The following is a 57,671-nucleotide window of genomic DNA, read 5'->3' as shown; positions in this document are numbered from 1 at the left end:
CGCAAGGAGCGGCGCTGGCTGCCCGCGATGGCCGCGCGGCTGGCGCCGCTGCGGGTGCCGGAGCCGGTGCACGCGGGGGTGCCGGGGGCGGCGTTCCCGCTGGACTGGTCGGTGTACCGGTGGATCGAGGGCGCGCCGCCGGGGCCGGGGACGGTGTCCGACTGGGCCGCGCTCGGCACCGCACTGGCCGGGGCGGTCCGGGCGCTGCACGCCGCGCCGCTGCCGGCGGCGGGTGAGCGGGCGGGCCTGGACGGTTACCGGGGACGGGAGTTGGGGCCCTGCGACGGGTGGGTGCAGCAGCGCCTGGCCGAGCTCCGGGCGACCGGCGGGGACGGTCTCGACCTGCCGCTGCTGGCCGGGCTGTGGCGGGCGGGGGTGGAGCTGCCCGCGCCGTCCGGGCCGCCGGTGTGGCTGCACGGCGACCTGAAGCCCGGCAACCTGCTGGTCCGGGACGGCGCGCTGCACGCGGTGATCGACTTCGGCGGCCTGGCGGTCGGCTTCCCGGACGCCGAGCACGCCCCGGTCTGGGACCTGCCGGCAGCCGCGCGCCGGGCGTACTGGCGGGCGGCCGCGCTCCCCCGGGAGACCTGGCTGCGCGCCCGGGCCTGGGCGGTGGCGGTGGCGGCGGCCGGGCTGCCGTACTACCGGGAACGCGATCCGGCCTTCGCCGCCGAGTGCCTGGCCCGGCTGACCACCCTTCAGCAGCACCCGGAGGAGGGGGCCTGAGCACCGAGCCCGACTGCCGGGCCGGGCTCGGCTACCTACCTACCTGCCTGCCCGCCCGCCCGCTCGCCTACCCGCCACCGGCGCCAAAGTCGGGTTTCATCAACCCTTCACAGCTGATCTTGCGTCAATCTGTATCTTTTTTGCGTTCACCCGTGGACTTCATGCCACCGTGCGCCCTACGCTCGGCACGCCCGGCCACCACCCGGGCCCTCCCCCGCAGGAAGCACGGTCATCCATGCTGAATCCCCCCACGCGCGCCAGACGGACCGTCGCGTCCCTGGCCACGCTCGCCCTGGGCGCCTCCGGGCTGCTGGCGGCGGCATTCGTCAACGCCGGCCCGGCGCACGCCGCCGCCGTCCCCGCGCTCTCCCCGCTGGCCGTCCCGGGCCGCGGCGCGAGCGTCCCGTTCATCGAGCAGGAGGCCGAGTACGCGGCCACCAACGGCACCGTGGTCGGGCCGGACCGGCTGTACGGCCACCTGGTCTCGGAGGCCTCCGGGCGGCAGGCGGTGACGCTGAACGCGACCGGGCAGTACGTCGAGTTCACCCTCACCGCGCCCGCCAACTCGATCGACTTCCGCTACAGCCTGCCGGATTCCGCGGACGGCAAGGGCCGCGACGCCTCGATGGACCTGCTGGTCAACGGGCAGAAGCTGAAGAGCGTCGACGTGACCTCCAAGTACAGCTGGTACTACGGCGGTTACCCGTTCAACAACAACCCGGGCGACAGCAACCCGCACCACTTCTTCGACGAGACCCGCACCCTGCTGGGCACCACCTACCCGGCGGGCACGAAGATCCGGCTGCAGGTGTCCTCCACCGCCCAGTCGCCGACCTTCACCATCGACCTGGCCGACTTCGAGAACGTCGCCGCGCCGATCCCCAAGCCCGCGAACGCGATCGACGTGGTCGCGGACTTCGGCGCCGACCCCACCGGCGCCACCGACTCCACCGCCAAGTTCCAGGCCGCGGTCAACGCGGGCGCGGCGCAGGGCCGGACGGTCTACATCCCGCAGGGCAACTTCACGCTGTACGACCACGTGGTGGTCGACAAGGTGACGCTGGCCGGCGCGGGCCCCTGGTACAGCGTGCTGGGCGGGCGCGACCCGATCAACCGCAACCGGGCGGCCGGCATCTACGGCAAGTACGTGGCGGGCGGCGGCTACGGCGGCGGCATCCGGCCGCAGGAGGCGGGCGGCCCGAGCCAGAACGTCACGCTGAAGGACTTCGCCATCATCGGCGACGTGCGCGAGCGGGTCGACGACGACCAGGTCAACGGCCTGGGCGGCGCGATGTCCAACTCCACCGTGGACAACCTGTGGATCCAGCACACCAAGGTCGGCGCCTGGATGGACGGTCCGATGGACCACTTCACCATCAAGAACAGCCGGATCCTCGACCAGACCGCGGACGGCGTCAACTTCCACACCGGCGTGACCAATTCGACGGTCACCAACACCTTCCTGCGCAACACCGGTGACGACGGCCTGGCCTCCTGGCCGGAGCGGCTGGCGAACACCAACGACAGCTTCACCCACAACACGGTGGTCCTGCCGATCCTCGCCAACAACATCGTCACGTACGGCGGCAAGGACTTCACCATCTCGGACAACGTGATGGCCGACACCATCACCAACGGCGGCGGCCTGCACATCGCCAACCGCTACCCGGGCGTCACCTCCGGCAACGGCACCGCCGTCTCCGGCACCATCACGGCGGCCCGCAACACCCTGATCCGCACCGGCAACAGCGACTACAACTGGCAGTTCGGCGTCGGCGCGATCTGGTTCGACGGCCTGAACGAGCCGATCACCGGCGCGACCATCAACGTCACCGACACCGACATCCTGGACAGCTCCTACGAGGCGATCCAGACCATCGAGGGCGGCGTCACCGGCGTCAACCTGACCAACGTGAACATCGACGGCGCGGGCACCTACGCGATCCAGGCGCAGGCCAACGCCCAGATGAAGTTCACCAACGTCACCGCCAAGAACATCGCGCAGGCCGCCACCCCGATCCACAACTGCGTGGGCACCGGCTTCCAGATCACCGACGGCGGCGGCAACTCCGGCCTGAGCGGCTCCACCTGCACCGGCCAGTGGCCCGCGCCGGTCTGGACGTACAACGGCGTGCCGGTCGGCGGCGGCAACGGTGGCACCTCCTCGCCGTCCCCGTCCACCTCGAACCCGTCCTCGCCGTCCCCGTCGCCCTCCACCTCCACCGGCCCGACCTGTCCGAGCGGCACCGGCAACCTGGCCCAGGGCCGGCCCGCCACCGCCTCCGGCACCAACGCGGGCCTGGGTGCGGGCAACGCGGTCGACGGCGACGCCAACAGCTACTGGGAGAGCACCAACAACGCCTTCCCGCAGTGGATCCAGGTCGACCTCGGCTGCTCGCTGAGCCTGACCAAGGCCGTCCTGAAGCTCCCCCCGGCCACCGCCTGGGCCACCCGGACCCAGACCCTCACCGTCCAGGGCTCCACCGACGGCGCCACCTTCACCACCCTGGTGAACTCCGCCGGCTACACCTTCGACCCGGCCACCGGCAACACCGCCACCATCAACCTCCCCACCACCCCGACCCGCTACCTGCGCCTCAACGTCACCGGCAACACCGGCTGGCCCGCCGCACAGCTCTCCGAGCTCCAGCTCTTCGGCGGCGGCAACGGCAGCTCCTCCCCGTCCCCGTCCTCCTCGCCGTCCCCGTCCTCGTCTCCTTCGTCCTCCTCGGGCCCGACATGCCCGACCGGCACCGGCAACCTGGCCCAGGGCCGCCCGGCCACGGCCTCCGGCACCAGCCAGACCTACGGCCCCGGCAACGCGGTCGACGGTGACGCCAACAGCTACTGGGAGAGCACCAACAACGCCTTCCCGCAGTGGATCCAGGTCGACCTCGGCTGCTCGCTGAGCCTGACCAAGGCCGTCCTGAAGCTCCCCCCGGCCACCGCCTGGGCCACCCGGACCCAGACCCTCACCGTCCAGGGCTCCACCGACGGCACCACCTTCACCACCCTGGTGAACTCCGCCGGCTACACCTTCGACCCGGCCACCGGCAACACCGTCACCATCAACCTCCCCGCCACCCCGACCCGCTACCTGCGCCTGAACGTCACCGGCAACACCGGCTGGCCCGCCGCACAGCTCTCCGAGCTCCAGGTCTTCGGGGCCTGACGGGTCATCAAGGTACTGATGGACATCGGGCGATGATCATCAACTGATTGACGTCCATGCTTTGACGAACACCTGTGTGCGGACATCCGTCCGCCGGCGGACATCCGTCCGCTGATGAACGTCCGTCCGCTGATGAACGTCCGTCTGCTGATGAACGTCCGCCGACCGGCGGGCCCCCGTCCCCCGACGAGGGCCCGCCTCCCGAACCGGTACCGCCCGGGGTTCTGACGGGCGGGGAGCCTCCTCCGGCCCCGGGCAGTGCCGCACCCTCGATCCCGTCCGGTCGCCACGACCGGGCGGGATCGAGCCGTTGGGCCGTCCCGCTACCGCCGGCCCCGCTACCGCCGGTCCCGCTCGCGGGCGGGGACTTCGGCGTGGGCCAGCATCGAGAGGCCGAACGGGCGGAGGGCGTCGGTGCGTTGCCACAGTTCGGCGGGCACGCTCTCGTGCTGCCGCAGGTGGGCGAGGGGGCGCAGGCCGGCGGTGGTCAGCAGGGCGTCCATCTCCTCGACGTCGAGGAAGGTCCGCCAGGGTTCGCCGCCCTCGGCCGCCGCCGACGCCACCTGCTCGGCGTACGCCTGCCCGGCCTCGTCGCGCCGGCCGGGCGGCAGGAGGTACTCCGCGACCAGTTCGCTGCCGGGGGCGAGCCCGCCGACGGCGGCCAGTGCCGCGCCGATCGCCTCGGCGCCGAGGTACATGGTGACGCCGAGCCAGGCCACCAGCGCCGGGCGCCCCGGGTCGAACCCGGCCGCCACCAGCGCCGCTACCAACTCCCCCGCCCCGCCGCCCTGTTCGAGGTCGACCGGGACGAAGGCGGTGCCGGGCGGGACGGCGATCCCGGCGGCGGCGAGCAGGTCGCGCTTCCAGCGTTGGACGGCGGGGTGGTCGACCTCGAAGACCCGCACCCGGCCGGCGGGGGCGGAGCGGTAGGCGAAGGTGTCCAGCCCGGCGCCGAGCAGCACGTACTGGTCGGTGCCGCGGGCGGTGAGCGCGGCGAGGCGGTCCTCGGCGAAGCGGCTGCGGGTGAGCGCGGTGGTGCGGGCGCCGGCCAGGACGGGGTGGGCGCCGAACGAGCGGTGGTAGGCGAGCAGTTCCTCGGCGTGCTCGCCGAGCAGCGGCTCGGCGAGGGTGTCCGCGAGGAGCACCGGCTCCCGGTCGACGAGGAGGTGCGCGGCGCGGGCCGCGGCGGACATCAGGGCCGTCCGGCTGGGCCGGGCGGAGGGCAGGGATGCGTGGTTGGCCATGACCGGGGAGAGTAATACCAATTTCTGACATAATATCACAAAATTGAATATTTCGAAAGCGCTTTCCCGTTCAATTCCCGCAACGATTCCCCGCCCCGTCTCCCGGCCCCGCCGCCCCACCAACCCGGCTGCTGTCACCGGCTCGTGATAGGCAGTCAGGATGACCACTTCACTCGGATTCCCGGAACTGCTGGACCTCGTCGACGAGCGCTCCGCCGCACTGCGCAAGACCGTTGCCGACGCGCCGGACCTGACGGTCCGCGTCCCCAGCTGCCCCGACTGGACGCTGTCGGACCTAGTCGACCACCTCACCGCCGTCCACCTCTTCTGGGCGTCGGCCGTCGCCGCGGGCCCCGACTTCGTCCCCGCCCGCCCCGAGCCGGAGACCGGGCTCCCCCTCGACCGAGCGCTGGCGAACTCCGAGGCCGCGACCGCCGCCCTGCTGGCGGCCCTCCGGGAGGCCGGGCCCGACCGCCCCTGCTGGACGTGGTGGCGGGACGGCGACACCCCCAGCACCAGCGGGACGATCGCCCGCCACCAGGTGCAGGAGGCCGCCGTCCACGCCCACGACGCCCAACTCGCCGTCGGCGCACCGCTCCCCCTCCCGGAGCGCGCCGCACTGGACGGCCTGGACGAGTTCCCCGACCTCTACTGGCCGCTGTCCGCCCCGTGGCCGCACGCCCCCGTCACCGTCCGGCTGCACACCACCGAGGGCCCCGCCCTGTCGTACGACCTCGCCCCGGCCGAATCCGCCACCCCCGCACAGCCCCCCACCACCCTCGAACTGACCGGCCCCGCCAGCGACTTGCTCCTCACCCTGCACCGCCGCCGCCCGCCCACCGGCCTCCTCACCACCGGCGACCCCGCCCTCCTCGACCACCTGCTGTCCTGGACCCGCCTCGGCTGACCGCCCCACGCCCCCCGCCGGCCACCCGGCCCCGGGCCGCTCAGAGGCCGGCCGGGTGGCCGGCAGCCCGGCGTGGTTCGCGGGCTGGCGGCCGTGGGAGCATGGCGCGGATGCTGAGCATAGAGATCAACGGTCGGCCCGCGGGCGTCGAGGACGTGCATCGGGTGGCGACGTGGAACTACGGGCACTTCACGTCGATGCAGGTCCGCGAGGGGGCGGTGCGCGGTCTGGAGCTCCACCTCCGGCGGCTGGCGAGCGGCTCCCGTGAGCTCTTCGGCGAGACCTGCGCGGAGGACGGTGCGCGGATACGCGAACTCGTCCGGCACGGGCTCGGCGATCGGTCGGCGGCGTCGGTCCGGGTGAGCCTCGTGCCTGCTGTCGACTCGCCGGCGCGCACGGACGTCATGGTGTCGGTGTCCGATCCCGTCGCCGACACTCCGCGGCCGGCGCTGCGGGTCCGCACGGTGACGTACGAGCGCGAGCTGCCGCACCTCAAGCACGCTGCGACCTTGGGGCTCACCTACCAGGCGCTCCAGGCCCGGAAGGCGGGCTTCGACGACGTCCTGTTCGTCGGCCGGGACGGATGCGTGCGCGAGGGCTCGGTGTGGAACGCGGCGTTCTGGGACGGGGAGCAGGTCCTGTGGCCCGAGGCTCCGGTGCTGCCCGGCATCACCATGCAACTGCTGCAGGCCGCCTTGACCCGCGTCGGCGCACCGTGGTCGACCCGCCGGCTGACCACCGGCGACCTTCCCGCGCTGCGGGCCGCCGCAGCGACCAACTCCCACTGCCCCAACCAGCCCCTGGCTGCCGTCGACCGGGTTCTCTTCCCCGGCGACGACACCGGACTGACCGAGGTCCTCGCCGCGGCCTGGGCCGAGGTCCCCTGGGACTCCGTCTGACGGGCACGCTGCCGCCCGGGGCCGGGAGGCCGGGGGGACGGGAGGACAGGGCGGGCGGCGGACCTGTTTGCGGACGTGCCGGAGATGCGCTGGATGCTGCGGGCTGCGGTGACCGGCACGGGCGAGGAGAGCCGGGCCCCGCGTCACCTTGCCCGGACAGCGGGGGGTGGCCGGGGAAGCACCGGTGGCCTACACGGCACCCTCCCGAACGGCGACCCGGGATTCCGGGTGGTCCGGATCCTCGGTCCGGGCGGCGGCGCGCAGCGCCGCCTCGACCCGGCGGTTGCTCGTCATGGTCGACGTGACGGCGGTCATGGTGAGGAGGAGGCCGGCGGCAGTATAGAGCGGGGTGCGCACGTCGTAGGTGGTGGCCAGCCAGCCGCCGAGGAAGGCGCCGAACGGGGCGGCGCACATGGCGAGCATGCGGGAGGTGGAGGTGACCCGGCCCATCAGGTGGGCGGGGACGATCGCCTGCCGGAGGGAGGGGCCGAGCACCATCGTGGCGCCCATGCCCGCGCCGCAGACGGCGAGCGCGAGGCCGGCGACGTACGGGTTCGGGGCGGCGGCAAGGCCCAGGACGGCGAGTCCCTCGACTGCGGCCGTGCAGGTCAGTGCGGTGCCGGTACCGAGCCGTCGGCCGAGGAAGGAGGCGATGCCCGCGCCGAGCAGACCGCCGGTGGCCTCCGCCGTGAGGAGCAGGCCGAATCCGAAGGTGCCGATGCCGAGACGGTCGTGCGCGAAGAGGGCGAGTACGGTCTCCACGGCGAGGAAGGCGACGTTCCCGACTGCCGGACGCAGCGCGAGCCCCAGCAGCAACCGGTCCCGGAAGACGTACGAGGCGCCGGCCCGCGCCTGCCGCAGCAGCGACTCGCGGGCCTGGGGTACGGGCCGGGGTGCGGCGGGCAGCGACCGGACGAGCGCTGCGGAGAGCGCGAACGACACCGCGTCGGCGAGCAGCGGCAGCGCCCGCCCGAGCGCCAGCAGGGCACTGCCCGCGGGCGGCCCCGCGAAGCCGGACGCGGCGGTCTGGGTACCGCGCAGGCGGGAGTTGGCGCGTTCCAGGAGCGCGGTGTCGCGGCCGAGCAGGTCCGGAAGGTAGGCCGTGGCGGCCGTGTCGAAGAAGAGTCCGCCGAGGCCGAGCAGGAAGGCGACGGCCGCGAGCAGCGGAATGCCCAGCACGTCGAACGCTGCCGCTGCCGCCGGTATCGCGAGCAGCACCGCACGCGCCGCGTCCGTGACCCACATCGTGCGCCGACGGTCCCAGCGGTCCACCAGCGCACCGCCGAGCACCCCGAAGAGCAGCCACGGCAGCGTTCCGGCGGCCGTGACGACGGCGAGTGCCATCGGATCCCGCGTCAACGTCAAGGCGAGCAGCGGCAGCGCGGCGTGCGACACCCCGTCACCGAGCGAGGACACCGTCTGCGCGGTCCACAGCCGTCCGAACCCGGTCGGCAGCTTTTGAACGTCCGAAGTCACTTGGCCTCCCCTGCGATCTGCGCGCGCCGTGCCGGGTGGAAGAGCGCGAAGACGAGCGACGCGTCCGGCAGCGACGGGTCGGACAGCTCCCGGTACTCGTCGGCCAGTGCCTCCAGTCGCGCCCCCAGCTCCGCGAACTGCTCCTCGGTGAGCCGCAGGTGCGCCATCCGCACGTGCCGCTCGCCGCTGGCCGGCGACGCCTCCAGGTCCGCCACCGCGTGCCGCATCAGCAGGTCCGGCCCGCCCTCGCCCGGGTCCGGCAGCTCGATCGACCGCGCGGCCATGGCGTAGTACCGCTCGGTGACCCCCCGGACCTTCCGCGTCCGCACCACCTTCACCAGGCCGGCCCGTTCGAGCAGCCGTACGTGGTAGCTGGAACTCCCCTTCGCGAGGCCCACCCGCTCGGCGATCTGCGTGATCGTCGCGGGCTCGAAGCGGAGGACGGCCATGATCCGGTGACGCGTGAGGTTGGAAACGGCGCGCAGCTGCTCGTCGGTGGTGACGTGGAACGTCTCGGGGAGGTCATCGGTAGGCATGCCACAATGGTCAACGTTTCTTGACCATCTGGCAAGAGGCTTTCGGAATCGGCTGTCCGGCACGCAAGGACTTCACTCCGCATCCGCATCCGCATCCGCATCCGTATTCGCATCCGTATCCGCACCGGGGCGACCGAGGGCATGACGTCTCCACGGGCCCCGAAGGGCTTCGGCCCGTCCTGACCTCGTTTTCTGCGACGACCTGCGACGACCTGCGGCGGCCTGCGGCGGCCTTCAGGGGCGGTGGCGGCCGCTGCCCGGGCGGGGGCGGGCGGCGGCTTCGGCGGCGCCGTGGGCGATGTCGGCGGAGAGCAGGACCAGGAAGCTGCCGGTCACGCAGAGGCCGGCCGGGATGCCGGTGGCGATCCGGATGAAGGCGGCGCGGGCCTTCTCGTACTCGGCCCGGGTGAGCTGGGTGCGGGTGTCGTGGCGTTGCAGGTAGTAGCCGGTGTCGTCCTGGCGGGCGTCTTGCGCGCCGGCGGCCGTGGCCAGGCCGAGGCCGACCAGGCAGAGGGCGATGCCGTACCAGGTCTTCAGGCCGCGCGGGAGGTTCCAGACGTACAGCACGGGATCGAACCAGCCGCCCCGGCGCGGGAACTGTGCGCTGAAGCAGCGCACCAGGGCGGAGAGGAAGAGCAGCGCGACCAGTCCGACCAGTCCGGCCCAGAGCCACACGGGGGCCACCAGGCGCAGGGGCGGGGCGGTCGCCGCCAGGCACAGGACCTCGGCCGCGAACAGCACCCACATCGCCACGAAGTGCGCCCGGTGAGTGCCCGTCAGTACTTCCACCCCACGTCCCCGTTCCGATGATCATCCGAAGCCCGGCAGCCTACCGCCGCCGGGCGCGGGGGCGGGTGCCGGGTGCTCGGGTCGGCCTGGTGTCCGGCCGGTCCGGTCCTCGATCCGGGGGGGGACGGGAGGAGGGAGGCACGGGGTCGGCGGGGTGTTGTCGCAGGATAGAGTCGCCGCCGTGCGAGAACTGGAGGCCGCCGGGCGGCGGATGTCGGTGGGACAGGTGTCGGTGGGACAGGTGCCGGTGGAGCAGATGCCGGTGGGGCGGGGCGTCGTGGAGGGTGGCCGGTGAGCCGCCGGCTCGGCGGGGAGGCCGCCGTTCCGGTCCGGGGGGCCATGGCGCGGTGCACCGTCTCGGTCTGCCGGGGCTGCTGCTGCGGTACGCCGAAGATCCCCGGTCTCGACCACGCCGCCCAACTCGCGGACCTGCGCGCCTCGTTGGCCGAGGTGGCCACCGTCCGCCCGGTGACCTGCCTGGACGCCTGCGACCACGCCAACGTGGTGGTCGTCCAGCCTTCGGCGGAGGGCCGGCGGGCGGGTGGGCGGCCGGTCTGGCTCGGGCTGGTCAACGACCGTGCCGCCGCTGCCGACGTCACCGCCTGGGTCGAGGCGGGCGGCCCCGGGCTGGCTCCGCTGCCCGCCATCCTCGACCTGTACACCTTCTCGCCCTCGCGCCGCGTCCAGGAGCACCTCGAGGACTGACCACCCCGGGCGCCGGAGCCGGAACCGCCGATCGGCCGGGGCCGAGGCCAGGGCCGGGGTCGAGACCGCTGTCGGCCGGGGTCGAGAGCGGGCCAGGGCCGGCACCACCGGTCGCCAGAGCCAGCACCGCCGATCGGCCGCCGGGGCCGCTGCTGGCGCGGCCGGGTTCCGGATAGTTACCATCCGGAATATGCGGACGAGCGAAGGCGTGGAGTGGGGCCTGCACTGCTGTCTCACCCTGGTGTGGGTGGGCGGGGCGGAGCCGGTGCCCTCGGCCCGGCTGGCGGCGATGTTCGAGCTGTCGCCGACGTACCTGAACAAGGTGCTGCAACGGCTCACCCGGGCCGGGGTGCTGACGTCCGTCTCCGGGCCGCGCGGGGGCGTGCGGCTGGCCCGGGAGCCGGAGCGGATCAGCATGATGGACGTGGTGGCCGCCGTCGAGGGCCCGGATCCGCTGTTCGCCTGCGCGGAGATCCGACAGCGGGGCGCCTCCGCTACGGGCTCGACCGCGTCCGAGTTCGCCCGTCCGTGCGGGGTCTCCACCGCGATGCGCCGGGCCGAACTGGCCTGGCGGCGCGAGCTCTCCGGCCAGAGCGTGGCCGACCTGGCGGCGGCCACCCCCGCCGCCTCGGTGGCCCGGGTCCGCGCCAACTACGCCCGGCTGGCCGGAACCGCGAACTGAGCGACCACCCAAACCGCCCGAACCACCCGGACCACCCGGACCACCCGGACCACCCACCGGAACCCCTTCCCCATCCGCCGATTCTGGATACAGTGTGTCCCGAATTATTCGGGACACCAGATGTCCCGAATAGCGGTCGACGCCCGCCACCGAGGAGAGCTCCCCCGTGACCGACGCGCTCAAGGCACCATCCCCCGTTGCCCCGGCCCCGACCCCCACCGGGGCCGGTCTCGGTCTCGCCGCCGTGCTCGCGCTGGGCACCTTCGCGGTCGGCACCGACGCCTTCGTCACCGCCGGGTTCCTGCCCGCGATGGCGTCCTCGCTGCGGGTGTCGACCTCGGCGGCCGGGCAGTCGGTGAGCCTGTTCGCCGCCTGCTACGCGCTGGCCTCGCCGCTGCTCGCGGTGGCCACCGCCCGGCTGCCCCGGCGGACCCTGCTGGTCGGCGCGCTGGTGCTGCTCGCCGCCGCCAACGCGCTGACCGCGCTCGCCCCGGACTACCCCGTGCTGCTGGCCGGCCGACTGCTCGCGGCGCTCGGCGCGGCGGCGTTCACGCCGACGGCGGGGGCGAGCGCGGCCGCACTGGTGCGCCCCGAGCGGCGCGGGCGGGCGCTGGCGGTGGTGATCGGCGGGCTGACGGCGGCCACCGCGCTCGGGGTGCCGCTGGGACGGGTGGCCGCCGTCGGACTGGGCTGGCGGGCCGCGCTGGGGGCGGTCGCGGCGCTGACCGCGCTGTGCGCGCTCGCGGTCCGCCTGACCCTGCCCGCGCTGCCGGGCACCGAGCCCGTCCCGCTGCGCGTCCGGCTGGCGGCGCTGCGCCGCCCGGGGGTGCTGGGGGTGCTGCCGCTGACGGTGCTCGGGATGGCCGCCTGCTACGTCCCGTACTCGTACAGCGTGCCGGTGCTGGCCGCCGTCGGGGTCTCGGGGCGGACGGCGATGGTGGCGGTGCTGGTGCTGTACGGGGCGGGTGCGGTGGCGGGGAACCTGCTGGCCGGGCGGTTCGCCGACCGGCGCGGGCCGGTGCGGGTGCTGGCGGCCGGGTACGCGGCGATGGCGGCGGCGTTCGCGGCGCTGGCCGGCCTGGCGGCCGGGGAGGTGCGGGCCGGGGTCGCGACGGTCGGGGCGCTGGTGTTCCTGTGGGGCGCGAGCAGTTGGTGCCAGACGCCGCCGCAGCAGTTGCGCCTGCTGGCGGCGGCTCCGGAACAGGGGCCGCTGCTGGTGTCGCTGAACGCGTCCGGCATCTACCTGGGCATCGGCGCGGGCAGCGTGCTGGGCGGGGTGGCGCTGCCGTTCGGCGCGGCGGCGGTGTTCGCGCTGGCGGCGGTGCTAGCACTGGCGGCCGGGGCGCTGCTGCGGGCGACGGCGGCGCGGACGAGGGCGTGAGAAGGGGGGCGTCCGGGCCGTGGCGTGCAGGCCATGGTGTGCGGGGGTGCCCGTAAGGAGGTGCCGTGGCGTGCGGGGATGCCCGTAAGGAGGCGGCCATGGGGGCCGTGGGGGCCGTGGTGTGCGGGGGGGTGCCGTGAGAGTGGTGGCGGTCGCGGGCCGCCCTACATCCACATGAACGGCTGGCCCGCGACGGCCGCGGCGGCCCGGTTGCTGGTGGTGAGGAGTTCGTCGGGGGCCTCGCCGGTCCGCTGGTCGAGGTAGCGCGAGACGGTGAGGGTGATGTGGTGGCCGACCAGTTCGACCTTGGTGGCGGTCATCGGCCGGGCGGTTCCGGCGGGGGCCAACAGGCCGTCCGGGTAGGTGAATTCGAAGTCCGCGGCCTTCTCCCGGACGGTCTGCAGGGCGCGGGCCGCGACCGCCGCGTCGGAGAAGCGCAGCACCGTGACGCTGGAGACCACCGGCTGGTCGCTGCGGGTGAGGGCGATGCCCATCCAGCCCTGGCAGCCGAGTTCGGCCAGCACGTCGCGGGTCTTGTCGTTCTGCACGGCCCGGCACTCCGCGCCCTCCCGGGCGGCCGAGCGGCGGGCCCGGTAGTTGTCGTACTCGTAGGCGCGCTGGGCCGGGAAGTACCGCTCGGCCAGGAAGGACTGGGACTCCGTCAGCGGCTGCGCGGGCTGGCCCGCCGCGGCCGCGGGGGAGGCGGACTTGTCCGCGCCGGGCGCCCCCGACACCGCGCTCCGCTGGTGCGAGGTGGCCACCACCCAGACCCCGCCGGCGGCGAGCACCGCGACGACGCCCCACAGCGCGACCAGCCGACGCCGCTCGCCGACCGCCCGGTGCCCGTGCGGCGGCTGCTCGTCGTCCCCACGCGCGTGCGCGCCCCGCTGGATGGTCATGGCGCAGATTGTAAACAGTTGATCGGACAGTCATTCCTTCGGGTCGGACGCCCGCCCGCTTCGGACCGAACCGCCCCGGACCACTCCGAACCGCTCCGGACCGCCCCGCCCACCCTGCTCCACCCGCTCCACCCGCTCCGCCCCGCCCGCCCCGCTCCGCCCGCTCCGTCTGGAGATCCGGGATCGGGTGGCTGGAGGAACGCGGGGGAACCGGTCGAACGTTCCGGCGGGCGGTCCCGGGCGGGAGCAGCCGCCGGCCGGATCCCCGGACAGCGGCCCTGCACAGGGGCCGGATGCCGGCTTCCGGGGTGCCCGTGATCACCGGGTGCCGAAAAACTGTGACAACTCGCACAGCCTGTGGGAGATCTTCTGGCGGGTTCCCTCTGGCGAACGTCTAGCGGCCCCGGGCAGGATCGGGCCATGGACCTCCTCGACATCCTGACCGACAAGGGCCTCCGCCGGGAACTTCCCTCCCGGGAGGAGGCGCTGGCCGTGCTGGCCACCACCGACGACCAGTTGCTGGACGTGGTCGCGGCCGCGGGCCGGGTGCGCCGCCAGTGGTTCGGCCGCCGGGTGAAGCTGAACTACCTGGTGAACCTGAAGAGCGGGCTGTGCCCGGAGGACTGCTCGTACTGCTCGCAGCGCCTCGGCTCGAAGGCGGAGATCCTCAAGTACACCTGGCTGAAGCCGGACCAGGCCGCCGAGGCCGCCGCCGCGGGTGTCGCGGGCGGGGCGAAGCGGGTGTGCCTGGTGGCGAGCGGGCGCGGCCCGACGGACCGGGACATCGACCGGGTCGCGGACACCATCGCGGCGATCAAGGACGCGGACGAGAACGTCGAGGTGTGCGCCTGCCTGGGCCTGCTCTCCGACAACCAGGCCGAGCGGCTGAAGGCGGCCGGCGCGGACGCGTACAACCACAACCTGAACACCTCCGAGGCCACCTACGGCGAGATCACCACCACCCACACCTACGCGGACCGGGTGGACACCGTGGCCAAGGCGCACGGCGCGGGCCTGTCGGCCTGCTCGGGCCTGATCGCGGGCATGGGCGAGAGCGACGAGGACCTGGTCGACGTGGTGTTCGCGCTGCGCGAGCTGGACCCGGACTCGGTGCCGGTGAACTTCCTGATCCCGTTCGAGGGCACCCCGCTCGCCGAGGAGTGGAACCTCACCCCGCAGCGCTGCCTGCGCATCCTGGCGATGGTCCGGTTCGTCTGCCCGGACATCGAGGTGCGGATCGCGGGCGGCCGCGAGGTGCACCTGCGCTCGATGCAGCCGCTGGGCCTACACATCGCCAACTCGATCTTCCTGGGCGACTACCTGACCAGCGAGGGCCAGGCCGGGCAGGCCGACCTCGACATGATCAAGGACGCCGGCTTCGAGGTGGAGGGCGCCGAGCAGACCACCCTCCCCCGCCACCGCGCCCACGCCGCCGCCGGTGCGGGCTGCGGCGGCCACCAGGAGGAGAGCGCCTGCGGGACGGGCGGCGGCTGCGGCCCGTGCGGCGGCCACGGTGCGGCTCCGGAGGCCGTCGCGGCCGAGCCGGGGTCGGGGTCGAAGCCGGGGTCGGAGTCGAAGCCGGGGTCGAAGCCGGAGCCGGAGTCGGACGAGGCGCGCACCGACCTGGTCCGGGTGCGCCGCCGCGGCGCCGGCACCGAACTGGCCCCGAACGCCTGATGGACCGTCAGAACGCGCTGGACGCCGCCCGGTTGCTCGAACTGGACCGGGCGCACGTCTGGCACCCGTACGGCCCGATGCCGGGGACGGTGCAGCCGCTCGTGGTGGAGTCGGCCGCGGGCGTGCGCCTGCGGCTGGCCGAACCGGTGGGCGGGCACCGGGAGTTGGTGGACGGGATGTCGTCCTGGTGGGCGGCGGTCCACGGCTACCGGCACCCCGTGCTGGACGCGGCGGTACGCACCCAGCTCGACTCGATGAGCCACGTCATGTTCGGCGGCCTCACCCACCGTCCGGCCGTCGAACTGGCGGTCAAGCTGGTCGAGTTGACGCCCGAGCCGCTGCAGCACGTGTTCCTCGCCGACTCCGGTTCGGTGGCGGTCGAGGTCGCGCTGAAGATGTGCCTGCAGTACTGGCGTTCGCTCGGCCGGCCGGAGAAGCACCGGGTGCTGACCTGGCGCGGCGGCTACCACGGCGACACCTTCCACCCGATGTCGGTGTGCGACCCCGAGGGCGGGATGCACCACCTGTGGGGCGGGGTGCTGCCCCGGCAGCTGTTCGCCGCCGAGCCGCCCGCCGGGTACGACGCCCCGGCCGACCCGGCGTACCTCGCGCACCTAGCCGAGCTGATCGGGCAGCACGCGGGCGAACTGGCCGCCGTGATCGTCGAACCGGTGGTGCAGGGCGCGGGCGGGATGCGCTTCCACTCCCCCGCGTACCTGCGCGCGCTGCGGGAGTTGTGCGACGCGCACGACGTGCTGCTGGTGTTCGACGAGATCGCCACCGGCTTCGGCCGCACCGGCGAGCTGTTCGCCGCCGACCACGCGGGCGTCGCGCCGGACGTGATGTGCCTGGGCAAGGCGCTGACCGGCGGGTACCTGACGCTGGCCGCGACGCTGTGCACGAGCCGGGTCGCCGAGGGCATCTCGCGCGGCGAGGTCCCGGTGCTCGCGCACGGCCCGACCTTCATGGGCAACCCGCTGGCGGCGGCCGTCGCCAACGCCTCGATCGACCTGCTGCTGCGGCAGGACTGGCGCGGCGAGGTGAAGCGGATCGAGTCGGCGCTGCACACCGCGCTCGCCCCGTGCGCGGGGCAGTCGGGGGTCGCGGACGTCCGGGTGCTCGGCGCGATCGGCGTGGTGCAGTTGGACGCGCCGGTCGACATGGCGGCGGCGACGGCGGCCGCGACCGAACAGGGCGTGTGGCTGCGGCCGTTCCGCGACCTGATCTACACCATGCCGCCGTTCGTCACCGCGGACGCGGACGTCGCCGCGATCGGCCGGGCGGTCGCCGCGGCAGCCGCCGCGTCCACCGCCGCCGGCCGCTAGCCCCCCTCCTTCCCCACCCTCAGCCAGGAGCACCCGCACCATGTCCACCGTCCTGTTCGTCACCGGCACCGGCACCGAGGTCGGCAAGACCCTGACCACCGCTGCGGTCGCCGCGCTCCGCCCGGAGCCGGTGGCGGTCCTCAAGCCCGGCCAGACCGGGCTCGGGCCGGACGAACCGGGCGACGTGGCCGAGGTCGTCCGGCTGGCCGGGCCACTGGTGCACGGGGTCGAACTGGCCCGCTACCCGGAGCCGCTCGCCCCCGAGACCGCCGCCCGCCGGGCCGGGCTGCCGGCCCTCGACCCGGAGGATGTCGCCAAGGCGGTGGCCGGGCTCGCCGCCGAGTACCGCACCGTCCTGGTCGAGGGCGCGGGCGGGCTGCTGGTCCGCTACGACGAGCGGGGCCACACCCTCGCCGACATCGCCCTGGCCGGCCGGCGCCTCGGCCTGGACGTCGAGTTCCTGCTCGTCGCCGCGGCCGGCCTGGGCACCCTGAACGCCACCGCGCTCACCGCCGAGGCCCTCCGCCACCGCGGCCTCCCCCTGCGCGGCGTCGTCATCGGCTCCTGGCCCGCCACCCCCGACCTCGCCACCCGCTGCAACCTCGCCGACCTCCCCACCGCCGCCGGCGCCCCCCTCCTCGGCGCCCTCCCCACCGGCGCCGCCGCCCACACCCCCGCCACCTTCCACCCCCTCGCCACCGCCTCCCTCGCCCCACCCCTCGGCGGCACCTGGAACGCCACCGCCTTCACCACCACCCACCACCCGGCCTGAGCCCCGCCAGCCCGTCCGATGGACCCCGCACCCGACGCCTCCCTCGCCCTGCGCGCGGGCATCCACTCCCCCGCGCAGGCCCTGGAGTTCGTCCGCTGGCTGGCCGCCGCCTGGACCGACCGGCCGCTCACCCCCGCGGACGGCTGCCCCGAGTCCGAACTCGCTGCCGCCGAAGCCAGATTGGGCCTCCGCCTCCCCGCCGCCCTGCGCGCCGGCTACGCCCTGTTCGGCCGCCGGGACGACCTGACCCGCAACCAGGACCCGCTGCTCCCGCCGTCCGGGCTCCACATCGACGAGGAGCTGGGCGGGGTCCTGGTCTTCCGGGACGAGAACCAGAGCTGCGCCTCCTGGGGCATCCCGCTGTCCGCCCTCGGCCAGGACGACCCGCCGGTGCTGGTGGAGGCGGGCAACGGCCGGATCCCCTTCCTGGACCGGATGTCACTGGCCTGGGTCGAACTCGTCCTGACCGAGTTCCTGCTCGGCTCCCCCCACTACGACGCCTGCGAGCTCCCGTCCGCCCTGCTGCCCGCCCTGCACGAGCACCACGCCCGCCTCCCCCTCCCCGACCACCCGATGTGGGCCGGTTGGAACGACTCCCCGATCCGCTGGTACGCCGCCCCCGGCCGCCTGCTCCGCCACGACGGCCTCGGCTCCCACTCCTGGCTCCACGCCTGCACCCGCACCCCGGCCGGCCTCGACACCCTGCACGCCGATTTCCCGACCCGCTGGGTCTGTTGAACGGCTCCCCGCCGCGCATTCGCCGCAATTATCCCTGACGCCCCGTCAGGTGATCGGAGGCTTGTCCGGAACGGTCGGTTGTCAGTGCTCGACGGAAGAATAACGGTCATGAACAACGCCGCTCTGCTCTCTTCCGGCGACTACGCCGATGCCGTTGCCACTGCCGCGCGGGCTGCCGCCGCCTACTACGGGGACGGGGCGACGGCGCTCGGGGACGACGAGTACGACGTGCTGGTGCGGGCGATCGCGGCGTACGAGGAGGCGCATCCGGGGGAGGTGCTGGCCGAGTCGCCGACGGGGAAGGTGGCGGGTGGTGCGGCAGTGGGGGACGTGCCGCACAGTGTGCCGATGCTGTCGTTGGACAACGTGTTCTCGGGGGAGGAACTCGCGGACTGGGCGGCCTCGTTGGAGCGCCGGCTGGGGCGGGCGCCGGCCGGGTGGTGCGTGGAGCCGAAGTTGGACGGGCTGGCGGTGGCGGCCCGGTACGAGGCGGGGGTGCTGCGGCGGGTGCTGACTCGCGGGAACGGGCTGGCGGGTGAGGACATCACGCACACGGCGGGGGACGTGCTGGGCCTGCCGGCCGTCCTCGCCGAGCCGGTGGACGTCGAGCTGCGCGGCGAAGTCCTGTTGACGCACGCGCAGTTCGAGGTGGCGAACGAGCTCCGGACGGCGCACGGCGCGGTGCCGTTCGCCAACCCGCGCAACGGCGCGGCGGGGACGTTGCGGGCCAAGGACCGGCCGTACCGGATCGAGTTGACGTTCTTCGCCTACGACGCGGTGGGCCTGGACGGGGCCGACGGCACCGGCGGGGCGCCGACGCACAGTGCGCTGCTGGAGCGGCTGGCGACGCTCGGGGCGAACACGGCGGCGTCGACGGCGGCCGCGCCGCTGCGCTGCGAGAGCGTCGAGGAGGTGCAGCGGCGGGTCGAGGAGATCGCGGGGATGCGGGCCGCGCTGCCGTTCGGCATCGACGGCGTGGTGGTGAAGGCCGACGACGCGGCCGACCAGCGGGACGCGGGCTCCGGTTCGCGGGCGCCGCGCTGGGCGGTGGCCCGCAAGCTCGCGGCGGAGCACAAGGTGACCAGGCTGCTGGGGGTGGAGTGGGCGGTGGGCCGGACGGGCATCATCGCGCCGCGCGCCGTGCTGGAGCCGGTGGTGATCGACGGGGTGACGGTGTCGTTCGCCACGCTGCACAACCCGGCCGACATCGAGCGGCGCGGGCTGATGCTGGGCGACCGGGTCTTCGTCTACCGCGCGGGGGACGTGATCCCGCGGGTGGAGGCGCCGCTGGTCGAGGAGCGCACCGGCGAGGAGCGGCCGATCGTCTTCCCGTCCGCCTGTCCGCGCTGCGGGGAGGCGATCGACACCGGTGAGCAGCGCTGGCGTTGCGTGCGGGGGCGCAACTGCCAGGCGGTGGCGTCGATCATCTACGCGGCGGGCCGCGACCAGTTGGACATCGAGGGCCTGGGTTCGACCCGGGCGGTGCAGCTGGTGGAGGCCGGGCTGGTGCGCGACCTGGCGGACGTGTTCACGCTGACCCGCGAGCAGCTGCTGTCGCTGGAGCGGATGGGCACCACCAGCACGGACAACCTGCTCGCGGCGATCGGAACCGCCCGGACGCGCCCGCTGAACCGGGTGCTGTGCGCGCTGGGCGTGCGCGGGACGGGGCGCAGCATGTCGCGGCGGATCGCGGCGCACTTCGGTTCGATGGCGGCGATCCGGGCGGCGGACGCGGAGGCGCTGGCGCTGGTGGACGGCATCGGCCCGGAGAAGGCCCGGCTGGTGGTGTCCGAACTCGCCGAGCTGTCCCCCCTGTTGGACCGGCTGGCGGAGCTGGGCGTGGGCACCCAGGTCACCGCGCCGGCCGTGGTGGCCGCGCCGGCCGATCCGGCGGCTGTCACGGAGGGGGCCGTCACGGAGGGGGCCGTCGCGGAGGATGGCGGTGCGCAGGCCGTCGTCGGCGGTCCGTTGAGCGGCGGTCCGTTGAACGGCGGTCCGTTGAGCGGTGAGGCGGTGGTGGTGACGGGCAGCATGACGGGGGCGTTGGCCGCGCTCTCCCGCAACGAGATGAACGAGCTGATCGAGCGGGCCGGCGGCAAGGCGTCGTCCTCGGTCTCCAAGCGGACCACGCTGCTGGTCGCCGGGGAGAAGGCCGGTTCGAAGCGCGCGAAGGCGGAGGAGCTGGGCATCCGGATCCTCGGCCCGGAGCAGTTCGCGGCGCTGGTCGCCGGGCTCCTGCCCGTCGCGGTCTGAGTCCGGTTCCTGCCGGCAGGGCGTCGTTCTGTCGGTCCGTCGGCCCGGTGCGGGTGGTGGTGATGGTGCCGCCTCCGTGCCGGGCCGACGGGTTTTCAGGAGGCAAAAGGGAGATAAAGGGATGACCATCGAACGGCTAACATTATGATCTGATGAGCAAGGTCGGTCGGGGTGGGCCGGATCGACCTGGACGCGTGACAACGGGGGCAGTGGTGTCGCAGCAGATCGTGGTGGATCCGGACAGTCTCCGGTCCGAGGGCAGCAGCATGGCGGCGGTCGGTGAGGACTTCCTGGCCGCGGTGAACGACCTGTCAGGACGGTTGCAGGCCCTGGAGAAGGGCGACACCCCGCCGTGGGGCGACGACGACCTGGGCGAGAAGTTCGGGGTCGTGTACGAGGGCCTGCGCGACGGGATGAAGGAGTCGATGCAGTCCCTGGGCGAGCGGATCGGCGAGATCGGCCAGAAGTTGCAGGGCATGGCGGCCAACCACGAGGCGAACGAGGCCACGACGGACGGCTCGTTCCGGACCCTGGAGTCCGCGCAGGGCCAGGTGGGGAGCGGCATCCACGCGCTGTACCGGCCGCGGGCGCACTGACCCGCGCCGTCCCGGCCCGCCTGGTCGTCCCGGCCGGCCTGTCCGACCGGTCTGTCGTGGCTGTGCTGTCCGACCTGGCTGTGCTGTCTGTCCTGTTGTGAAGTGCGTGTCGTTACGGGGGGTTTGGCGAAGTGTCGCTGATGTTGCCGGACAGCGTCGAGTGGGTCCTGGAGATGCTCGGCTTCGACTGGCCGACCGCGGACGAGGACAAGCTGATGGAGTCCGCGCAGGTGTGGCGCGACTTCGCCGACCAGGTCGAGGAGTTGCACTACCGGGCCGCCGGCGCCGCCAACAACGTGCTGGCGAGCAACGCGGGCGACTCGATCGACGCGTTCGCCAAGACCTGGGAGAAGTTCTCCGGCGGCGGCAGCGGCTACCTGGCGGACGCCGCGATGGCCGCCCGGCTGATCGCGGCGGCGTTCGACGCGGCCGCGGTGATCGTGATCACCTGCAAGGTCGCCGTGATCGCGCAACTCGTCGCACTGGCAGTGGAGTTGATCGCCGCCCAGGCCGCCGCACCGTTCACCCTCGGCCTGTCCGAACTGGGGGCCGCCGGAGCGACCCTGGCCACCAAGGCCATCGTGCGGCGCCTGCTGAAGGAACTCCGGCAGGCCCTGGTCGAGGCCATCATGGAGACGTTGAAGGAACCGGTCGTCTCCGCCGTCCAGGCCATGATCAGCGACCTGATCGCCCAGACCGTCAACCAGGGCTTCGGCGCCCAGAGCGGGTACGACCTCGGACGCACCGGCAAGGCGGGCGCCGAGGAGTTCAAGGACGCGGTCAAGAACTCGGGCCAGACCTTCACCGAGGCCCTCCGGGACGGCGCAGGCGCCCGAGCCGGCGGACACGCCCGCAGCGGACTGGACCACGCGGCGGGACGCGGCAGCGACTCCGGCTCGTCGGGCGGCAGCGACGGCAGTGGCGGCAGTGGCGGCAGCAGCAACGATGGCGGCAGCGGCAGCGGCACGGGCGCTTCCACCTCTGCCTCCGGCGGCAGCGGTTCCACTTCCGGCAGCGCTGGTTCCGCCTCCGGGAGCGGCGGAACGGCCTCCGGGAGCGGCGGGACGGCTTCGGGGGACAGCGGTCCGTCGTCGGGCAGCTCCGCTTCGGGCGTGCCGTCCGGCGGTGCTCCCACCGGGAGCAGCCCGGCTTCGGGGACGTCCAGCGGCGGCGGCCCGACCACGAGTACACCGGCCGGGAGCGGACCGTCCGGGACGGCTGCGTCCAGCAGCGGCCCGTCCGGTGACGGGCCGTCGGGGCAGAGCGCCCCCGGTCCGGGCGGTGAGTCTCCGCGTTCGCAGCAGCAGCCGGCGGCGACGACACCGGCGGGTGAGCCTCGTACCAACACGCCGCTCGACCCGTTCGGCACCCGGCTGACCCCCGACGCGGACAGTACCCCCGCCGCCGCCGGCCCGACCCCGAACAGCACCCCGGTCGACGCCAACTCGGCTTCCCCGGACGGACGTTCGGCACCGGACTCGTCACACCCCTCCCCCACGCCGAACAGCGACACCGGTACCGACACCGGCACCCGCCCGGACGCGGACACGACGCGGCCCGCTTCCAATCCTGCGGAGGGCGGCACCCCGTCCCGCACGCCGGACCACGACCCGGGCACTCACCCGGCCGCGTCCGACAACGCCCAGAACCGCGCGCCCGACGGCGATCCGACGCGTCCCGGCTCCACCGACAACGCCTCCTCCCGCACGCCGGACAGCGGTACGACCCGGCCCGACTCCGTCCCGTCGCACACGCCGGACGGGGACTCCGGCCGGCCCGGTCCCGCCCACGCCGACAGCACTCCGGACCGCACGCCCGACCACGACCCGGGCGCCCGCCCGGCGCCCGGCGAGGGCAACCCGCCGCCGCGCGCCTCCGAGGCCGCCCCGGCGGCCGGGCCTGCGCACGCGTCCGAGCGGCCGCACTCCGGTGACGTCCCGACGCCGCGCGACGAGAGCGCTCCGGCGGGGACCCGCCCGGACGCCGCTACCCCCGATCCGCGGACCGCCGAGCACGCCACGGCACCCACACCCACCCCTGCGCACGCCTCGTCCGAGGCTGGTCCCGCCCGGGTCGATCCCCGCGCGGCCTTCGCGGGGACCGCAGACCACGCCGGTACCGCAGATCACGCCGGGACCGCCTCCGGCGACGGGACCGCGGGCACCCGTCCCGTCAGCCTCAACACCGCCGGTCTGGGCGCCACCGCCACCGCTCCCCCGGCCCACTCCGGACCGGACCCGCGCCTGGGCCACACCCCGACGCCGACCCCGGAGCAGAGCGTCCCGGCCAGTACGCCGACCGGCGCCCCGATCGTGCCCGGCGCCGTCCCGACCGGTACCGTCCCGGGCGGCGCCACCCCGGGCGGCGCCGCCCCTGGCGGGAACGCCCCCGCGGCCACCCCCACCGGCAACCGCCCCACCGCCGCCCCCGCGCCCTCCGTCCCCCACCAGAACACCCCCGCCCAGAACGCCCCCGCCCCGCGCCCCGAGCAGCCGAGCCGGAACTCGACCCTCGGCCCGCGCCCCGCCGCCGACCGCGGCCCCGGCACGTCCCGCCCCGACGCCCTGTCCCACCAGGAACCGGCCGCCGCGCACACGCCCCGCCCCGAACGGGACAGCCCCGAACGGGACAGCCCCGAGCGGGACGGCTCCAGGCAGGACGGCTCGGACAACCGCGCCGCCCCCGGCGACAGCCCGGCCGCCGACAGCCGTCCGGTCAACGGGCGTCCGCTGTCCGACAGCCGCCCGTACGACGCCCCGGGCGGGCTCGACCGGGTGGACCCGCAGCATCAGCAGGACCTGGAGAGCCGCATCCCGCGGAACTCCGACGGGACTCCGCAGCGGCACCCGGATCCGAACGGCGACTGGCCCGGGGCGGTCAACGGCGACGGCCACCGCGCGCCCGGCCGGGACAACAACTGCCTCGACGTGGCGCTGTCCACCGCGGACACCTACAGCGGCAACCCGACCGCCGCCGCGCCGCGCAACGACTCGAGTCCGGACGGCGAGCAGGGCGGCCGCGACCGGGCGGAGCGCCAACTCGGCGCGCCGTTCCGGGACTTGGGCAACGGCGAGCAGGCGTTCCGGCGGATCGAGGACCAGCTCCGGGCGGCCGGCCACGGCTCGCAGGCCGTCATCGTCACCCAGGACGCCAACGGGCGCGCCCACGCCTGGAACGCGGTCAACCACGGCGGCCGGATCACCTACCTCGACAACCAGACCGGCCAGCGCGGCGACAAACCCCTGCACGACGGTGGCCACGGCGTCTTCGCCGTCCCGCTCGACCCGGACCGCCGCCCGCTCCCCGCCGGGAACGACGGCCCGAACCGCGGGGACGACGGCACCGACCGCCGCCCCGCCGACCCGGCCGGCAAGGGCAAGGATGCGCCCGGCCCCGACCCCGACGGGGACGGGAAGCAGAAGACCGACGACGGCAAGCCGCACCAGTCCCTCGCCGAGAAGCACAAGGACGATCCGGACCACCCGGCCCACGAGTCCGCCCGCACCGAGCACGAGCGGCTCGCCCCGCGGGAGAAGTCCGGCGACCACGTGTACGGGATCCTGGGCGACCAGGTCCAGCAGGATCTTCGCGGCACCAACGAAGTCCACCGGGTCGAGATGGAGTACGTCTACGACCAGTTGTACGCGTGGGCGGACAGCGGCCACCTCGGGGCCGCCCTCGACCGCGCCACGGGCGACAACCCGATGACGCTGCGCCGATCCGACCTGGAGCAGGCGCTGCCGGGCTTCGGGGACATGCACCCGGGTGAGCAGGGTGCAGTGGTGGCGTCGATGGGACGCATGAGCGACTCGTTCCACGAGCAGCACGGCCGGGGGAAGAGTCCCGAGGAGAAGCCCTACCCGTATTCGGCGGACCCCGACCAGCCGGGCTCCGGTCCGGGGCAGGCCGAGACCGAGAGCCGGGGTGCGGTCGACCACGGGAAGACCAAGTCCGACGGCGGGCTGAAGCTCGCGCAGGACTCCGAGGCCATCAAGAAGGAGATCAAGAAGGTCTTCGGGGTCAGCAAGTTCGAGGACTCCTTCGACCAGGCGGTCCACCGTCCCGACTTCACCGGGAAGAACTACGCGGTGCTGGAGGTCTACGACCCCACCACCAAGGAGGTCAGCTACGTCCTGGAGAGCTCGGTGCCGTCCGGCGGCGACCGGGCCGGCATCACGCCGTTGCACTCGGAGACGCACGCGGGCCACTGGATGGAGAACCTCAACCGCGGCCGCGACGAGAAGGACCGCTACGAGGTCCTGAGCCTCTACACCGAGCGCGAGCCCTGCGGCCGGGGAGCCGGCCACGCCAACTGCTCGGGCTACCTGTCGGAGAGCCACAAGGGCGTCCCCGTGCACTACGCCACTGGTTACCGTAAGGGGCAGAAGGTGGAGTCACCCAAGGTCGGGGACGCCGCGCCGGACACCTCGCAGGACAAGCCGAAGGGCAAGTCGAAGGGCAAGCTGACACCGCGCCAGCACATGAACCAGGACTTCGGCGACCATGTCGGCGAGGTGGCCAGGATCTGGCTGGTGACCGAGCAGCAGCGCCTCCAGTAGGACGGCGGTGGCCGCGGCAGCGGCGGTTCCGGGCGAGCCGGGCGAGTACGAGCGAGAGGGAGCGACGGGATGACGGGGCGGGACGAGGCGGCGGTCGAGACGGCCGTCGAGACGCTGGTCGGGCGGTTGCAGGACGGCGGCCCCGGGCTGGTCGTGGTGCGCGGAGCGGCGGGCAGCGGTCGGAGCGCGGTGCTCGGGGCCGTGGCCGAGCGCTTCCGGGACGCGGTCCTGGTGGACGCGGCCGGACGCAGTGCCGACTCGGTGGCGGCGGAGCTGATCGACCGGATCCGCCCGCCGCAGCGGCGGCGCTTCATGGCCCGCGACACGTACGGCGACTTGACCGACCTGGTCCTGGGGCTGCGCCAGGACAGCCAGCCTCGGACGGTCCTGGTCGCCAACGCCGAACTCGCGGGCTCGCTGCGCTCCGGCGGTGAGCCGCAGTTGATGCGGCAGGTGCTGGACACCCTCCGGATCGCCGCCGAGGAGGGCTGGCTGCGGTTGGTGGTCGAGCGGAGCGCCTCCGGCCCCCGCGACGAGCGGCCGTCGAACCGCGCGGTCACCGTCGTGGAGCTGCCGGGCGGTGCGGGTCCGGAGGAGTTCCGGGCGCTCGAAGAAGCGGTCTCCCCCGAGGTGCTGGGGGCCTTGCGCGCGCTGGCCAACGGCCAGTTGTGGCGGGCGCCGGTGGCGGCCTGGGCGCAGCTCTGCGCGGCGGCCGAAGTCCCCTACAGTGGACGGGAGTTGGCCGAACTGCCCTGGCTGGCCGAGGACGAGGACGGCATCGGGTTCGTCCGGCCCGCGCTGGCGGAGCAGTTGCGCTACGAGGGCGCGGAAGCCGCCGCGTTCCACCGCCGAATGACGGACCTCCTTATCGCCGACGGACCGGCCGAGCCGTGGGCCCTGCGGTCGCTGCCGGGCCACGCGGCCGCCGCCGGGCGGTTCGACGAACTGCTCGCCGACCCCGCGCTCCTGGCCAGGATCCCGCAGGAGGCACTGCTCGAGGCGTTCCGCGCCTGTTACCCGGACGGCATCGAACGGGGCACGCACGCGGCGGCCTTGCACTTCCTCAGCGGTTACGGCCTGGCCGGGGCCCCGCACGGCGAATGGGTCGCCTGGCTGGCCCACGACGCGTTCACCCGGGGGGACGTGGAGCGGGCCGAGGCCCTGGCCGAAGCCTCACCCGAGCCCCTGCCGTTCCGCACCGTCTGGTCCCGCTGGCGGGCCCCCGGGGACTTCACGCCGCCCACCGAGCCCGGTCACCAGAGCACGGTGGAGCTGGTGGATCCCGCCGAGTTCGACGGCGTGTCGGTGGTGGTGACCGAGGGCAGCGGTTCGCTCCGGCTGGTCCGGGACGCCGCTACGGGCCGCTTGCTGGCCGCGCTCACCGAGGAGTCCGCGGAGTCCGAGAAGTCCCGCCTGGTCATGCTGCCGGCGGACAGCGCGGCCCTGAACATCCGCGCGAACTACAACGTCACGGCCGTCCTGCCCCCGGGCGCCGACCGCAAGGCCCCCGCGCTCGGGGTGTTCCACCACCCGGACGCCGACTGGGGCGGCGCCGTCGGCGACCTGCTGGTGCTGGCCGGGGCGCAGGGCGCCTACGCCGTCCGGTTGGACGTCGACCTGCTCCGCGAAGGACCGGAGGAGCGGCTGCGTTCGCTGCTCGGCGGGGACGGGTTCCTGCTGCCGAAGCCGTTCGACCCGGCCGAAGTGGCGGACGCACGAAGCCTGTTGGAGCGGGCGTTCGGCCCCGAGCGGATCCACCGCCTGGCGGCGGACGAACTGCCCGCCGGGATCACCCACGAGCCGACCCGCCGACTGCTCACCGAGGTGGGCGTGCCGAAGGCGGCGGGGCTGGTCGGCCTGTGGCTGACGCCGCACGAGGGGCTGCCGGTGCGGGCCTGGGAGTCCACCGCCGACGCGGAACAGCCGCCCGGCAGCGGACCGTTCCACCTGATCGGCGACTGGATGGGCGCCCCACTGCTGCTGGACGGCTCCGACGGCCGGGTGCTGCGCATGCTGAACCCGCAGTCGCCCGACTACACGGCTCCGCGGGAACCGCTGGTGGGCAGTTCGCTGGAGTCCTTCGTCACGATGGTGGCGCTGGAGAAGCAGTACCTGGAGGTGTACCGCACCGAGGGCCCGGACACCTACGACGTGCTGGAGGAGCTCCAGACCCAGGTCGCGGGCGTGGACCGGGCCGCCGCCGGGTCCGACGTCTGGCAGTACGCCCTCGAATCCGACAACTGGGGGGACTGACCGCCCCGCCCGCCCCCCGTTCCCGACTGTCCTCGCACCGTCCTCGCACCGGAGAGCCCTCGACGTGACCGACTCCAGCAACGCCGCCGTCCCGCAGCAGTCCTACCAGCCCCGAGCGACGGGGCAGGTCGAGACGGCGGTCGACGCGTTGACCGAGCGGCTGCGGGACGGCGGGCCCGGGCTGGTCGTGGTGCGCGGAGCGGCGGGCAGCGGGCGGAGCGCGGCGCTCCGGGGCGTGGCCGAGCGGTTCCCGGGCGCGGTTCTGGTGGACGCGGCCGGGCGCAGCGCCGATTCGGTGGTGGCGGAGTTGCTCGACCGGGTCCGCCTCCGGAACCCCCGCCGTCCGGCGGAAGGCGACAGGTCCCGCAGCCTGTACGACCTCGGGGAAGCCCTGCGCAGGGCGGAACGGCCCCCGGTGGTCCTGGTGGCCAATGCCGAACTCGCGGGCTCGCTCCGTTCCGGCGCCGAGCCGCGCCTGGTGCGGACGGTGCTGAGCGACCTGCGGAAGGCGGCCGAGAAGGGCCGGCTGCAGCTGGTGGCCGAGCAGAGCGTCTCCTACCCCTACAACGAGGGGGCGTCCAAGCGCGGGATCACCGTCGTGGAGCTGCCGGGCGGTGCGGGCCCGGAGGAGTTCCGGGCGCTCGAAGAAGCGGTCTCCCCCGAGGTGCTGGGGGCCTTGCGCGCGCTGGCCAACGGCCAGTTGTGGCGGGTACCGGTGGCGGCCTGGGCGCAGCTCTGCGCGGTGGCCGAAGTCCCCTACAACGAAGGGGAGTTGACCTCACTAGCTGCCGAACTCTCCTGGCTGGTCGAGGACGAGGACGGCATCGGGTTCGTCCGGCCCGCGCTGGCCGAGCAGTTGCGTTACGAGGACGAGACGGCCGCCGCGTTCCACCGCCGGATGACGGATCTCCTCCTCGCCGACGGACCGGCCGAGCCGTGGGCCCTGCGGTCGCTGCCGGGCCACGCGGCCGCCGCCGGGCGGTTCGACGAACTGCTCGCCGATGCCTCGCTGCTGGCCAGGATCCCGCAGGACGCGCTGGTCGAAGCGTTCCGCGCCTGCTACCCGGACGGCATCGAACGGGGTACGCGCGCGGCGGCCCTGTACTTCCTGGTCGGTTACGGTCTGGCCGGGGCCCCGCACGGCGAGTGGGTCGCCTGGCTGGCCCACGACGCGTTCACCCGGGGCGAGGTGGAGCGGGCCGAGGCCCTGGCCGAAGCCTCGCCCGAGCCGCTGCCGTTCCGCACCGTCTGGTCCCGCTGGCGGGCTGCCGGGGACTTCACGCCGCCCACCGACCCGAGCCATCGCAGCGCCGTGGAAATCGTGGAACCCGCCCTATTCGAGGGCGAGTTGGCGGTGGTGACCGAGGGTGGCGGCCCGTTGCGCATCGTCCGGGACGCTGCCACCGGCGAGCTGCTCGCCCCGCCGTTCACCAGGGGGTCCGAAGCTCCCGGGCTCGTCGTGCTGCCGGCGGACAGTGCGGCTCTGAACGTCCGCGCGAACGACAACGTCACGGCCGTCCTCGCCCCCGGCACCGACCGCGGCACCGCCCCCGCGCTCAAGGTCTTCCACCACCCGGACGCCGACCGGGCCGGCGCCGTCGGCGACCTGCTGGTACTGGCCGGTTGCCAGGGCGCCTACGCCGTCCGGCTGGACGTCGACCTGCTCCGCGAAGGACCCGAGCGGCGGCTGCGCCCGCTGGCCAGGTGGCACCGGCGCCTGCTGCCGAAGCCGTTCGACCCGGCCGAAGTGGCGGACCTCCGAAGCCTGTTGGAGCGGGCGTTCGGCCCCGAGCAGATCCACCGCCTGACGGCGGACCAGCTGCCCGCCGGGATCACCCACGAGCCGACCCGCCGACTGCTCACCGAGGTGGGCGTGCCGGAGGTCGCGGATCTGATCAGCCTGCGCCTGGCCCCGCAGGAGGGGCTGCCGGTGCGGGCCTGGGAGTCCACCGCCGACGCGGAACAGCCGCCCGGCAGCGGACCGTTCCACCTGATCGGCGACTGGATGGGCGCCCCACTCCTGCTGGACGGCTCCGACGGCCGGGTACTGCGCATGCTGAACCCGGCGGCCCATGACTACGACCGTCCGCGGGAACCGCTCGCGGGCAGTTCGCTGGAGTCCTTCCTCACCATGGCGGCGCTCCAGGAGCAGTACCTGCGGGTGTACCGCAGCGAAGGCCCCGACACGGGCTGCGTGCTGGAGGAGCTGGGGATCCGGCTCGCCGGCGTGGACCCCTCCGCAGCCGGGTCCGACACCTGGGGCTACGTCCTCGAGCCCTACAACTGGGCCGACTGACCGCCCCGCCCGCCCCCGTTCCCGACTGTCCTTGCACCGTCCTCGCACCGGAGAGCCCTCGACGTGACCGACTCCAGCAACACCGCCGTCCCGCAGCAGTCCTACCAGCCCCATCCGTACCTGGGCGGGCGGGCGGTGGCGCTGCGTGCGCTGGCGGCCTGGCGTTCGGGGGGTGCGGGGGTGCCCCGGACGGTGCTCGTGACGGGGGGGTCGGGCAGTGGGCGGTCCCGGTTGCTGGCGGGGTTCCTGATGCTCTGCGAGCCGTCCCGGCGGGAGGAGTTCGACCTGTCCGTGCTGGATCCGGCCACCGTGCCGCCGGGTGAGCTGCCCACGCCGCCGGTGTTCGACGCCACCGGGCTGTCGGCCGTTCAGTTGCGCTGGCTGGTGGCCGACCACTTCTCGCCGGGTGCGGTTCGCGCCGAGGAGTTGGACGAACGACTGGCCGGGATCGGGTCGGCCGGGGAGCCGGTGGCGGTGGTGGTCGCGGACGCCGACCGGGCGGGTGTGCTGCCGCAGTCGGGCGAGCCTGCCCGGGTCGCCGAGGAGGTGTTGCGGCCGCTCGCCCTGGCGGCCGGTGTCCGGCTGCTGGCCGAGGTGGACCGGGCCGACGCGGACCGGCTGGCCGGGGTGCTGCCCGCCGGGGAACTGCTGGTGATCGACCTCGACCGGGAGCCGTGGCGGGACGAGGAGGGGCTGCGGCTGCAGGCCGAGTTCTCCCTCCCGCAGCCGGACGGTGCGGCGCAGTTGGCCCGTACGGCGGACGGTCCGCTGGTGGTCCGGCTGGCCGCCTGGTCGGCCCGCAGCGCGCCGGACGGGCCGGTCCCGCTGCCCCGTACCGTCGGGGACGCGCTCGACCTGCAGGCCGAGCTTCACGGTGTCACCGAGCTGACCCTGCGCCGGCTGCTCGCCCCGTTGGCGCTGGCCGGGCCGGGCGAGCCGCTGCCGCTCGACCTCTGGGCGCCGCTCGCCTCGGCGGTCGCGGGCAAGGACCTCGGCCCGGCGCTGGCGGGCGGGCAGCACCTGCTGCTGCCGTTCTTCGACCTGGTCACGGCGGAGGGGCGGCCGCCCGCCGTCCGGATCGTCCACCCGGCGCTCGGCGCGGAGCTGCGCGCCCGCCTCGGCAGCACCGTCCACGAGGTGCAGCGCCGCCTGGCCACGGCGCTGCTCGCCACCCTGGGCAGCAGCGACGGCGACGGCGACGGCGGTGATAGCGACAACGACGGCCCGGGCCGGTGGGCGGCGGCCGCGCCGTACGTCCGGGAGCAGCTGGTCGGCCACGCGCTGGAGGGCGGTCTGCTGCCGGGGCTGCTCGCGGACCCGGGGTTCCTGCTGCACGCCGAGCAGGTGCGGCTGCGGGCCGCGGTGGAGCACCTGGTCGCCACCGGTGCCGAGTTGCCGCCGCCGGCCCGGACCTGGCTGCGGTTGGCGCCGCTGTTCACCCGTCAGGAGCCGGGTCCGGAGCTGCGCGCCGCCCTGTTGGAGCACGCGGCCCGCCAGGACGGTCTGCCCGCGCCGGAGTTCGGCCTCCCGCTGCCGTGGCGCACGCTGTGGGCCCGGCCGCTGGACGGGGTCCGGGCGGTCACGGCGGCCGCCCGGCCCGGGGGCGGGGCCGTGCTGGTGGCCTACCGGCCGGGCGCGGAGCCGGAGTTGGCGGTCTACGACGCGCTGACCGGCGAGCCGGACGGCACCGATCCGGCGCTGCTCGTCCGTCCCACCGACGAGGAGCGCTCCGCGACCCCGCTGGGGCTCAGCACCGGCGGCGACTACCTGCGGCTGTGGACCCGGGAGGCGGACGGCCGGGCGGGCGCGCAGGTCGCGCTGTTCCTCTCCGCCGAACCGCTGGGCGGCGCCGACCTGACCCCGGACGGCCTGCTACTGCTGGCCGACGCCCGCGGTGTCGCCGCCCTGCGCCCGACCGCCCTGGCGTCCGTTCCCCCGGCCGACCCGGCCGACCCGGCGTCCGCCGCCCCGGACGCCCCCGTGCCCGCGCCCGCGCCCGCGTCCGCCGCCCCGGACGCCCCCGTGCCCGCCCCCGCGCCCGTGCCCGCGGCTCCGGCGTCCGCCGACCTGGCCGCCCCCGCTGACCCCGCGGCCCCGGCCGCTGTGCCCGCCGGTTGAGGCGGGCGGCTGCATTACTGTGAACCCTGTCCGACCGGCCCTGAAGGAGAACGACCGCGTGACGACCCGCGAGCAGGCGATCGAGGCGGCCCACCAGTGGATCAACGGTGCCAAGCCCGAGGAGCAGTGGCACCGGATCGGCGTGCACGAGTTCGAGCTGGGCTGGGTGCTGTGGCCGGTGCTGCCGGCCGCCGGGCCGGACCCGGCGACCGGGGAGCGCCGGGCGCCTGCCGAGATCGGCACCGCCTGCGCGGTGGTCGACCGGGAGACCGGTGAGCTGACGCACTGGCCCTCGGTGCCGGTCGACGAGGTGGTGCAGCTCTACCGGGACAAGCTGGGCGCGGGCTCGTACGACCCCTCCCGTCCGCCGCTGGTCGGCCCGGGTGCCTCCGCCGTGCTGGGGTACCGGGACGCGCAGGGCGAGGAGCAGAGCCTGTTCCTGCTCTCCACTCCCGGGACCGGCCACCCGGAGGTGCGGGCCTGGCGGACGCTCCAGGAGCGGGGGGTGCGCCCGGAGGACGTGTTGTCGGTCTACACCGACCTGCGCCCGTGCGAGCTGCCCGGCGGCTACTGCGCGGCGGTGCTGCTGGCCGAGCTGCCGGTCGCCTCGTTCTCCTACGGCCACGACTACGGTCCGCGCTACGACCGCCGGGCGGCGGCCGTCCGGGCCCTCACCGACGCCACCGAGGAGTCCTTCCGGGCGGCCGGGCGGCCGGTGCCGCCGCGGCCCAACCGGGTGCCGTTCCCGCGTGCGGTGCCCGCCGCGGACGCCGAGCGCGACGCCGCCCTGGGGCGCCGGCTGGCCGGGTTGTTCGGTGCGGAGGGCGTGCACCGGGCGGACGCGGACGACGCGGCGGCCTCTCCGCTGCCCGAGGCGGCCCGGCAGACGCTGGTGTGGGCGGGGCTGCCGGTCCGGGTCGAGGGCTTCTTCGCGCTGGTGCCCGGGCTGCCGGACGTGGCCGGGCACCTGGCGGCGGTCGGCCGCGGTGCCCGGGTCCCGGACCGGGTCCGGGCCGTGCTGGCGGAGTACGTGCTGCTGGGCACCGACGGCCACGCGCTGGTGGCCGTCCAGTGCACCGCCGAGGGCGCCGGCCGGGTCTGGGCCGTCGACCCGGACAACGGCACCGGCCGCTACCTGAACGCCGACCTCAACTCCTACCTCCGCTGCCTGGCCCTGCTGGCCGAGCGCCGCCCCGCCCTGCGCGGCCTCGACCCGTACGCGGCGGCCGGTGTCGTCGACGCCTTCCAGCGCGAGCTGGCCGCCCTCGACGGCACGGTCTTCGACGACCCGGAGAACTGGTGGGCGGTCGTCGTCGAGCAGCTCTGGGACGGCATGCTCTAGAGGACCTGATCCGGGGCGGCCCCCGCTGCTTCCCCTCTTCTTCCCGGTGGCCCGTCAGTTCGCGGTGGTGTTCTCGCCCGCGAGCAGGCGGGCCACCAGTGCGTCCACCAGGGCGGTGCGGTGTTCGGGGGTGAACAGGTCGGGGAGGGTGAGCCGTTCGAGGATCAGCCAGTTCAGGGCGAGGATGAGCAGCTGGACGGTGGTGGCGTCGCCGGGGAGGCCGGCGGCGAGGTGGTAGTCGGTGTTGAAGCGGACGTCCTCGCCGATCCGGCGGGTGAGGACCTCGCGCAGTTCGGGGCGGCGCAGCGCGGCGAGGCGCAGTTCGAGCAGGGCGAGGAAGCCGGTGGGGAAGGCGGCGACGCGGTCGACGACCTGGTGCATGAGGGCGGTGACCCGGGCGGCGTCGCGGGGGCCTTCGAGGCCCTGGGCGAGGGTGTCGGCGTCGGGTTCGAGGCGTTCGTAGACGCGGTCGGCGCACTGGGCGAGCAGGGCGTTCCGGTTGGCGAAGTAGTTGGAGGCGGTGCCGGCTGGGACGGCGGCGCGCTGGTCGACGGCGCGGAAGGTGAGGCCGCGGGCGCCTTCCTCGGCCAGGACTTCGAGGGCGGCGTCGAGCAGGGCGGCTCGGCGCTCGGGGTTGCTGCGGGCCATCGCTTGTAACCACTCCAGACGTAGTGCTACGGTCTTACCACTCCGGCCAGAGTACTACGGAACGAGTGCTCACCGGCCTTCCCTGTCGAGAGGTTCCTGGATGCGAAAGCTCGTGTACTACGTCGCCGTCTCCGTGGACGGCTTCATCGCCGGCCCGTCCGGCGAGTTCGACTTCTACCCCGGTGCGCCGGACATGGCGCAGCACCAGCTGGACGAGTACCCGGAGACCATTCCGGTGCAGGCCCGCCCGCAGCTCGGTCTGACGGACACCCCCAACAAGCACTTCGACACGGTGCTGATGGGCCTGGGCGCCTACCGCCCGGGCCTGGACGCGGGCATCCCCAGCCCGTACCCGCACCTGGAGCAGTACGTGGTCTCCAGCACGCTGCCCGGCGTGGACGACCCGGCGGTGCACCTGGTGCGCGCCGATCCGCTGGGCCTGGTGCGGGAGTTGAAGCAGCGGCCGGGCAGCGGCGACCTCTGGCTGTGCGGCGGCGGCCGGCTGGCCGCCGAACTGCTGCCGGAGATCGACGAGTTGGTGTTCAAGCGGTACCCGGTGGTGGCGGGCGGCGGGATCCCCGCGTTCGCCGGTCCGCTGCGCCCGCGCCCGTTCGCCCCGGTGGAGACCCTGGCCTTCAGCCACGGCGGCACCGTCACCACCTACCGTCCGGCCGGGTGACGCGGGCGGGCGGCGGAGCGGACCGAGTTGCCGTACGACGACGCCGCCGGGCGGGACGAGGGATTCCCCGACTGCCGGGCACGCTGACGGGCGAGCAAGTGGCCGCCGACACGGCCGCGGCGCTGGGCGTCGGCGCGGCGCTGGGCGGCGGAGCGGGGCGGGCGTTCGTCGGCTTCTCGGTCGGCGACCACCTCGGGCTGCTGGCCGGCACCCGGCTGCCGCTGGACGCGGTCGTCGCCTGCTACCCCGGCTGGACACTGGAGGGCGGCACCCCGCCGGCCGACGACCGTCCGCCGCTCGCCGAGCGGGGCGCCGCCGCGCTCGCCGCCCACGGTACCGCGGTGCTCGGCCTGGTCGGCGCCGACGACCACGTCGTCCCGCCCGAGCAGTGGGCCCGGATCGGCGAGCGCCTCACCGCCGCGGGCGTCCGCACCGACCTGGTCAGCTACCCGGGCGTCCCGCACGGCTTCCTGTGCGACCACCGCCCCGCCACCCACCGGCCCGCCGAGAGCGCGGACGCCTTCGCCCGCATCCTCGCCGCCCTGGCGGCCGTGACGGTCCTGCACCCCCGACCGCCCACCGCGCCCACCGCCCCGCTCACCGCCGTCCGGCGGCGGGCGGGGCGCCCGTCGTGCGCGGGGCGTCAGGCGGCGGGCGATCAGGGGTCCTCGGGCGTGCGCGGGCTGCTCCGAACGGGCGCCTTCCCGTCACCGGCCGGGCCGCCCGGGCGTTGAACGGCCGTCAAGCCGTTCCCCCACCCCCGCACGCCCGAGGACCCCGCCCCATGCGCACCGCACTCTCCGCCCTCGCCCTCGCCGCCGCCCTCCTCGCCCCCGCGGCCCCGGCCCTCGCCGACGACTCCCCCGCCCCCGTCCCCAACCAGGGCTACAGCATCCCGGTCGGCGCGATCACCGACCTCGGCGCCCTCCCGATGCTCGGTGGCCTCGGCAACGACTTCGCCCACCTGCTCGGCCATTGACATCCTCCCCGGCCTAAAGGCCGGGGATTCCCGCCTGCTCCCGCACCGGTTGGGTGGGTCGCTTCGGGTGGGTTCCTGCTTCGCCGCGCGGTGCGGGCACGGGTGCCCGTCTGACCTGCGCTCCACAGGCTGACACCGCCAGTCCGGCGGCCTTGGCAACGTTGACCGCCGCGTTGACGTCCCGGTCCAGGACGGCCCCACACCCGCCGCACGTCCACATCCGGACGTACAGGGGCTTCGGCCCGTCCTTGACGCCACAGTGCGAGCACACCTGGCTGGTGGGCTCGAAGCGGCCGATCCGGACGAACCGCCGCCCGTACCGGGCGGCCTTGTACTCCAGCATGACGGTGAACCGCGACCAGCCGGCGTCGTGCACCGACTTGGCCATGCGCGTACGCGCGAGTGCCTTGACCGCCAGGTCTTCGACGCCGATCGCTTGGTTGTCGCGGATCAGCCAGGTGGAGAGCCGGTGGTGGAACTCGCGCCGCACGTCGGCCACTTGTGCGTGGGCACGGGCGACCTTCGACCTGGCCTTCTCGCGGTTCTTCGATCCCTTGGCCTTGCGGGCCAGGGCCTGCTGGGCACGCTTAAGCTTCTTCTCGGCGCGGCGCAGGAAACGCGGGCTGTCGATCTTCGTCCCGTCGGAGAGGACCGCGAAGTGCGCAAGCCCCAGGTCGATACCGACCACGGTGTCGGTGTCTGGCATGAGGGCCAGGTCGGCGGCGGGGTCGGTCTCGATGACGAACGAGGCGAAGTACCGGCCGGCGGAGTCCTTGACGACTGTCACCGTGGACGGGTCGGACGGCAGGATGCGGGACCACTTCACGGCGAGGTCGCCGATCTTCGGCAGGGACAGCTTCCCGCCCGACGTGATCCTCCACCGGGCATTCGCGGTGAAGCGCACGGCCTGCCGGGTGTCCTTGCGCGACTTGAAGCGCGGCACCCCCATGCGAGGCCGCTTCCCCTTCAACCCGTCGAAGAAGCTCCGGTACGCGGCCTCCAGGTCCCGCAGCGACTGCTGCAACACCACGGCCGACACCCCGCCCAGCCACGCCCGCTCCGGGGTCTTCTTCGCCCCGGTGATCAGCACCTTCGACAGATCCCCCACCCTCGGGAACGGCAACCCCGCCGCACGGGCCTCCTCCCGGACACGCAAAGCGTCGTTGTACACCACCCGCGCGCACCCGAACGCCCTCGCCAACGCCGCACGCTGACCTGTCGTCGGGTAGACGCGGAAGGAGTACCTGAGCTGCACAACCGCACCGTAACCCCCCAACCCACGACAGGACACCGCAACAACCCGACCAGCCGACACCCGCCCGCACGCTCGGCCTTCGTGACCGAGCACCGCCACAAAATGACCGCCGACCGGCACCCCACCCGACCCGAAGCGATCACGCGGAGCATCCGCACCGACCCCGCGCTGACCCGGCAAGGGCGACCACGTCCACCCCCACGTGCCCCCCAGCGGCGCCAGAACAGGGCCCAGAACCGCTTCGCCACCGGACTGAAGCCCGGCGCACTGCAATCAGTCCAGGTAGCCGCAGGCCCCCACCGCCCCACCGCTCAGAACCGGCCCGTGTCGAGTTCCAGGTCGAAGGGAGCGGGGAGCCGGACGGTGCTGCCGAACGGGTGGGGGCCGTCGACCTCCGCGTAGCCCAGGCGTCCCGGGGCCGAGAAGACGGTGCACTCGCGCTGCTGACGGTCCACCAGGAGGTAGAGCGGGGCGCCGTACTGGCCGTGGCGGCGGCGCTTGGTGGTGCGGTCGGTCTCGCCGTTGGACGGCGGGGTGACCTCGACCACCAGCAGGGTCTGGTCCGGCAGCAGGGCGCCCTCGGTTTTCGCGGCGAGGTCGGCCGGGACGACGGCGAGGTCGGGGACGAACCAGTTCTCGCTGCCGGGCAGGTCGAGGTTGCCCGAGCCGGAGACCAGGCCGAGTTCCTCCAGGCGCGGCGTGATCTGCCGGCGCACCACTTCGGCGGCGTTCTCGTGCGCCCAGGACGGCGACACGGGGGTGATGACTCCCTCGATGATCTCGGCGCGGTCCCCCGCGATGTGCTGGATCGCGTACTTCAGGGCCCGCTCGGGATCGCTGACGCTGTAGTCCCGGGGGACGTGGGCTGCTGTGCTCATGGCGCGTCTCCTCTGTTCCCGTCCGATTCTCCTCCGCCCAGGACGGCCGGGGCTCCGAAGTCACGGGGAGATTCACCGTTTCGGTCGCACGGCGCGACGGCCTCGCACCACCGCCCGGGTTCCCCCCGGGTTCCCGGCGGGCTTCCGGCGGGCGGGAGGCAGGGGGGTGGCGGGGTTGTTTCCGCTCGGGAAGTTTTGCCTGGGGCGGGGGGCGGCGACAAGGGCGGACGGGGGTTCGTCGTGGGGTCGTCACCGGGTTGCAACATGTCGAAATACTCCGCAACACCCGCTCCCAGCTGGGGAGATGGCGATTGACAGCGGGTGTGCGGGCCGAGCACGATGAGCGCCGAGCCCACTCGCAGCGAGCCGGAAGGAGGGCCGATGCGTACCGTCGTTGTCGTCTGTTGTCCGTCGTGCCCGGCCCCGGTGGGTCTGCGTCGTCGTGGCTGTTGTCGGCGCCGCTGCGCGTAGTCGGCGCGCTCTTCCCGCTCCCCTTTCTCCCCTTTCCCCCGTTCCCCCGTCACGGCGGTGCGCCCTGTGGGCTGCCCGATCGCCGTGCGGTGTCCGGCTGTTGTGGCGGCGTCCGTGCCGCTGTCGCCGTTCCCACCTCCCCGAAGGAGTTCCACCATGTCCGTTTCCACGTCCACCCTGGCCCCCACCGAGTTGCGGCTGACCCCGGCGGCGGGCCGGCTCGGCGCGGTCGTGCACGACGTCAAGCTGGGCGGCGACCTGCCGGCCGGGACGGTGGCGACGCTGGAGGCCGCGCTGTACGAGCACAAGGTGCTGTTCTTCCGCGGGCAGCAGCACCTGGACGACGCCGAGCACGAGGCGTTCGCGCGGCTGCTGGGGCAGCCGGTGTTCCACCCGACGGTGCCGAGTGCGGACGGGCGGTACATCTTCGAGCTGGACGCCACCAAGGGCGTGCGGGCGAACAACTGGCACACCGACGTGACGTTCGTGCCCTCGTACCCGAAGGCGTCGATCCTGCGGGCGCTGGAGCTGCCGCCGGCGGGCGGCAGCACGGTGTGGGCGAACACGGCGGCCGCGTACCAGGACCTGCCGGAGCCGCTGAAGGCGCTCGCGGAGAGCCTGCGGGCGGTGCACACCAACGACTACGACTACGCGGCGAACCTGGCACTGGCACCGGAGTTGGCGGACAACGCCGAGGTGGCGAAGCTGTTCCGGCAGGTGTTCGTGTCGACGGCGTTCAAGACCGAGCACCCGCTGGTGCGGGTGCACCCGGTGACGGGCGAGAAGCACCTGCTGCTGGGCTCGTTCGCGCAGAAGATCGTCGGGGTGTCGGGCAAGGACAGCCGGGCCCTGATCGAGCTGTTCCAGCGGTACGTGGAGCGGCTGGAGAACAGCGTGCGCTGGGACTGGCAGGTCGGTGACGTGGCGATCTGGGACAACCGGGCCACCCAGCACTACGCGGTGAACGACTACGGCGACGAGCCGCGCCTGGTGCGCCGGATCACCCTGGACGGCGACCTGCCGGTGGGCGTGGACGGGCGGCCGAGCCGCCTGCTGGAGCCGGCCGACCCGCCGCGGGTGGCCGGGCTGGTGCCGGCCGCCGAGCTGGAGGCCGAGGCGCTGGGCGCGAAGTCCTGAGCGGTCCCGCGTGAAGTCCTGAGCAACCCCCGCGCGAAGTCCTGAACGGACCCGCGCGAAGTCCTGAGCAACCTCCTTAGGCAGAAGAGGAGTTGACCGCGTGAACGGCACCGTCCGCAGTGCTGCCGCGCCCCGGGCCGGGGACGACCGGCGGGAGGCGAACGCCGCCACCGTGCTGCGGGCGGTGCTGGACCACGGGCCGGTGGCCCGCAGCGGGGTGTCCCGGTTGACGGGGCTGAGCCCGGCGGCGGTGTCCCGGCAGGTGGTGGATCTGCTGCGGCTCGAACTGCTGGCGGAGCGGCCGGAGTTGGCGGTCTCCGCGCCGGGGGTGCGGGGCCGTCCGCAGCTGCCGCTGGACGTCGACGACCGGCGGCTGGCGGTGGCCGGGCTGCACGTGGGCCTGCCGTACAGCACCTTCGCGCTGCTGGACCTGCGCGGCCGGGTGCTGTTCCGGCAGGAGCTGCCGAACGGCGGGCGGCGCGGCCCGGCGGTGCTGAAGGCGCTGCTGGAGCGGGTGCCGCGGCTGCTGGCGGCGGCCGCGACCGGGTCGGCGGCCGGCCGCCGGGTGCTCGGTCTCGGCGCGGTGACCGGCGGGGCGGTGGACGCCGAGCGCGGGGTGACCGTCCGGCACGAGCCGCTGGGCTGGCGGGAGGTGCCGCTGCGGGAGCTGCTGGAGCGGGCCACCGGCCTGCCGGTGCGGGTGGACAACCACGCCCGGGCGCTGGCGGCGGCGGAGGTGCTGTTCGGCGATCCGGCGGCCCGGCGCTCGATGGTGCAGCTGTTCGTGGGCCACGTGGTGGACGCGTCCATCTCGGTGGCCGGGACGGTGCACCAGGGTCCGCCGTCGGTGACCGGCGACGGCGGGCACCTGCCGGTGCCGGGCAGCACGGCCCGATGTCACTGCGGCCGCCGCGGCTGCCTGTCGGTGGCCGCCTCGGACGACACGCTGTTCGCGGCGGCGGTCGCGCAGGGCGTGATCGCCCGCCCGGACCGGCAGTTGCTGCTGGCGGCGGTCCGGTCCGGCGACGTCCGGGCCGACGCGCTGGTGCGGGAGCGGGCCGCGGTGGTGGGCGGGGCGCTGGCGCTGCTCGCCGACGTGGTCAACCCGGACCTGCTGGTCCTGACCGAGACCTTCGCGGTGGCCGACCCGGTCTACCTGGACGTGGTGCGCGAGGAGTTCGCGCTCCGTTCGCACCTGCACCGGGACGCCTCGCTGCTGGTGGCGCAGCGCTTCGGCGCGGACGCGCTGGCGGTGGCGGCCTGCGCGCCGGTGCTGGGCGAGCTGTACGCCCGTCCGCTCCCCGGCTTCTGACCCTTCCTCTTGCTTCTCCACTCGAACTCGCTTCTCCCGAAGGACTGTTGACGATGACCGTGTTCTCCGCCGGCTCCGGTGGCCCGCTCCCCCTTCCCGCGCTCTCGCGCCGGGCGCTGCTGCGCGGCTCCCTGGCGGGTGCCGGTCTGCTGGCGCTGTCGGCGTGCCGTTCGGCGGCGGACTCCTCGACGGGGGCGGACGCGGCGTCGGGCGGGGCGGCGTCGCCGCGCCGGGGCGGGGTGCTGACGGTGGGGGTCGGGGTGGACTTCACGCCGGCCCTGCTGTTCGCGCAGAGCGCCAACTCGCTGTTGCAGCGGCTGGTGTTCAACACGCTGACCCGGTACGACGAGCAGCTGCGCCCGCAGCCGGAGCTGGCGAAGAGCTGGGAGGTGGCGGCGGACGGCCTGAGCGTGACGCTGAAGCTGCGCGACGACGTCACGTTCCACAGCGGGCGGAAGTTCACCGCGGACGACGTGGTGTTCGCGGTCAAGAACCTGCAGAACCCGGTGCGTTCGGCGCAGTTGAGGTCGACGGCGCTGACCGTGGCGGACTTCCGGAAGAACGGCGACTTCGAGCTGACGCTGGTGCTGGCGCACCCGGTGTCCAACCTGTTCGACCTCTTCGAGTTCATGATCATCCCTGATTCGCAGTCCGTGGAGGACGCGGTCGCGGGCACCAAGCTGATCGGCACCGGCCCGTTCACCTTCACCGACCGCAAGCCGGGCTCCTCGCTGAGCTTCGCCCGCAACGAGAAGTACTGGAACCCGGGCCGCCCGTACCTGGACGGGGTGGAGATCAAGGTGATCCCGCAGGCGGAGACGCTGCTGTCCTCGGTGAAGACCGGCCAGACCCACCTGACGTACGCGGTGCGCGGCAAGGACGTGGCCACGCTGAAGGACGACAAGCGGTTCCGGATCACCCAGTACGACACGGGGGCGGGCGCGTTCTACATCGGCGCGAACCTGTCCTTCCCGGAGGTGCAGGACAAGCGGGTGCGGCAGGCGATCGCCTGGGCGATCGACCGGGACCGGCTGGTGCAGCAGGCGCTGGGCGGGTACGCGACGGTGTCCTCGGTGCCGTGGCCGAAGTCCTCGCCGGCCTACCGGGAGGAGGACTCCAAGCGCTACCACCACGATCCGGAGAAGGCGAAGGCGCTGCTGAAGGAGGCGGGCGTGACCTCGCTGTCGCTGCCGCTGGCGCACCAGTCGGACGCCGGGTCGACGGCGGTCGCGCAGATCCTGCAGTACGACCTGAAGCAGGTCGGCATCGAGGTGCAGTTGCAGCCGGTGGACTCGCCGACCATGCAGAAGCAGCTGATATCGCAGTCCATGCCCGCGCTGTGGACGCTCAGCCACAGCTTCTCGCAGGCGCACCCGGCGACGCTGGCGGTCAGCGCGTACCCGTTCAACGAGGCGAAGAACACCTCGAAGTTCTCCTCCCCGGCGTACACCGAGGCGGTGCAGAAGGCGTGGAACCGCTCGGACGCGGACAGTCCGGAGGCGAAGGCGCTGTACCAGCAGGTGACGGACATCCTGCTGGACGAGCAGTTCATCATCGACCTGGCGATCGCCGGGCTGGTGGAGGTCGCGGGCGCGCAGGTGCACGGCGTGACGCTGAACAAGTACTCGTACCTGAACCTCGACGACGCGTACCTGGCGGGCTGAGCCGTGCGGACCTTCCTGTTCAAACGGCTGCCGAGCGCGCTGGCGGTGCTGGTGGCCGCCTCGTTCACGGTGTTCCTGATGCTGCGGCTGATCCCGGGCGACCCGGCGACCACGCTGGCGGGGCCGGACGCCTCGCCCGCCGCGATCGCGGCGATCCGGGAGCGGCTGGGGCTGGACGCGCCGCTGCTCTCGCAGTACCTGCACTGGCTGGGGCAGGTGCTGACGGGCGACCTCGGGCCGAGCTACGCGATCGGCGGGCAGGTCTCCGCGCTGATCGCGGACGGCCTGTCCGCGACGCTCCAACTCACCTCGGCCGCACTGCTGCTGGTGGTGCTGCTGGCGGTGCCGACGGCGCTGTACGCGGTGTCGGCGCGGCGCAGGGCCGTGGCGGGGGCCCTGCGGGCGTTGACCACGGGGGCGCTGGCGGTGCCGCCGTTCGTGACCGGCGTGATGCTGGTGCTGGTGTTCGCGGTGGGCCTGGGCCTGCTGCCGGCCGGCGGGCACGCCTCGCTGTTCGACGCGCCGGACCTGGCGGTGCAGTACCTGGCGCTGCCCGCGCTGTGCCTGGCGCTGCCGAGCGCGGCAATCCTGGCCCGCTACCTGCAGGACGGGCTGGAGCGGGCGCTCGGCGAGGACTACGTGCGCACCGCGACGGCGCTGGGCGTGCCGCGCCGCCGGATCCTGTGGCGGCACGCGCTGCCGAACGCGCTGCCCTCCGCGGTCACCGTGCTGGGCCTGCAGATCGGGCAACTGGTCGCGGGCGCGGTGGTGGTGGAGCGGATCTTCGCCTGGCCGGGCCTCGGCCAGCTGATCGAGCAGGGCGTGTCGCGCCGCGACTACCCGGTGGTGCAGGACCTGCTGCTGCTGGTGGTCGCCGGGTACGTGGCCGTGCAACTGCTCACCGACCTGCTGTACTCCTGGCTCGACCCGCGCGTGCGGTGGGAGTGACGACACGATGACCACGATCTCCTCTTCTCTTCCCCTCAAGGCGGCGCGCCCGCGCAACCGCTACGCGGCCGGGCTGCGGACCTGGCGGGGCGTCACCGGCCTGGTGCTGGTCGGGACGGTGGCGCTGGCCGGGCTGCTGGCGCCCTGGCTGGGCGGCGCCGACCCGGACGCGCAGGGCCCGCAGGCGCTGGCCGCGCCGAGCGGGGCGCACCCGCTGGGCACCGACGACATCGGGCGGGACCTGCTGAGCCGGGTCCTGCACGGCATCCTGACCGACCTGTCGATCATCCTGACGGCCGTGCCGGCGGGCGCGCTGGCCGGTGCGGCGCTGGCCCTGCTGGCGGCCACCTCGCGGGCCGCCGACCTGGTGGTGCAGCGGCTGTTCGACCTGGTGCTGTCCTTCCCCGGGCTGATCCTGGGCCTGGCGGTGACGGCGATCCTCGGGCCGGGCCGCTGGCCGGTGGTGATCATCATCGCGCTGGCCGAAGTGCCGTACTTCGGACGGCAGTTGCGGGCCGGGGTGCTGGTGCAGCGGGAGCGCGAGTACGCGCTGGCCGCCCGGGTCGGCGGCGCGGGCCGGGCCCGGGTGCTGCTGCGGCACGTGCTGCCGAACGCGGTGGACCCGCTGATCGTGCAGGGCGCGGTCGCGCTGTCGGTGGGCGTCTTCATCGAGGGCGCGCTCAGCTTCCTCGGCCTGGGCGTCCGCCCGCCGGAGCCCACCCTGGGCAGCCTGATCAGCGGCTCGGTCGCCTACCTGGACACCAACCCGGTGCTGGCCGCCGCCCCGCTGGCCGTCACCACCGCCCTCGTCCTCGGGTTCACCCTGCTGGCCGAGGCGCTGAACCGGGGGGCGCGCTCGTGAGCGCGCGGACCCCGCCCGAGCAGAGTCCCGAACCGGAGGGCAGCACGATGACCGAACTGATCGACCGTCCTCCACAGGTGGACCAACCCCCCTCTCCTACGGCCGAGTTGCTGCGGGTGCGCGGCCTGCACGTGGCGTTCGGGGAGCGGGCGGCGGTGCGCGGGGTGGACTTCGCGCTGGGCGCCGGGGAGAGCCTGGGGATCGTCGGCGAGTCCGGGTCCGGCAAGTCGACGACCGCGCTGGCGCTGCTGCGGATGCTGCCCGCCGGGGGCCGGATCACCGGCGGGGCGGTGGAGTTGGACGGGCAGGACCTGGCCGCGCTGCCCGAGGAGGCGCTGCGGGCGGTGCGCGGCAAGCGGATCGCCATGGTCTTCCAGGACCCGATGTCCTCGCTGAACCCGGTGCTGTCGGTGGGCCGCCAGCTGGACGAGGCGCTGCGGGCGCACGGCGGGCGCCGGCCGAAGGCCGAACGGGCGGCCCGGGCGGTGGAGTTGCTGGAGCTGGTGGGGGTGCCGAAGGCGGCCGACCGGCTGGGCGACTTCCCGCACCGGTTCTCCGGCGGCCAGCGCCAGCGCATCATGATCGCCCTGGCGCTGGCGCACGACGCCCAGGTGCTGGTCGCGGACGAGCCGACCACCGCGCTGGACCCGACCGTGCAGCGGCAGATCCTGCGCCTGCTGGCCCGGATCAACCGGGAGCGCGGCACCGCGCTGGTGGTGATCAGCCACGACCTGGGCGTGATCGCCGAGACCTGCGCGCGGCTGCTGGTGATGCGCGACGGCGAGGTGGTCGAACAGGGGCCCACCGCACGGCTCCTGACGGATCCTCGGCATTCTTACACCAAGTCCCTGCTGGCGGCGGTGCCGCGCCTGGACGCCCCGTCCCGGGCGGCCGCGAACAGCACCCCGGGGGCCGAACCGCTGCTGGTGGTGCGCGGGTTGGCGAAGGCGTACGGCCCGCGGCGGCGGCGCAGCCCGGCGCTGGAGTCGGTCGACCTCGACCTGCACCCGGGCGAGACGCTGGGCCTGGTCGGCGAGTCCGGGTCGGGCAAGTCGACGCTGGCCCGGGCGCTGGTGGGCGCGCACCCGCCGGACGCGGGCACGGTGACCTTCGCCGGGCAGCCGCTGGACGGGCGGCGGGCCCGGCGGGAGGTGCAGCTGGTCTTCCAGGACCCGTACGCCTCGCTGAACCCGCGGCTGACGGTGGGCCGGATCATCGCCGAGCCGCTGATCGCGCACCGGCTCGGCGACCGGGCGCAGCGGCAGGCCCGGGTGGCCGAACTGCTGGAACAGGTGGGCCTGGAGGCGTCGGCGGCGGCCCGTTCGCCGCGCGAGTTCTCCGGCGGCCAGCGGCAGCGGATCGGCATCGCCCGGGCGCTGGCGCCGGAGCCGAGCGTGCTGGTGTGCGACGAGCCGGTGTCGGCGCTGGACGTGTCGATCCAGGCCCAGGTGATCGAGCTGCTGGCGCGTCTGCAAAGGGAGTTGGGCCTGGCGGTGCTGTTCATCGCGCACGACCTGGCGGTGGTGCGGCAGGTCAGCCACCGGATCGCGGTGCTGCACCGGGGCCGGATCGTGGAGAGCGGCCCGGCCGACCGGGTCGTCACCGCCCCCGAACACCCTTACACGGCCGAGCTGTTGGCGGCCGTCCCGTCCCTTCCCACCCCTACTTCCGGGAGCCTGATATGAGCGAGACGACCGAGGGCGCCGGCCGGCGCCGCGACCCGTACGCGGGGTTCCCGGGGCGGGTGGGGCGGACGTTCGGGGAGTCGGTGCCGTCCTGGCCGCGGCGGGTGCGTCCGCGCGAGGGGGCGCCGAACGTGGTGGTGGTGCTGGTGGACGACCTGGGGTACAGCGACATCGGGCCGTTCGGTTCGGAGGTGCCGACGCCGGTGCTGGACGGCCTGGCGGCGCGGGGCGTGAAGCTCGCCAACTACCACACCATGCCGCTGTGCTCACCGGCCCGGGCGGCGCTGCTGACCGGCCTGAACCCGCACCGGGTGGGGTACTCGTTCGTGGCCAACGCCGACCCGGGCTTCCCCGGGTACGGGATGGAGATCGCGGGCGACATCCCGACCCTGGCGCAGACCCTGCACGACGCCGGGTACGCGACGTACGCGGTCGGCAAGTGGCACCTGACCCGGGACTCGGCCTCCTCGGCGGCCGACGACCGGGCCAACTGGCCGCTGCAGAAGGGCTTCGACCAGTACTACGGGGTGCTGGAGGGGCTGACCAGCCTGTTCCACCCGCACCAACTGGTGCGCGACAACTCGCCGTTGGACATCGACGAGTTCCCGGACGGCTACTACTACACCGACGACATCACCGACCGGGCGATCGGCATGGTCAAGTCGCTGCGGGCGCACGACGCGGACAAGCCGTTCTTCCTCTACCTGGCGCACAACGCGGTGCACGGCCCGCTGCAGGCCAAGCCGGAGGACCTGGAGCGCCACCGGGGCCGCTACGACGGCGGCTGGGACGAGCTGCGGGCGCGGCGCTTCGCCCGGCAGCTGGCGGCCGGGCACTTCCCGCCCGGCACCGAGCTGCCGGAGCGCAACGGCGAGGCCGGGCACGAGGTCGGGGCGTGGGACGAACTCGACGCGGTGCAGCGGAAGTTGTACGCCCGCTACATGGAGGTGTACGCCGCCATGGTGGACAACGTGGACCAGAACCTGGGCCGGCTGACCGACGTCCTCGATCAGCTCGGCGAACTGGACAACACCATCGTGGTGTTCACCTCCGACAACGGCGGCACCGGCGAGGGCGGCGCGGAGGGCACCCGCAGCTACTTCAGCCGCTTCGTCCACCACCCGAACCTGCCCGCCGACTGGAACCCGGACGTGCAGCGGGAGATCGACCTGATCGGCGGCCCGCAGTCGCTGGTGCACTACCCGCGCGGCTGGGGCATGGCCTCGAACACGCCGTTCCGGCTGTACAAGGGGCAGACGTACGCGGGCGGCGTGCGGGTGCCGTTCGTGCTGTCCTGGCCGGCCGGCCTGCCGCGGGCGGCGGGCGACGCCGGGGTGCGCGGCCAGTACCAGTACGTCACCGACCTGCTGCCGACGCTGCTCGAACTCGCGGGCGTGCAGCGGCCGTCGGAGCGCGGCGGGGTGCCGGTGCAGGAGCTGGACGGGGTGTCGTTCGCGTCCGTGCTGCGGGAGGCCGACGCGCCGTCCACCCACCCGGAGCAGTACTGCGAGATGACCGGCAACCGCTCGTACTACCGGGACGGCTGGAAGCTGGTGACGCTGCACCGGCCGGGCGCGCCCTACGACGACGGCGAGTGGGCGCTGTACGACCTGCGCACCGACCCGACCGAGATCCACGACCGCTCCGCCGAACACCCGCAGCTGGTCAAGGAGTTGGCGCAGGCGTGGGAGGACGCGGCCTGGCGCAACGGGGTCTTCCCGCTGGCCGACGCCTCCGGCGGCTTCGTGCTGCGCAACCCGCAGGAGGAGGCGCTGCGCCGCCCGGTCACCCTGCTGGCCGGCACCCCGGAGCTGGAGCGCTACCGCTCGTCCCGGCTGGTGGCGTTCCGCTCGTTCACGGCCGAGGTGGCGCTCGACCACCACGGCGCCGCCGACCAGGGCGTGCTGCTCTCGCACGGCGACCAGGGCGGCGGCTACAGCCTGTACGTGGAGGACGGGCGGCTGCGGCTGGCCTACAACCAGTACGGCGAGCTGTTCGAGGCCGACGCGGGCGAACTCCCCGGCGGGGCGCACCTGGTGGCGCTGGAGGCGACGGCGGTGGCCGACCTGAAGTGGACGTTCGAGGTGCGGGTGGACGGGGCGGTGGCGGGCGCGCTCGGGCCGGTGCACCAGCTGATCGGGATGGCGCCGTTCCAGGGCATCAGCGTCGGCATCGACCGCAAGTCGCCGGTGTCCTGGCCGGTGTGGGAGCGCCACCGCTCGTTCCGCTACACCGGGGCGCTGCGCTCGGTCACCTACCTGCCGGGCCCGGCCGCGCCGTACGACCCGGAGACGGTGGTGCGGGCGCTGCGGGAGGCGGCGGCGGCCTTCGAGTAGACCTCCTGCTGACGCTCGACGCGCGTCGTCGCGGGGGCCGGCAGGTCGTGGTCATCGCGGTGCACCCGGGTCACGGGGCACGTGCGAGGCCGCGCGGCCAGGCCGGCCGGCCGGTCGGTCGGTCGGTCGGTCGGCCGGCGAAATCACCGTTGCTCTTCGGGAGTTGCCCGTCGGTCCACCGCCCCCGCGGTGGGCACCGGAGGTCCACCGGGCGGGCGGGGTCCGGCGCGGTACGCGGTCGCGTCGGTTGTCGGCCCCGCTGCGGCTCGGGCCCGCCGTCTTGCGATCAGGTAGCGGGATCCCGGCTGCGCGTCGTCCTCGGTCTCCGTTCGAGGACGAAGCGCAGCCGGTTTTCAGATGACTCAGACGACTCAGATGACCAGGACCCGCCGTCCGCGGGTGTGACCGGCCTGGCTGTCGATGTGCGCCGCCGCGGCCTCGGCGAGCGTGTACGACTTCTCGACCGGGATGCGGAGCTTTCCCCGCGAGATGAGGCCGGCGGCTTCGGCGAGCGCTTCCGGCACGCTCCCGGCCACGCCGGAGAATCGGACGCCGAGCTCCGGCGCACCGAGATCGGCGATGGAGACCACCTTCTGCGGGTCCCCGGTCAGTTCGACGAGCTCGCGGATCACGCCCGAGCCGGCCAGGTCGAGGGCTGCGTCGACACGGCCGAGCTGGCGCACCCGCTCGACCCAGCCCTCGCCGTAGGTCGTGGCGAGGGCGCCCAGGCTGCGCAGATAGTCCTGGTTCGCCGCCCCGGCGGTGCCGATCGTCGCGATGCCGCGGTCGCGGGCGATCTGCAGCACCGCCGATCCGACTCCCCCGGACGCGCCGCTGACCAGCAGCGTCTGCCCGGGCCGCACACCGACCTCGCGGATGACGCGCAGCGCGGTCTCCACCACGGAGGGGTAGCCGGCCGCCTCTTCGAACGTCAGGCCCTCGGGCATACGGGCCCAGGCCGACAGGACGGCGAACTCGGCGTACGTGCTCGTGCCTTCGCCGAACACGCGGTCACCGACCTCGACCCCTTCGACGCCCTCACCGACCTCGTCCACCACCCCGGCGGCGTCCAGCCCGACCCCGGCGGGCAGCTCGATCGGATGGGCCCCCAGGACCTGGCCCTCGCGGAGCCTCCAGTCGACGGGGTTCACGCCTGCCGCCCGTACGGCGATGCGTATCCGGCCGGGGCCCGCGTGGGGATCCTCGGCATCCATGAGTTGCAGAACGTCCGGACCGCCGAACTCGGCGAAGCTCACCTTCTTCATGCGCCGAACATAACACTAACCGTTAGGGTTTTGAATCCGTTATGGATTTGCACCTGATAGCGTGAGGGCATGACCGTGCCGACCGGACGCCGCGAGCGCAAGAAGGCCGCGACCCGCCAGAAGATCGCCGACACCGCCCTGCGGCTCTTCCTGGAGCGCGGGTACGACGCGGTGGGCATCCGCGACGTGGCCGCCGAGGCCGACGTGGCCGTCACCACCCTCTTCTCCCACTTCGCCTCGAAAGAGGCCCTGGTCTTCGAACAGGACGAGGACTTCGAGCAGCGCCTCACCCGGGCGGTCACCGACCGGGCGCCGCACGAACCGCTCGTCCCCGCACTGCGCCGCGAGGTCCGGGCCCTGGTGCGACACTGCACGGCGGACGGCGCCGCCCCGATCTGGCGCATGATCGACGCATCACCCGCCCTGCGGGAGTACGAGGAGTCCATGCGGCTGCGCCACGCGGAGTCGCTGGCAACGGCCATCGCCGCCGATCCCGACCTGTCAGCGACCCCGACGGCCTGCCGGGCGATCGCGAGGTTCGTGATCGACGCCTATTCGCTGGCCCGCGAGGCGGCCGATCCGCAGGCCGCGGTCGGCGAGATCTTCCAGATGATCGAGGCGGCCTGGGCCGCCACCCGTCCCGCCGGAGACCCCACCGGCACGGCCGGACCGTAGCCAAGACTCGACCCCGCCCCGCGCCGCCCCGCCCGCGCCGCCCCGCGCCGTTTCGCCGAACCCCGGCCGCAGAGCAGATCAGCGGGCGAGCCGACCTTGCCCGTCCCGACCGGTAACCGCGGCCGCGCAGCCTTGCCGGCGGTCGGGCAGCGGCCCGCCCCCGCGAGCAGGGCCGGCCGGTGCCCTCCGGAGCCACCTGCCGTCCGGCATCGGGGCCGACGGCCCTTCTCCGCAAGCTGCTTGACCGCAGGGCCTGGTCTCCGGGCCCCGACACCCTGCGACCCCAGGCACTGAAGGCCGGTAGCGGGAGGCCCGGGGGTGGCGACCGGAAGGTTGTTGACCCCTGGGTCAAATATGGCGTACCGTCAGACGCATGGGAAGGCCGAAGCAGTTCGACGAGGAGGCCGCCGTCGCGCAGGCGATGGAGGTGTTCTGGACCAAGGGCTACGCCGGGTCGTCCCCGGCCGAGCTGGCAGAGGCGGCCGGGATCGGCAAGGGCAGCCTGTACCACGCGTTCGGCTCCAAGCGGGAGCTGTTCGGGCGGGCCCTGAACCACTACGACCGGGCCGGCGCCGAGCTCACCGAGGAGTTCCTGTCCGGCCCCGGCACCGCGAAGGAGCGCGTGCGCGCCTACCTGCGGATGCTGGTGGACGCGGACTTCGACACCCCGGTCCGGCGCGGCTGCCTGGCCGTCAACACCGCCCTGGAACTCGGCGGCCAGGACGCCGAGGCCACGCTCGCGGTGCGCCGCTCCACCGAGCGCAGCGCCGACCTGCTGGCCGCCCGGATCGAACGCGGCAAACTGGCCGGCGACGTCCCCGCCTCGGTGGACGCCGCCGAGCAGGCCCGCTTCCTGATGGTGACCATCGCCGGCCTGCGGGTCGCCGCCCGGACCTTCGACCGGGAGACCCTGCACGCCGCCATCGACACCGCCGTCGCCGCACTCTGACGACCCTTCCCCCCGCCCGACCCGCCCGCGCGGCAGCCGCTGCGCGGGTACCGCACGCCCCGATATTTGACCTCAAGTTCAAGAACCTCCCTCCATCCACGTTCCACGTTCCACGTTCCGAAATGAGGATCGCCATGAAGCTCGGACTCGACGGCCGCACCGCCCTGGTCACCGGCGCCGGACGGGGCATCGGCCTGGCCGTCGCCCGCGCCCTCGCCGCCGAGGGCGTGCGGGTGGTGGGCGCCACCCGCACCGCCACCCCGGAACTGGCCGAGGTCGCGGCGGCCGTCGTCCTCGCCGACCTGGGCACCGCGCAGGGCGCGGCCGGGGCCGTCCGGCAGGCGGTCGACGCGGTCGGCGGGATCGACCTGCTGGTCAACAACGTCGGTGCGGGCGACGCCGACCAGCTGGTGCTGGGCAGCGTGCTGGACGTCCCCGACGAGCAGTGGCAGGCGATGCTGGACCTCAACCTGTTCAGCGCCGTCCGCACCACCCGGGCCGCGCTGCCGAGCCTGCTGGAGCGGGGCGGGGCGATCGTCAACGTCTCCTCGATCAACGGCCGCATCCCCAGCGGCTCCCCGGTCGGCTACGCGGAGGCCAAGGCCGCGCTCAACCAGTTCGGCAAGCGCCTCAGCGAGGAGCTCGCCCCGCGCGGCGTCCGGGTCAACACCGTCTCCCCCGGCCCGACCGCCACCGCCCTGTGGACCGACCCGGCCGGCTACGGCGGCCGCCTCGCCGACTCCCTGGGCGTCCCGCACGAGGCCCTGCTGGCGAACCTCCCCGCCCAGGCCGGCACCGCCTCCGGCCGCCTGACCGGCCCCGAGGAGGTCGCCGACCTGGTGGTCTTCCTGCTCTCCGACCGGGCCGCCAACATCCACGGCGCGGACCACGTCATCGACGGCGGCACCCTCAAGGCCGCCTGACCCCGCCCCTGGGGAAGACTCCCGGTAGCACCCGCGCCCCCGTGCCCGCGCCTCCCCCAGGTCCGGGCACGGGGGTGCGGACACGCCCACGACCCCGGAGGACCCCCGTGACCGTCGAACCGCACCGGTTCACCACCCTGACGGCAGACGTCCGACAGGCCCTGCTCGCGGCGTACGCGGACGTCCGGGCCCCGCTGCTCGACCGGCCGAACTACCGGCTCGAAGCCTTCACCGAACGCCTCGACCAGCACGCGGCCACCCCGGGCTTCACCCTCGTCCTCGCCCTCGCCACCGGACCGGACGCCCCCGGACGAGGCACCAGCGGCACCGGCGGCATCGGCGGCACGGGCGGCATCGGCACGGCGGTCGGCTACGCCTACGGCAACACCGTCGGCCCCGGGGACGGCTACTGGCAGCGTCTGGCCGAACCACTCCCCGCGGGCTTCACCGCGACCCCCGTGCTGGCCCTGCGGGAGATCGGCGTCCGGCCCCCGTGGCGGGGGACGGGGACGGCCCGCCGGATCCACGACGCGCTGCTCGCCGACCGTCCGGAGCAGCGCGTCGCCCTGATGGTCAACCCGCTGGCGGGCGAGGGCAAGGTGCTGCGGCTGTACGAGGGTTGGGGCTACCGGAGCTACAACTCCCAGGCCGGGACGCCGCTTTCACCGGAACTGACCGCGATGATCCGTCCGATCCGTCCCGAGCCCGCCGCCTGACGGTCCCTCAATCCCCTTCCACGCCAAGGGGCTTCGTCCATCGACGCCACTGCTCCTCGCGCCCGTAGCCGGCCGCCTCCCAGGCGGCCCGGCCCAGCGCGTTGTGCTCCAGCACCATCGCGTCGGCCCGCCGGCCACCGGCCTGCTCGAACCGGGCGTGCGCGGCGTCGAGCAGCGCGGTGCCGATGCCTTGCCGCCGGGCCCCCGGGTGGACGGCCAGCCGGTACAGGTGGCAGCGCCAGCCGTCCCACCCGGCGATCACCGTCCCGAGCAGCACCCCCGCCCGCTCCGCCAGGATCAGCGCCTGCGGATCCCGCTCCAGCAGCCGGGCCACACCCGCCCGGTCGTCACTGATACTGGTGCCCTCGGCGGACTCGGCCCAGAACGCCAGCACCGCGTCGATGTCCTCGGGCCGGGCCGCCCGCAGTTCGTACTCGCTCATGCCCCCCGTTCCTACCAGCCCCACCCGGCCGCCCGCCAACGGGTTTGCCCGGCGCCCGAGACCGGTGGCCGGTAGCCGGTAGCCGGTCGCGGGCCCCGCCGGGCCCCGCCGGGTGCCGCAGCGATGGAGTCAGCAACTGCCACCGGGCGAGCAGGAGTTGCCTCCACCGGGGGTGCCGAGGGTGATGAGCTGCGGCGTGGCGGGCGCACCGCAGCAGCCTTCGCTGTCGCCCCGGCCCCGGGCGGGTTCGTCGTAGAGGCCGGCGCCGCCGCAGACGCCGGTCGCGGGGAGGGTGAGTTCGACCCGGGCGGCGGCCTGGTGGTCGCCGGCGAGGGCGGCCGCGACGGAGCGGACCTGCTCGTAGCCGGTCAGGGCGAGGAAGGTGGGGGCGCGGCCGTAGGACTTCATGCCGACGAGGTGGACGCCCCGCTCGGGGTGGGAGAGCTCGTTCGCGCCGTGCGGGTAGACGGTGCCGCAGGAGTGCTGGTTGGGGTCGATCAGCGGGGCGAGCCCGGTCGGGGCCTGGAGGCGGTCGTCGAGGGCGAGGCGCAGTTCGGTGAGGAAAGACAGGTCGGGGCGCAGTCCGGTCAGGGCGATGATCTCGTCCAACTCCTCGGCGCGGGTGCCGTCTTCGGCGACGAGGGTGAGGCGGCCGCCGGCGGACGGTTCGACGGCGGCGGTGCGGAAGCCGGTCAGCACGTCGGCGTGGCCGCTCTCGACGGCGGCCTTGGCGGCGAGGCCCAGGGCCCCGCGGGCGGGGAGCTGGTCGGCGGCGGCGCCGCCGTAGGTGGAGCCGGTGAGGCCGCGGCGCAGCACCCAGACGGCGTGGGTGCCGGGCGCGTCCTCCGCCAGGTCGGCGAGGGCTGCGAGGGCGGTGAACGCGGAGGCGCCGGCGCCGACGACGGCGGTGCGCCGGCCGGCGTAGCGGGCCCGGACGGCGGGGTCGCGCAGGTCGGGGACGCGGTAGGAGATGCGGTCGGCGGCAGCGCGCTCGCCGAGCGCGGGCAGGCCGTCGGCGCCGAGCGGGTTCGGGGTGGCCCAGGTGCCGGAGGCGTCGACCACGGCGCGGGCGAGGAGGCGCTCCTCGGTGCCGTCGGGGTGTTCGACGTGGACGGTGAAGGGCTGCCGCTCGCGGTCGGCGTCGACGGTCCGGTCCCGTCCGGCGCGGGCGACGCCGGTGACCCGGGTGCCGTACCGGACGCGGGTGCCGAGGACGTCGGCGAGCGGCTGCAGGTACTGCTCGGCCCAGTCGCCGCCGGTCGGGTACGCCTCCCCGTCGGGCCGGGTCCAGCCGGTGGGGGTGAGCAGTTTCTCCGCGGCGGGGTCGACGAGCTCCGCCCACGGCGAGAACAGCCGCACGTGCGACCAGGCGCGCACGGCGGTGGCGGCCTGCGGCCCGGCCTCCAGGACCAGGGGTTCGAGGCCGCGTTCCAGCAGGTGGGCGGCGGCGGCCAGGCCGATCGGTCCGGCGCCGATCACGAGGACGGGCAGGCCGGTGGGGTCGGAGGTCATGGCGGTGGGCTCCCCTTCGCGCCGGGCGGTGCGGTCTCGCCGCGATCCGCCTGATTCGACAAGTGTCGATGTGTTCTCGTCTCCGACCTTGCCCGCTGGATTGACGGATGTCAACATAGACGTATGTCGAATTCGAGGGTGGAGCTGCCGGTGCTCGCGCCGGAGGTGGTGCCGTGCTGCCCGCCGCTGACCTCGGCGGAACTCTCCGAGGCGGACGCGGTCACGATGGCGGCGATGTTCAAGGCGCTCGGCGACCCGGTGCGGCTGCGGCTGTTCTCCAAGGTCGCCTCCCACGAGGGCGGCGAGGCGTGCGTGTGCGACATCCAGGACGTCGGCGTCTCCCAGCCGACCGTCTCCCACCACCTGAAGAAGCTCCGCGAGGCCGGGCTGCTGACCTCCGAGCGGCGCGGGACCTGGGTGTACTACCGGGTCGAGCCGTCCGTCCTGGCCGGCCTGGCCCACCTGCTCGACCTGAACCGCTGATCCGTCCCCCCGGAGGGCTTTCCGTGCCTGTCGACCTCCCCCCGCCCGGCCCGATGCTGCCCGAGCACGCCGAGCAGGTGCTCGCGATCTACCGGGCGGGCATCGAGGAGGGCAACGCCACCTTCGAGACCGCGGCGCCGAGTTGGGCCGCCTTCGACGCGGCCCGGCTGCCCGCGCACCGGCACGTCGCCCTCGGCCCGGGCGGGCAGGTGCTCGGCTGGGCGGCGGTCAGCCCGATCTCCTCCCGCCCCGCCTACGCCGGGGTGGTCGAGCACTCCGTCTACGTCCACCCCGACCACCGCGGCCGCGGTGTCGCTCGGCTGCTGCTGGAGGCGCTGATCGGCTCCACCGAGGCGGCCGGGATCTGGACGATCCAGTCGTCCGTCTTCCCCGAGAACACCGCCAGCCTCGCCCTGCACGCCCGCGCCGGCTTCCGGACCGTCGGCACCCGCGAACGCGTCGCCCGCCACCACGGCGTCTGGCGCGACACCGTCCTGATCGAACGCCGCAGCCCGCTCATCGGGTAAGGGCCTGCCTTCCCGAGGCCGGGGGCGGGGGCGGGCCGGGGCCGGGCCGGGGGCGGGCCGCAGGCTGCTGCGCGGGTCGGGCCGGGGAGGAGCTGGTGGCGGCCGGTGCGCCGGTCAGGGCATTCCGCTGCCCCGGGCCTTCTAGACCGCCGTGAACGCCGTGAACGCCGCCGGCGCCCGGCAGGGACCCGGTCCGCGCTCCGGGCTTGACCTTCGAGTCGGGTCGAAGGTCTACGGTCGGCCGTGTGACGAGCTACCGCATATCGCAGCTGGCCGAACGCTGCGGCGTCCCGGCGACGACGCTGCGCTTCTACGAGAGCGCCGGGCTGCTGCCCGCCGAACGGACCCCCGCCGGGTACCGCGTGTACGGGCCGGAGGCGGTGGAGCGGCTGGAGTTCATCGCCTCCGCGAAACTGCTGGGCCTGCCGCTGGAGGAGATCCGCGACCTCCTCGACGTCCGGGAGCAGGGCGTGTGCGCGCCGGTGCGCGCCCGGATGCGGGCGCTGGTCGCGGACCGGATCGCCGACACCGAAGCCCGGATCGCCGAACTGGCCGCGTTCTCCACCCACTTGGCCGCCGTCCATGCCGGCCTCGAAGGACCCGCCCCCGCGGGCGGGTGCGGTCCGGACTGCGGCTGCACCACCACAGGCGCCACCACCACCGCCCCGGAGCCGGTCGGACCGGTGGCCGTGGACCTCTCACCCACCCGCACCCTCAACGCCTCCGCCCCCGGACCGGTGGCGGCGGAGGCGTGGCGCCGGGCACCGGTGGCGTGCACCCTCGGCGGCGACCGGTTCGGCGAACGCGCCGCGCAGTGGAACGACCTGGCCGCCTCGGCCGAACGGCGCGAGGAGATCCCCGACGGCCTGCGGCTGACCTTCCCCGCCGACCCTCCGCTGGCGGGCCGGATCGCCGAACTCGCCGCAGCCGAACAGGGCTGCTGCGCGTTCTTCGACTTCTCCCTCCACCTCACCCCCACCGCCCTCCAGTTGACCGTGCGCGCCCCCGAGGAGGGGGCCCCGATGCTGGCCGACCTGTTCGGAGCGACCTCATGACCACGCCCCCGACCCGCCCGTCGAAGCCGTGGGGCCTGTTCGGCGCCGGAGCGGCTGCGGCGGCGGCTTGCGCGGTGTGCTGCGCGGGCCCGCTGCTGGCTGCCCTGGGCGGCCTCGGAGCCGCTTCCGCGATCGGCGCCCTGTGGGTGCCCGCCCTGGCGGCCGTCGCCGCAGCCGCGCTCGCGGCGCTCGCGGTCGTCCGCCGGCGCCGCCGTGCGGCGGCCTGTTCCACCGCCCCGGCCACGGCCGACCTCGGCATGCCCTCCTTCGGCCCGCCCGGCTCCGACACCACCGGGTAGCGCGTGGCACCGTCCCGGAAACCGCCTCGGCCACCCCGCCAGGCGACAGGATTCCCTGAATTCGGGCATCCCCGCATGGTCACGTGCGTGCCGACCCCGGCCCCCGAGGTCGAGGTGCTGGCACGGTTCGGCCGCGCGCTCGCCGACGACAGCGTGGACGCGGTGTTCGCGCACGTGCTGCTGCGCCTCGCCGGAGACCTGAGCGGACCGGCCGGGCCCGGCGCTGCCGCGGGACGGATCTCGCGGGCGCCGGGCCCGGTGCTGCTGCGGCGGCCGGTCAGCTCGTCGGGGTGAACTTCCTGCGCCAGGCGAGGGAGACGTACACCAGGGCGATCAGCACCGGGACTTCGATCAGCGGGCCGACGACGCCGGCCAGGGCCTGGCCGGAGGTGACGCCGAAGGTGCCGATGGCGACCGCGATGGCGAGTTCGAAGTTGTTGCCGGCGGCGGTGAAGGCGAGGGTCGCGGTGCGGTCGTAGGTCAGGCCGAGGGCCTTGCCGAGGGCGAAGGTGCCGAACCACAGAAGCGCGAAGTAGGCGAGCAGCGGCAGGGCGATCCGGGCGACGTCCAGCGGCTGCGAGGTGATCGTCCTCCCCTGGAGGGCGAACAGGACCACGATGGTGAAC

49 protein-coding genes (2 of these 49 running past the window's edge) are annotated in these 57,671 nt (G+C 74.3%); 37 read left to right on the top strand and 12 right to left on the bottom strand.

Annotated elements, in window-relative coordinates; translation table 11 throughout:
• A protein-coding gene (locus OU787_RS32460) for a phosphotransferase (RefSeq protein WP_327059443.1) crosses the window boundary here: on the top strand, positions 1-726 show its 3' portion. Its footprint begins 198 nt before the window's first position; 726 of the gene's 924 nt are visible here — the last part of the coding sequence; the start codon falls outside the window, past its left edge; the stop codon is at positions 724-726.
• A gap of 235 nt (positions 727-961) precedes the next feature.
• Positions 962-3,898 (top strand): discoidin domain-containing protein, encoded by a 2,937-nt coding sequence (locus OU787_RS32455; protein ID WP_327059442.1) that lies wholly within the window; start codon positions 962-964, stop codon positions 3,896-3,898.
• 338 nt (positions 3,899-4,236) lie between these two features.
• Here the strand turns inward: OU787_RS32455 and OU787_RS32445 are convergent, their stop codons facing one another.
• Positions 4,237-5,142, bottom strand: a complete 906-nt coding sequence (locus OU787_RS32445; RefSeq protein ID WP_268661519.1) for a class I SAM-dependent methyltransferase — start codon at positions 5,140-5,142, stop codon at positions 4,237-4,239.
• A 160-nt stretch (positions 5,143-5,302) separates the two neighbouring features.
• On the opposite strand from OU787_RS32445, the gene OU787_RS32440 reads away from it, so the two are divergent.
• Both OU787_RS32440 and OU787_RS32435 read left to right on the top strand, forming a co-directional pair.
• Positions 5,303-6,049 carry a maleylpyruvate isomerase family mycothiol-dependent enzyme gene (locus OU787_RS32440; RefSeq protein ID WP_268661518.1) on the top strand — a complete coding sequence of 249 codons (747 nt, stop codon included), beginning with the start codon at positions 5,303-5,305 and terminating at the stop codon, positions 6,047-6,049.
• Positions 6,050-6,159: 110 nt separating this feature from the next.
• Positions 6,160-6,948 carry an aminotransferase class IV gene (locus OU787_RS32435; RefSeq protein WP_268661517.1) on the top strand — a complete coding sequence of 263 codons (789 nt, stop codon included), beginning with the start codon at positions 6,160-6,162 and terminating at the stop codon, positions 6,946-6,948.
• A gap of 189 nt (positions 6,949-7,137) precedes the next feature.
• Here the strand turns inward: OU787_RS32435 and OU787_RS32430 are convergent, their stop codons facing one another.
• From OU787_RS32430 to OU787_RS32420, 3 genes are all read right to left on the bottom strand, one after another.
• Positions 7,138-8,424 (bottom strand): MFS transporter, encoded by a 1,287-nt coding sequence (locus tag OU787_RS32430; RefSeq protein ID WP_268661516.1) that lies wholly within the window; start codon positions 8,422-8,424, stop codon positions 7,138-7,140.
• Positions 8,421-8,960: an ArsR/SmtB family transcription factor gene (locus OU787_RS32425; protein WP_268661515.1), complete on the bottom strand. Its 540-nt coding sequence runs from the start codon at positions 8,958-8,960 to the stop codon at positions 8,421-8,423. Before OU787_RS32425 ends, OU787_RS32430 begins: the two co-directional genes overlap by 4 nt.
• 234 nt (positions 8,961-9,194) lie before the next feature.
• Entirely contained in the window at positions 9,195-9,749 is a 555-nt protein-coding gene (locus OU787_RS32420) for a hypothetical protein (RefSeq protein ID WP_268661514.1), read from the bottom strand.
• A gap of 291 nt (positions 9,750-10,040) precedes the next feature.
• Here OU787_RS32420 and OU787_RS32415 point away from each other — a divergent pair, with 291 nt between their 5' ends.
• The 3 genes from OU787_RS32415 to OU787_RS32405 all read left to right on the top strand — a co-directional run bounded on the left by OU787_RS32415 (position 10,041) and on the right by OU787_RS32405 (position 12,517).
• Positions 10,041-10,454: a (2Fe-2S) ferredoxin domain-containing protein gene (locus OU787_RS32415; RefSeq protein ID WP_442788600.1), complete on the top strand. Its 414-nt coding sequence runs from the start codon at positions 10,041-10,043 to the stop codon at positions 10,452-10,454.
• A 190-nt stretch (positions 10,455-10,644) separates the two neighbouring features.
• Positions 10,645-11,136, top strand: a complete 492-nt coding sequence (locus tag OU787_RS32410; RefSeq protein ID WP_268661513.1) for an RrF2 family transcriptional regulator — start codon at positions 10,645-10,647, stop codon at positions 11,134-11,136.
• A 166-nt stretch (positions 11,137-11,302) separates the two neighbouring features.
• Positions 11,303-12,517: an MFS transporter gene (locus OU787_RS32405; RefSeq protein WP_268661512.1), complete on the top strand. Its 1,215-nt coding sequence runs from the start codon at positions 11,303-11,305 to the stop codon at positions 12,515-12,517.
• A gap of 164 nt (positions 12,518-12,681) precedes the next feature.
• On the opposite strand, the gene OU787_RS32400 is transcribed toward OU787_RS32405, so the two are convergent.
• The gene (locus OU787_RS32400) at positions 12,682-13,416 is read right to left on the bottom strand and encodes a hypothetical protein (RefSeq protein WP_268661511.1); all 735 of its coding nucleotides are present in this window, start codon (positions 13,414-13,416) and stop codon (positions 12,682-12,684) included.
• Positions 13,417-13,836: 420 nt separating this feature from the next.
• On the opposite strand from OU787_RS32400, the gene bioB reads away from it, so the two are divergent.
• The 11 genes from bioB to OU787_RS32345 all read left to right on the top strand — a co-directional run bounded on the left by bioB (position 13,837) and on the right by OU787_RS32345 (position 33,345).
• The gene (bioB, locus tag OU787_RS32395) at positions 13,837-15,093 is read left to right on the top strand and encodes a biotin synthase BioB (RefSeq protein WP_268661510.1); all 1,257 of its coding nucleotides are present in this window, start codon (positions 13,837-13,839) and stop codon (positions 15,091-15,093) included.
• The gene (locus OU787_RS32390; protein ID WP_268661509.1) at positions 15,093-16,418 is read left to right on the top strand and encodes an adenosylmethionine--8-amino-7-oxononanoate transaminase; all 1,326 of its coding nucleotides are present in this window, start codon (positions 15,093-15,095) and stop codon (positions 16,416-16,418) included. Before bioB ends, OU787_RS32390 begins: the two co-directional genes overlap by 1 nt.
• 40 nt (positions 16,419-16,458) lie before the next feature.
• Positions 16,459-17,190, top strand: a complete 732-nt coding sequence (gene bioD / locus OU787_RS32385) for a dethiobiotin synthase (RefSeq protein WP_268661508.1) — start codon at positions 16,459-16,461, stop codon at positions 17,188-17,190.
• An 18-nt stretch (positions 17,191-17,208) separates the two neighbouring features.
• A complete protein-coding gene (locus OU787_RS32380) occupies positions 17,209-17,928 on the top strand; it encodes an SMI1/KNR4 family protein (RefSeq protein ID WP_268661507.1) in 720 nt (239 codons plus the stop codon).
• A 108-nt stretch (positions 17,929-18,036) separates the two neighbouring features.
• Entirely contained in the window at positions 18,037-20,181 is a 2,145-nt protein-coding gene (gene ligA, locus OU787_RS32375) for an NAD-dependent DNA ligase LigA (protein WP_268661506.1), read from the top strand.
• A 212-nt stretch (positions 20,182-20,393) separates the two neighbouring features.
• Complete coding sequence (locus OU787_RS32370) at positions 20,394-20,777, top strand: WXG100 family type VII secretion target (protein ID WP_198545113.1); 384 nt, start codon at positions 20,394-20,396, stop codon at positions 20,775-20,777.
• A 140-nt stretch (positions 20,778-20,917) separates the two neighbouring features.
• Positions 20,918-25,336 carry a toxin glutamine deamidase domain-containing protein gene (locus tag OU787_RS32365; RefSeq protein WP_268661505.1) on the top strand — a complete coding sequence of 1,473 codons (4,419 nt, stop codon included), beginning with the start codon at positions 20,918-20,920 and terminating at the stop codon, positions 25,334-25,336.
• A gap of 69 nt (positions 25,337-25,405) precedes the next feature.
• On the top strand, positions 25,406-27,589 hold the full coding sequence (locus OU787_RS32360) for an SUKH-4 family immunity protein (protein ID WP_268661504.1): 2,184 nt from the start codon (positions 25,406-25,408) through the stop codon (positions 27,587-27,589).
• Positions 27,590-27,653: 64 nt separating this feature from the next.
• Entirely contained in the window at positions 27,654-29,885 is a 2,232-nt protein-coding gene (locus OU787_RS32355; protein WP_268661503.1) for an SUKH-4 family immunity protein, read from the top strand.
• Positions 29,886-29,948: 63 nt separating this feature from the next.
• Positions 29,949-32,003, top strand: a complete 2,055-nt coding sequence (locus OU787_RS32350) for a hypothetical protein (protein ID WP_051818257.1) — start codon at positions 29,949-29,951, stop codon at positions 32,001-32,003.
• A 58-nt stretch (positions 32,004-32,061) separates the two neighbouring features.
• Positions 32,062-33,345, top strand: coding sequence for an SUKH-4 family immunity protein (locus tag OU787_RS32345; protein ID WP_030464569.1), 1,284 nt, complete (start codon positions 32,062-32,064; stop codon positions 33,343-33,345).
• Between the two features lie 54 nt (positions 33,346-33,399).
• Here the strand turns inward: OU787_RS32345 and OU787_RS32340 are convergent, their stop codons facing one another.
• Positions 33,400-33,993 (bottom strand): TetR/AcrR family transcriptional regulator, encoded by a 594-nt coding sequence (locus tag OU787_RS32340; RefSeq protein ID WP_030464570.1) that lies wholly within the window; start codon positions 33,991-33,993, stop codon positions 33,400-33,402.
• Between the two features lie 100 nt (positions 33,994-34,093).
• On the opposite strand from OU787_RS32340, the gene OU787_RS32335 reads away from it, so the two are divergent.
• The 3 genes from OU787_RS32335 to OU787_RS32325 all read left to right on the top strand — a co-directional run bounded on the left by OU787_RS32335 (position 34,094) and on the right by OU787_RS32325 (position 35,651).
• Complete coding sequence (locus tag OU787_RS32335) at positions 34,094-34,672, top strand: dihydrofolate reductase family protein (protein WP_030464571.1); 579 nt, start codon at positions 34,094-34,096, stop codon at positions 34,670-34,672.
• Positions 34,673-34,770: 98 nt separating this feature from the next.
• Positions 34,771-35,406 (top strand): dienelactone hydrolase family protein, encoded by a 636-nt coding sequence (locus tag OU787_RS32330; protein ID WP_268661502.1) that lies wholly within the window; start codon positions 34,771-34,773, stop codon positions 35,404-35,406.
• A 50-nt stretch (positions 35,407-35,456) separates the two neighbouring features.
• Positions 35,457-35,651 carry a hypothetical protein gene (locus tag OU787_RS32325; protein WP_030461838.1) on the top strand — a complete coding sequence of 65 codons (195 nt, stop codon included), beginning with the start codon at positions 35,457-35,459 and terminating at the stop codon, positions 35,649-35,651.
• Between the two features lie 13 nt (positions 35,652-35,664).
• On the opposite strand, the gene OU787_RS32320 is transcribed toward OU787_RS32325, so the two are convergent.
• Both OU787_RS32320 and OU787_RS32315 read right to left on the bottom strand, forming a co-directional pair.
• Positions 35,665-36,906: an RNA-guided endonuclease InsQ/TnpB family protein gene (locus OU787_RS32320; RefSeq protein WP_268661501.1), complete on the bottom strand. Its 1,242-nt coding sequence runs from the start codon at positions 36,904-36,906 to the stop codon at positions 35,665-35,667.
• A 311-nt stretch (positions 36,907-37,217) separates the two neighbouring features.
• Positions 37,218-37,784, bottom strand: coding sequence for a Uma2 family endonuclease (locus OU787_RS32315; protein WP_030461836.1), 567 nt, complete (start codon positions 37,782-37,784; stop codon positions 37,218-37,220).
• Between the two features lie 627 nt (positions 37,785-38,411).
• Between OU787_RS32315 and OU787_RS32310 the strand changes: the two genes are divergently transcribed.
• From OU787_RS32310 to OU787_RS32280, 7 genes are all read left to right on the top strand, one after another.
• Positions 38,412-39,392 (top strand): TauD/TfdA dioxygenase family protein, encoded by a 981-nt coding sequence (locus OU787_RS32310; RefSeq protein WP_268661500.1) that lies wholly within the window; start codon positions 38,412-38,414, stop codon positions 39,390-39,392.
• Positions 39,393-39,492: 100 nt separating this feature from the next.
• Positions 39,493-40,704 (top strand): ROK family protein, encoded by a 1,212-nt coding sequence (locus OU787_RS32305; RefSeq protein ID WP_268661499.1) that lies wholly within the window; start codon positions 39,493-39,495, stop codon positions 40,702-40,704.
• A gap of 53 nt (positions 40,705-40,757) precedes the next feature.
• The gene (locus OU787_RS32300) at positions 40,758-42,368 is read left to right on the top strand and encodes an ABC transporter substrate-binding protein (RefSeq protein WP_268661498.1); all 1,611 of its coding nucleotides are present in this window, start codon (positions 40,758-40,760) and stop codon (positions 42,366-42,368) included.
• A 3-nt stretch (positions 42,369-42,371) separates the two neighbouring features.
• Positions 42,372-43,316 (top strand): ABC transporter permease, encoded by a 945-nt coding sequence (locus tag OU787_RS32295; protein ID WP_268661497.1) that lies wholly within the window; start codon positions 42,372-42,374, stop codon positions 43,314-43,316.
• 7 nt (positions 43,317-43,323) lie between these two features.
• Positions 43,324-44,178, top strand: a complete 855-nt coding sequence (locus tag OU787_RS32290) for an ABC transporter permease (protein ID WP_268661496.1) — start codon at positions 43,324-43,326, stop codon at positions 44,176-44,178.
• A 47-nt stretch (positions 44,179-44,225) separates the two neighbouring features.
• Entirely contained in the window at positions 44,226-45,863 is a 1,638-nt protein-coding gene (locus OU787_RS32285) for a dipeptide ABC transporter ATP-binding protein (RefSeq protein WP_268661495.1), read from the top strand.
• Positions 45,860-48,199: an arylsulfatase gene (locus tag OU787_RS32280; RefSeq protein WP_268661494.1), complete on the top strand. Its 2,340-nt coding sequence runs from the start codon at positions 45,860-45,862 to the stop codon at positions 48,197-48,199. The genes OU787_RS32285 and OU787_RS32280 overlap by 4 nt, the downstream gene beginning before the upstream one ends.
• 371 nt (positions 48,200-48,570) lie before the next feature.
• On the opposite strand, the gene OU787_RS32275 is transcribed toward OU787_RS32280, so the two are convergent.
• Positions 48,571-49,464 carry an NADP-dependent oxidoreductase gene (locus tag OU787_RS32275; protein WP_268661493.1) on the bottom strand — a complete coding sequence of 298 codons (894 nt, stop codon included), beginning with the start codon at positions 49,462-49,464 and terminating at the stop codon, positions 48,571-48,573.
• A 69-nt stretch (positions 49,465-49,533) separates the two neighbouring features.
• On the opposite strand from OU787_RS32275, the gene OU787_RS32270 reads away from it, so the two are divergent.
• The 4 genes from OU787_RS32270 to OU787_RS32255 all read left to right on the top strand — a co-directional run bounded on the left by OU787_RS32270 (position 49,534) and on the right by OU787_RS32255 (position 52,727).
• Positions 49,534-50,139, top strand: a complete 606-nt coding sequence (locus tag OU787_RS32270) for a TetR/AcrR family transcriptional regulator (protein ID WP_268661492.1) — start codon at positions 49,534-49,536, stop codon at positions 50,137-50,139.
• A gap of 373 nt (positions 50,140-50,512) precedes the next feature.
• Positions 50,513-51,088 (top strand): TetR/AcrR family transcriptional regulator, encoded by a 576-nt coding sequence (locus OU787_RS32265; protein ID WP_268661491.1) that lies wholly within the window; start codon positions 50,513-50,515, stop codon positions 51,086-51,088.
• Between the two features lie 134 nt (positions 51,089-51,222).
• Positions 51,223-52,011 (top strand): SDR family oxidoreductase, encoded by a 789-nt coding sequence (locus OU787_RS32260; RefSeq protein WP_030461825.1) that lies wholly within the window; start codon positions 51,223-51,225, stop codon positions 52,009-52,011.
• A gap of 107 nt (positions 52,012-52,118) precedes the next feature.
• Positions 52,119-52,727, top strand: coding sequence for a GNAT family N-acetyltransferase (locus tag OU787_RS32255; RefSeq protein WP_268661490.1), 609 nt, complete (start codon positions 52,119-52,121; stop codon positions 52,725-52,727).
• Positions 52,728-52,734: 7 nt separating this feature from the next.
• On the opposite strand, the gene OU787_RS32250 is transcribed toward OU787_RS32255, so the two are convergent.
• Together OU787_RS32250 and OU787_RS32245 are read right to left on the bottom strand one after the other, a co-directional pair.
• Positions 52,735-53,169, bottom strand: a complete 435-nt coding sequence (locus OU787_RS32250) for a GNAT family N-acetyltransferase (protein WP_268661489.1) — start codon at positions 53,167-53,169, stop codon at positions 52,735-52,737.
• 129 nt (positions 53,170-53,298) lie between these two features.
• Positions 53,299-54,681 (bottom strand): FAD-dependent oxidoreductase, encoded by a 1,383-nt coding sequence (locus OU787_RS32245; RefSeq protein WP_268661488.1) that lies wholly within the window; start codon positions 54,679-54,681, stop codon positions 53,299-53,301.
• 123 nt (positions 54,682-54,804) lie between these two features.
• On the opposite strand from OU787_RS32245, the gene OU787_RS32240 reads away from it, so the two are divergent.
• From OU787_RS32240 to OU787_RS32220, 5 genes are all read left to right on the top strand, one after another.
• Positions 54,805-55,164, top strand: coding sequence for an ArsR/SmtB family transcription factor (locus OU787_RS32240; protein WP_030461821.1), 360 nt, complete (start codon positions 54,805-54,807; stop codon positions 55,162-55,164).
• A 53-nt stretch (positions 55,165-55,217) separates the two neighbouring features.
• A complete protein-coding gene (locus tag OU787_RS32235; protein WP_268661958.1) occupies positions 55,218-55,691 on the top strand; it encodes a GNAT family N-acetyltransferase in 474 nt (157 codons plus the stop codon).
• 245 nt (positions 55,692-55,936) lie between these two features.
• A complete protein-coding gene (locus tag OU787_RS32230) occupies positions 55,937-56,746 on the top strand; it encodes a heavy metal-responsive transcriptional regulator (RefSeq protein WP_268661487.1) in 810 nt (269 codons plus the stop codon).
• On the top strand, positions 56,743-57,045 hold the full coding sequence (locus tag OU787_RS32225; RefSeq protein WP_268661486.1) for a hypothetical protein: 303 nt from the start codon (positions 56,743-56,745) through the stop codon (positions 57,043-57,045). The genes OU787_RS32230 and OU787_RS32225 overlap by 4 nt, the downstream gene beginning before the upstream one ends.
• Positions 57,046-57,132: 87 nt before the next feature.
• Complete coding sequence (locus OU787_RS32220) at positions 57,133-57,339, top strand: hypothetical protein (protein ID WP_268661485.1); 207 nt, start codon at positions 57,133-57,135, stop codon at positions 57,337-57,339.
• Here the strand turns inward: OU787_RS32220 and arsB are convergent.
• A protein-coding gene (gene arsB / locus OU787_RS32215; protein WP_268661484.1) for an ACR3 family arsenite efflux transporter crosses the window boundary here: on the bottom strand, positions 57,323-57,671 show its end. Its footprint extends 746 nt past the window's final position; only the last 349 of its 1,095 coding nucleotides appear in the window; its start codon lies beyond the right edge, outside the window — the gene reads right to left on this strand; its stop codon occupies positions 57,323-57,325. The genes OU787_RS32220 and arsB overlap by 17 nt on opposite strands.

The sequence above is a fragment of the Kitasatospora sp. YST-16 genome (genome assembly GCF_026802215.1).
Lineage (GTDB): Bacteria > Actinomycetota > Actinomycetes > Streptomycetales > Streptomycetaceae > Kitasatospora > Kitasatospora cineracea.
This window is presented reverse-complemented; position numbering and strand designations above follow the sequence as displayed.

Bases quoted from the DNA above. Each gene is read 5' to 3' on its own strand.
- OU787_RS32455 (WP_327059442.1), top strand. From the start codon at position 962: ATGCTGAATCCCCCCACGCGCGCCAGACGGACCGTCGCGTCCCTGGCC.
- OU787_RS32445 (WP_268661519.1), bottom strand. From the start codon at position 5,142: ATGGCCAACCACGCATCCCTGCCCTCCGCCCGGCCCAGCCGGACGGCC.
- OU787_RS32440 (WP_268661518.1), top strand. From the start codon at position 5,303: ATGACCACTTCACTCGGATTCCCGGAACTGCTGGACCTCGTCGACGAG.
- OU787_RS32435 (WP_268661517.1), top strand. From the start codon at position 6,160: ATGCTGAGCATAGAGATCAACGGTCGGCCCGCGGGCGTCGAGGACGTG.
- OU787_RS32425 (WP_268661515.1), bottom strand. From the start codon at position 8,960: ATGCCTACCGATGACCTCCCCGAGACGTTCCACGTCACCACCGACGAG.
- OU787_RS32410 (WP_268661513.1), top strand. From the start codon at position 10,645: ATGCGGACGAGCGAAGGCGTGGAGTGGGGCCTGCACTGCTGTCTCACC.
- OU787_RS32400 (WP_268661511.1), bottom strand. From the start codon at position 13,416: ATGACCATCCAGCGGGGCGCGCACGCGCGTGGGGACGACGAGCAGCCG.
- bioB (WP_268661510.1), top strand. From the start codon at position 13,837: ATGGACCTCCTCGACATCCTGACCGACAAGGGCCTCCGCCGGGAACTT.
- OU787_RS32390 (WP_268661509.1), top strand. From the start codon at position 15,093: ATGGACCGTCAGAACGCGCTGGACGCCGCCCGGTTGCTCGAACTGGAC.
- bioD (WP_268661508.1), top strand. From the start codon at position 16,459: ATGTCCACCGTCCTGTTCGTCACCGGCACCGGCACCGAGGTCGGCAAG.
- OU787_RS32380 (WP_268661507.1), top strand. From the start codon at position 17,209: ATGGACCCCGCACCCGACGCCTCCCTCGCCCTGCGCGCGGGCATCCAC.
- ligA (WP_268661506.1), top strand. From the start codon at position 18,037: ATGAACAACGCCGCTCTGCTCTCTTCCGGCGACTACGCCGATGCCGTT.
- OU787_RS32365 (WP_268661505.1), top strand. From the start codon at position 20,918: ATGTTGCCGGACAGCGTCGAGTGGGTCCTGGAGATGCTCGGCTTCGAC.
- OU787_RS32360 (WP_268661504.1), top strand. From the start codon at position 25,406: ATGACGGGGCGGGACGAGGCGGCGGTCGAGACGGCCGTCGAGACGCTG.
- OU787_RS32340 (WP_030464570.1), bottom strand. From the start codon at position 33,993: ATGGCCCGCAGCAACCCCGAGCGCCGAGCCGCCCTGCTCGACGCCGCC.
- OU787_RS32335 (WP_030464571.1), top strand. From the start codon at position 34,094: ATGCGAAAGCTCGTGTACTACGTCGCCGTCTCCGTGGACGGCTTCATC.
- OU787_RS32325 (WP_030461838.1), top strand. From the start codon at position 35,457: ATGCGCACCGCACTCTCCGCCCTCGCCCTCGCCGCCGCCCTCCTCGCC.
- OU787_RS32315 (WP_030461836.1), bottom strand. From the start codon at position 37,784: ATGAGCACAGCAGCCCACGTCCCCCGGGACTACAGCGTCAGCGATCCC.
- OU787_RS32310 (WP_268661500.1), top strand. From the start codon at position 38,412: ATGTCCGTTTCCACGTCCACCCTGGCCCCCACCGAGTTGCGGCTGACC.
- OU787_RS32300 (WP_268661498.1), top strand. From the start codon at position 40,758: ATGACCGTGTTCTCCGCCGGCTCCGGTGGCCCGCTCCCCCTTCCCGCG.
- OU787_RS32290 (WP_268661496.1), top strand. From the start codon at position 43,324: ATGACCACGATCTCCTCTTCTCTTCCCCTCAAGGCGGCGCGCCCGCGC.
- OU787_RS32285 (WP_268661495.1), top strand. From the start codon at position 44,226: ATGACCGAACTGATCGACCGTCCTCCACAGGTGGACCAACCCCCCTCT.
- OU787_RS32280 (WP_268661494.1), top strand. From the start codon at position 45,860: ATGAGCGAGACGACCGAGGGCGCCGGCCGGCGCCGCGACCCGTACGCG.
- OU787_RS32275 (WP_268661493.1), bottom strand. From the start codon at position 49,464: ATGAAGAAGGTGAGCTTCGCCGAGTTCGGCGGTCCGGACGTTCTGCAA.
- OU787_RS32270 (WP_268661492.1), top strand. From the start codon at position 49,534: ATGACCGTGCCGACCGGACGCCGCGAGCGCAAGAAGGCCGCGACCCGC.
- OU787_RS32265 (WP_268661491.1), top strand. From the start codon at position 50,513: ATGGGAAGGCCGAAGCAGTTCGACGAGGAGGCCGCCGTCGCGCAGGCG.
- OU787_RS32260 (WP_030461825.1), top strand. From the start codon at position 51,223: ATGAAGCTCGGACTCGACGGCCGCACCGCCCTGGTCACCGGCGCCGGA.
- OU787_RS32250 (WP_268661489.1), bottom strand. From the start codon at position 53,169: ATGAGCGAGTACGAACTGCGGGCGGCCCGGCCCGAGGACATCGACGCG.
- OU787_RS32245 (WP_268661488.1), bottom strand. From the start codon at position 54,681: ATGACCTCCGACCCCACCGGCCTGCCCGTCCTCGTGATCGGCGCCGGA.
- OU787_RS32240 (WP_030461821.1), top strand. From the start codon at position 54,805: ATGTCGAATTCGAGGGTGGAGCTGCCGGTGCTCGCGCCGGAGGTGGTG.
- OU787_RS32235 (WP_268661958.1), top strand. From the start codon at position 55,218: ATGCTGCCCGAGCACGCCGAGCAGGTGCTCGCGATCTACCGGGCGGGC.
- OU787_RS32225 (WP_268661486.1), top strand. From the start codon at position 56,743: ATGACCACGCCCCCGACCCGCCCGTCGAAGCCGTGGGGCCTGTTCGGC.